39 protein-coding genes and 1 pseudogene (1 of these 40 running past the window's edge) are annotated in these 57,671 nt (G+C 74.9%); 25 read left to right on the forward strand and 15 right to left on the reverse strand.

The genetic code is table 11. The features are described from left to right. The coding region (locus ACQRUO_RS09115; protein ID WP_428315247.1) for an acyltransferase domain-containing protein at positions 1-2,540 on the forward strand (2,540 nt) is incomplete at its 5' end. A gap of 83 nt (positions 2,541-2,623) precedes the next feature. Beyond that, the gene (gene ccrA / locus ACQRUO_RS09120) at positions 2,624-3,787 is read left to right on the forward strand and encodes a crotonyl-CoA carboxylase/reductase (RefSeq protein ID WP_428315296.1); all 1,164 of its coding nucleotides are present in this window, start codon (positions 2,624-2,626) and stop codon (positions 3,785-3,787) included. Positions 3,788-4,053: 266 nt separating this feature from the next. Here ccrA and ACQRUO_RS09125 read toward each other — a convergent pair whose 3' ends face one another. The 3 genes from ACQRUO_RS09125 to ACQRUO_RS09135 are packed head-to-tail and all read right to left on the reverse strand — an operon-like array spanning position 4,054 to position 6,580. Further along, the gene (locus ACQRUO_RS09125; RefSeq protein ID WP_428315248.1) at positions 4,054-4,836 is read right to left on the reverse strand and encodes a 4'-phosphopantetheinyl transferase family protein; all 783 of its coding nucleotides are present in this window, start codon (positions 4,834-4,836) and stop codon (positions 4,054-4,056) included. An 11-nt stretch (positions 4,837-4,847) separates the two neighbouring features. Next, on the reverse strand, positions 4,848-6,332 hold the full coding sequence (locus tag ACQRUO_RS09130; RefSeq protein WP_428315249.1) for a class I adenylate-forming enzyme family protein: 1,485 nt from the start codon (positions 6,330-6,332) through the stop codon (positions 4,848-4,850). Beyond that, positions 6,332-6,580 (reverse strand): acyl carrier protein, encoded by a 249-nt coding sequence (locus tag ACQRUO_RS09135; RefSeq protein WP_428315250.1) that lies wholly within the window; start codon positions 6,578-6,580, stop codon positions 6,332-6,334. Before ACQRUO_RS09135 ends, ACQRUO_RS09130 begins: the two co-directional genes overlap by 1 nt. A gap of 287 nt (positions 6,581-6,867) precedes the next feature. On the opposite strand from ACQRUO_RS09135, the gene paaA reads away from it, so the two are divergent. The 9 genes from paaA to kynU are packed head-to-tail and all read left to right on the forward strand — an operon-like array spanning position 6,868 to position 14,507. Continuing rightward, complete coding sequence (paaA, locus tag ACQRUO_RS09140; RefSeq protein WP_428315251.1) at positions 6,868-7,920, forward strand: 1,2-phenylacetyl-CoA epoxidase subunit PaaA; 1,053 nt, start codon at positions 6,868-6,870, stop codon at positions 7,918-7,920. Next, a complete protein-coding gene (paaB, locus tag ACQRUO_RS09145; RefSeq protein ID WP_428315252.1) occupies positions 7,917-8,243 on the forward strand; it encodes a 1,2-phenylacetyl-CoA epoxidase subunit PaaB in 327 nt (108 codons plus the stop codon). Before paaA ends, paaB begins: the two co-directional genes overlap by 4 nt. After that, a complete protein-coding gene (gene paaC, locus ACQRUO_RS09150) occupies positions 8,236-9,057 on the forward strand; it encodes a 1,2-phenylacetyl-CoA epoxidase subunit PaaC (RefSeq protein ID WP_428315253.1) in 822 nt (273 codons plus the stop codon). Before paaB ends, paaC begins: the two co-directional genes overlap by 8 nt. Further along, complete coding sequence (gene paaD, locus ACQRUO_RS09155) at positions 9,054-9,572, forward strand: 1,2-phenylacetyl-CoA epoxidase subunit PaaD (RefSeq protein WP_428315254.1); 519 nt, start codon at positions 9,054-9,056, stop codon at positions 9,570-9,572. The genes paaC and paaD overlap by 4 nt, the downstream gene beginning before the upstream one ends. Positions 9,573-9,578: 6 nt before the next feature. Then, positions 9,579-10,688, forward strand: a complete 1,110-nt coding sequence (locus tag ACQRUO_RS09160; protein WP_428315255.1) for a 2Fe-2S iron-sulfur cluster-binding protein — start codon at positions 9,579-9,581, stop codon at positions 10,686-10,688. Between the two features lie 54 nt (positions 10,689-10,742). Continuing rightward, on the forward strand, positions 10,743-11,522 hold the full coding sequence (locus ACQRUO_RS09165) for an SDR family oxidoreductase (RefSeq protein WP_428315256.1): 780 nt from the start codon (positions 10,743-10,745) through the stop codon (positions 11,520-11,522). 18 nt (positions 11,523-11,540) lie between these two features. After that, on the forward strand, positions 11,541-12,377 hold the full coding sequence (locus ACQRUO_RS09170) for a tryptophan 2,3-dioxygenase (protein ID WP_428315257.1): 837 nt from the start codon (positions 11,541-11,543) through the stop codon (positions 12,375-12,377). Beyond that, on the forward strand, positions 12,370-13,260 hold the full coding sequence (locus ACQRUO_RS09175; RefSeq protein WP_428315258.1) for an alpha/beta hydrolase family protein: 891 nt from the start codon (positions 12,370-12,372) through the stop codon (positions 13,258-13,260). Before ACQRUO_RS09170 ends, ACQRUO_RS09175 begins: the two co-directional genes overlap by 8 nt. Continuing rightward, positions 13,257-14,507, forward strand: a complete 1,251-nt coding sequence (gene kynU / locus ACQRUO_RS09180) for a kynureninase (RefSeq protein WP_428315259.1) — start codon at positions 13,257-13,259, stop codon at positions 14,505-14,507. Before ACQRUO_RS09175 ends, kynU begins: the two co-directional genes overlap by 4 nt. Before the next feature lie 132 nt (positions 14,508-14,639). Here the strand turns inward: kynU and ACQRUO_RS09185 are convergent, their stop codons facing one another. The 7 genes from ACQRUO_RS09185 to ACQRUO_RS09215 form a co-directional block, all read right to left on the reverse strand. Then, on the reverse strand, positions 14,640-15,077 hold the full coding sequence (locus ACQRUO_RS09185; RefSeq protein WP_428315260.1) for a hypothetical protein: 438 nt from the start codon (positions 15,075-15,077) through the stop codon (positions 14,640-14,642). Further along, on the reverse strand, positions 15,074-15,802 hold the full coding sequence (locus ACQRUO_RS09190; RefSeq protein WP_428315261.1) for a class I SAM-dependent methyltransferase: 729 nt from the start codon (positions 15,800-15,802) through the stop codon (positions 15,074-15,076). The genes ACQRUO_RS09185 and ACQRUO_RS09190 overlap by 4 nt, the downstream gene beginning before the upstream one ends. A gap of 71 nt (positions 15,803-15,873) precedes the next feature. Continuing rightward, positions 15,874-16,653 carry a DUF2071 domain-containing protein gene (locus ACQRUO_RS09195; RefSeq protein ID WP_428315262.1) on the reverse strand — a complete coding sequence of 260 codons (780 nt, stop codon included), beginning with the start codon at positions 16,651-16,653 and terminating at the stop codon, positions 15,874-15,876. Between the two features lie 35 nt (positions 16,654-16,688). Beyond that, positions 16,689-17,546, reverse strand: a complete 858-nt coding sequence (locus tag ACQRUO_RS09200; protein ID WP_428315263.1) for a DUF3419 family protein — start codon at positions 17,544-17,546, stop codon at positions 16,689-16,691. Positions 17,547-17,686: 140 nt separating this feature from the next. Beyond that, positions 17,687-18,097, reverse strand: coding sequence for a DoxX-like family protein (locus ACQRUO_RS09205; protein ID WP_428315264.1), 411 nt, complete (start codon positions 18,095-18,097; stop codon positions 17,687-17,689). A 268-nt stretch (positions 18,098-18,365) separates the two neighbouring features. Beyond that, positions 18,366-19,235, reverse strand: a complete 870-nt coding sequence (locus ACQRUO_RS09210) for a hypothetical protein (protein ID WP_428315265.1) — start codon at positions 19,233-19,235, stop codon at positions 18,366-18,368. A gap of 233 nt (positions 19,236-19,468) precedes the next feature. Beyond that, the gene (locus ACQRUO_RS09215; RefSeq protein ID WP_428315266.1) at positions 19,469-20,101 is read right to left on the reverse strand and encodes an isochorismatase family protein; all 633 of its coding nucleotides are present in this window, start codon (positions 20,099-20,101) and stop codon (positions 19,469-19,471) included. Positions 20,102-20,330: 229 nt separating this feature from the next. On the opposite strand from ACQRUO_RS09215, the gene ACQRUO_RS09220 reads away from it, so the two are divergent. Continuing rightward, the gene (locus ACQRUO_RS09220) at positions 20,331-21,323 is read left to right on the forward strand and encodes a GlxA family transcriptional regulator (protein ID WP_428315297.1); all 993 of its coding nucleotides are present in this window, start codon (positions 20,331-20,333) and stop codon (positions 21,321-21,323) included. Between the two features lie 33 nt (positions 21,324-21,356). Further along, positions 21,357-24,368 carry a DUF4132 domain-containing protein gene (locus ACQRUO_RS09225; RefSeq protein WP_428315267.1) on the forward strand — a complete coding sequence of 1,004 codons (3,012 nt, stop codon included), beginning with the start codon at positions 21,357-21,359 and terminating at the stop codon, positions 24,366-24,368. A gap of 39 nt (positions 24,369-24,407) precedes the next feature. On the opposite strand, the gene ACQRUO_RS09230 is transcribed toward ACQRUO_RS09225, so the two are convergent. Continuing rightward, positions 24,408-26,105: a pyridoxal-dependent decarboxylase gene (locus ACQRUO_RS09230; RefSeq protein WP_428315268.1), complete on the reverse strand. Its 1,698-nt coding sequence runs from the start codon at positions 26,103-26,105 to the stop codon at positions 24,408-24,410. Between the two features lie 186 nt (positions 26,106-26,291). Here ACQRUO_RS09230 and ACQRUO_RS09235 point away from each other — a divergent pair, with 186 nt between their 5' ends. From ACQRUO_RS09235 to ACQRUO_RS09250, 4 genes are all read left to right on the forward strand, one after another. Beyond that, positions 26,292-26,786: an Lrp/AsnC family transcriptional regulator gene (locus ACQRUO_RS09235; protein ID WP_428315269.1), complete on the forward strand. Its 495-nt coding sequence runs from the start codon at positions 26,292-26,294 to the stop codon at positions 26,784-26,786. A gap of 136 nt (positions 26,787-26,922) precedes the next feature. After that, the gene (locus tag ACQRUO_RS09240; RefSeq protein WP_428315270.1) at positions 26,923-27,243 is read left to right on the forward strand and encodes a DUF2087 domain-containing protein; all 321 of its coding nucleotides are present in this window, start codon (positions 26,923-26,925) and stop codon (positions 27,241-27,243) included. 97 nt (positions 27,244-27,340) lie between these two features. Further along, the gene (locus ACQRUO_RS09245) at positions 27,341-28,693 is read left to right on the forward strand and encodes an ATP-grasp domain-containing protein (protein WP_428315271.1); all 1,353 of its coding nucleotides are present in this window, start codon (positions 27,341-27,343) and stop codon (positions 28,691-28,693) included. Continuing rightward, entirely contained in the window at positions 28,687-29,253 is a 567-nt protein-coding gene (locus ACQRUO_RS09250; RefSeq protein WP_428315272.1) for a GNAT family N-acetyltransferase, read from the forward strand. Before ACQRUO_RS09245 ends, ACQRUO_RS09250 begins: the two co-directional genes overlap by 7 nt. A gap of 60 nt (positions 29,254-29,313) precedes the next feature. Here the strand turns inward: ACQRUO_RS09250 and ACQRUO_RS09255 are convergent, their stop codons facing one another. Together ACQRUO_RS09255 and ACQRUO_RS09260 are read right to left on the reverse strand one after the other, a co-directional pair. Next, the gene (locus tag ACQRUO_RS09255) at positions 29,314-30,408 is read right to left on the reverse strand and encodes a Rieske 2Fe-2S domain-containing protein (protein ID WP_428315273.1); all 1,095 of its coding nucleotides are present in this window, start codon (positions 30,406-30,408) and stop codon (positions 29,314-29,316) included. Between the two features lie 22 nt (positions 30,409-30,430). After that, positions 30,431-30,937, reverse strand: a complete 507-nt coding sequence (locus ACQRUO_RS09260; RefSeq protein ID WP_428315274.1) for a nucleoside deaminase — start codon at positions 30,935-30,937, stop codon at positions 30,431-30,433. Between the two features lie 186 nt (positions 30,938-31,123). Here ACQRUO_RS09260 and ACQRUO_RS09265 point away from each other — a divergent pair, with 186 nt between their 5' ends. Beyond that, positions 31,124-31,750, forward strand: a complete 627-nt coding sequence (locus tag ACQRUO_RS09265) for a TIGR00730 family Rossman fold protein (RefSeq protein WP_428315275.1) — start codon at positions 31,124-31,126, stop codon at positions 31,748-31,750. A gap of 569 nt (positions 31,751-32,319) precedes the next feature. Here the strand turns inward: ACQRUO_RS09265 and ACQRUO_RS09270 are convergent. Both ACQRUO_RS09270 and ACQRUO_RS09275 read right to left on the reverse strand, forming a co-directional pair. Further along, a pseudogene (locus ACQRUO_RS09270) lies at positions 32,320-33,915 on the reverse strand (BTAD domain-containing putative transcriptional regulator); the annotation flags it as partial. A 14-nt stretch (positions 33,916-33,929) separates the two neighbouring features. Continuing rightward, positions 33,930-34,988, reverse strand: a complete 1,059-nt coding sequence (locus tag ACQRUO_RS09275) for a MupA/Atu3671 family FMN-dependent luciferase-like monooxygenase (protein ID WP_428315276.1) — start codon at positions 34,986-34,988, stop codon at positions 33,930-33,932. A 636-nt stretch (positions 34,989-35,624) separates the two neighbouring features. On the opposite strand from ACQRUO_RS09275, the gene ACQRUO_RS09280 reads away from it, so the two are divergent. The 7 genes from ACQRUO_RS09280 to ACQRUO_RS09310 form a co-directional block, all read left to right on the forward strand. After that, the gene (locus ACQRUO_RS09280; RefSeq protein WP_428315277.1) at positions 35,625-36,944 is read left to right on the forward strand and encodes a Zn-dependent hydrolase; all 1,320 of its coding nucleotides are present in this window, start codon (positions 35,625-35,627) and stop codon (positions 36,942-36,944) included. A gap of 129 nt (positions 36,945-37,073) precedes the next feature. Then, positions 37,074-37,289, forward strand: coding sequence for an MbtH family protein (locus ACQRUO_RS09285; RefSeq protein ID WP_428315278.1), 216 nt, complete (start codon positions 37,074-37,076; stop codon positions 37,287-37,289). A 40-nt stretch (positions 37,290-37,329) separates the two neighbouring features. After that, the gene (locus ACQRUO_RS09290; protein WP_428315279.1) at positions 37,330-38,286 is read left to right on the forward strand and encodes a threonine ammonia-lyase; all 957 of its coding nucleotides are present in this window, start codon (positions 37,330-37,332) and stop codon (positions 38,284-38,286) included. A gap of 20 nt (positions 38,287-38,306) precedes the next feature. Beyond that, a complete protein-coding gene (locus tag ACQRUO_RS09295) occupies positions 38,307-49,223 on the forward strand; it encodes an amino acid adenylation domain-containing protein (RefSeq protein ID WP_428315280.1) in 10,917 nt (3,638 codons plus the stop codon). Further along, the gene (locus tag ACQRUO_RS09300; protein ID WP_428315281.1) at positions 49,223-56,293 is read left to right on the forward strand and encodes an amino acid adenylation domain-containing protein; all 7,071 of its coding nucleotides are present in this window, start codon (positions 49,223-49,225) and stop codon (positions 56,291-56,293) included. The genes ACQRUO_RS09295 and ACQRUO_RS09300 overlap by 1 nt, the downstream gene beginning before the upstream one ends. Then, positions 56,290-57,576: an MFS transporter gene (locus tag ACQRUO_RS09305; RefSeq protein WP_428315282.1), complete on the forward strand. Its 1,287-nt coding sequence runs from the start codon at positions 56,290-56,292 to the stop codon at positions 57,574-57,576. The genes ACQRUO_RS09300 and ACQRUO_RS09305 overlap by 4 nt, the downstream gene beginning before the upstream one ends. A 59-nt stretch (positions 57,577-57,635) precedes the next feature. Next, on the forward strand, positions 57,636-57,671 hold the beginning of the coding sequence (locus ACQRUO_RS09310) for an acyl carrier protein (RefSeq protein ID WP_428315283.1). It continues 255 nt past the right edge of the window; the window shows 36 of its 291 coding nt (coding positions 1-36); it begins with the start codon at positions 57,636-57,638; the stop codon falls past the right edge of the window.

A 57,671-nucleotide genomic window follows, 5' to 3' on the forward strand; every position in this document is an offset into this window, starting at 1 on the left:
CCCGCACCCCGGGCGCGCTGCGCGGCCAGGCCGACGCGCTGGCCGACCGGCTGGCGGCGGAGCCCGGGCTGCGGTTGGCCGACATGGCGCACACCCTGACCGCGCAGCGGCCGGCGCTGCGGCTGCGCTCGGCGGTCGCCGTGCGCGACCCGCACGACGCGGTGGCCGCGCTGCGGGCGCCACTGCCCGAGCCGGTCGAGGTGCCCGACGGCCCCCCGCGGCCGATCGCCTTCCTCTTCCCCGGCGGCGGCACCCAGTACGTCGGCATGGGCCGGGAGCTCTACCAGGCGGGCGGGGCGTACCGGGACGCCGTCGACGAGTGCGCCGCGATCCTGCGCCCGGTGCTCGGCGGCGACCTGCGCACCGCGCTCTTCGAGCGGGTCGACCCGGCCGCCCGGGAGGCGTTCCTGGCCCTGGTGGTCACCCAGTTCGCGCTGGTCGCCGAACTGGCCGACCGCGGGGTGCGCCCGGACGCGATGATCGGGCACTCGCTCGGCGAGTACACCGCCGCCTGCCTGGCCGGGGTCTTCACCCTGGAGGAGCTGCTGCCGCTGGTCGCCGAGCGGATCCGGCTGATCAGCGCCTGCGGTGGCGCCACGGTCGGGGTGGCGCTCGGCGAGCGGGAGTTGCGGCCGCTGCTGGGGGCGGGCGTCTCGCTCGCCGCCGTCAACGGACCCGGCGCCTGCACCGCAGCGGGTCCGGTGGCCGCCGTCGCCGAGCTGGAGCAGCGGCTGGCGCGGGCGGGGGTGACCTACCGTCGGCTGCGGATGCCGGCCGCGGCGCACTCCATGGTGCTGGACCCGGCGCTCGGCGAGCTGGCCGAGCGGCTGCGCGCCGTCACCCGCCGCCCGCCGCGGATCCCGTACGTCACCAACGTCACCGGCGACTGGGCCACCGACGCCCAGGCCGGCTCGGTCGAGCACTGGGTGGCGCACACCCGGGGAACCGTGCGGTTCGCCGACGGCATCGCCGCCCTGTGGCGGCGCGGCAACCCGGTGCTGGTCGAGATCGGCCCCGGCGACACGCTGCTCAAGCTGGCCCGCGCCGGGCTGGGCGAGCAGTCCAGGCCCGGGGAGCAGACCAGGCTGGGCGGGCAAAGCAGGTCGGGCGAGCAGGCCGGACCGGTCGCGGTGACCACGATGCGGCACGCCAAGGCCGAGAGCCCCGACGGGCAGGTGCTGGCCGGCGCGCTCGGCCGGCTGTGGAGCGCCGGGGTGGCCGCGCTGCCCGGCCCCGACCCCGCCGAGCAGGCCCGCGCGGTGCCGCTGCCCGGCTACGCCTTCGACCGCCGCCGGTACTGGATCGACGCGCCCGGCGCCCGCCCGGCCGCTACCGCGGACCACCCCACCGGCACCCCGGCCGAGCGGGCCCCGCGCCCCTACCTGAGCACCGAACAGGTGCCGCCACGCACCCCGCTGGAACAGGCCGTCACCGAGGTGTGGGAGGCGGTGCTCGGCATCGAGGGCATCGGGGTCGACGACAACTTCTTCGACCTCGGCGGCGACTCGATGCGCGGCGTGCTGCTGGTCGGCCGGCTGCGCGAGGCCGGGGTGCTCGACGTGCCGGCCGCCGCGCTGCTCTCCGCGCCGACCGTCGCCAAGGTGATCGCCGCGGCCGGGCACGGCGGCGGCCCGGAGGCCTTCGCCCCGCTGCTGCCGCTGCGCGCCGAGGGCGGGCGGACCCCACTGTTCTGCGTGCACCCGGGCGCCGGGGTCTCCTGGCGGTACACCGCGCTGCTGCCCCACCTCGGTGCCGACCAACCGGTCTACGGCATCCAGGCGTTCGGGCTGGACGGGCAGCACCCGCCGGCCGCCGACGCCGCCGCGATGACCGACTCGTACCTGGCACTGCTGCGCGAGCAGCAGCCGCACGGCCCCTACCGGCTGCTCGGCTGGTCCTACGGCGGGGTGGTGGCGCACGCCATGGCCTGCGCGCTGCACCGGCAGGGCGAGCAGGTGGAGTTGCTGGCGATGCTCGACGCACCGCGCGCCGCCGGCCTTCGCTGGACGCCCGAGCAGATCGAGGAGCAGGTGGCCGCGCTGCTGCTGCGGGTGGCCGGCCTGACGCCCGACCCCGGGCCGGTGCCCGCCGTGGCGCAGGTGCTGGACCGGCTGGAGCAGCCCGACGGCGGCCCCTCGCCGATCACCCGGGCCGAGGCGGCGCGGGTCGCCGAGGTGATGCGCAACAACCTGCGGATCGCGGGCGGGTTCGGCGCCGGGGTGTTCGAGGGGGACGTGCTGTTCTTCAGCGCGGCCGCCGACCCGGCCGCCGAGGGCGCGGAGTCCGAGGGCGCCGGGGCCGACCCCTCGCTGGCCCCCGGCAAGGCGGACGCCTGGCGGCCGTACGTCGCCGGCACCCTGCACGAGCACCCGGTCGCCTGCAGCCACTACGCGATGACCGAACCCGCGCCGATCGCCGAGATCGGCGCGGTGCTGGCGGCCGCGCTGAAGGCCGGCGACGCGGAGACCCCCGAGACACGCCCTGGCTCGACCCGTACTCGTACCGATCCTGGCAACACCACCCGAGGAGACGCCCGGTGACCAAGCCCGACCAGGTCCCCACCGCCGAGAAGGACCTCTACGAACTGGGCGACGCGCCCGAGCTGGGCCACGCGCCCCGCCGGATGTACGCCTCGCTGATCCGCCAGGAGCGCTACGGCCGCCCTGCCGACGCCTTCCGCACCGAAGTGGTCGACGTGCCGCCGGTCGGCCGCAACCAGGTGCTCGTCAAGGTGATGGCGGCCGGCGTCAACTACAACAACGTCTGGGCGGCCCAGGGTTACCCGCTGGACGTCATCGCGGCCCGCCAGAAGCAGGGCGCCACCGAGGACTTCCACATCGGCGGCTCCGACCTGTCCGGCGTGGTCTGGGCGGCGGGCGAGGGGGTGCGGCAGTTCCGGCCCGGTGACGAGGTGGTGGTGCTGGCCAGCACCTGGGACGAACACGCCGAGGACATCCGGCTCGGCGCCGACCCGTGCACCTCCACCAGCCAGCGGGTCTGGGGCTACGAGGAGAACTACGGCTCCTTCGCCCAGTTCGCCGTCGTCGACGAGTACCAGCTGCACCCCAAGCCGGCCCGGCTCAGCTGGGCCGAGTCCGCCTGCTACCTGGCCACCGCCGCCACCGCCTACCGCCAACTCCTCGGCTGGCAGCCGCACACCGTCCGCCCCGGCGACCCGGTGCTGATCTGGGGCGGCGCCGGCGGCCTGGGCAGCATCGCGATCCAGTTGGTCCGGCACGTCGGCGGCATCCCGATCGCGGTGGTCTCCAGCGAGGAGCGCGGCGAGTTCTGCATGGGCCTGGGCGCGCACGGCTGGATCGACCGCCGCGACTTCGACCACTGGGGCCGGCTGCCCGACGCCACCGACCAGGCGGCGATGGCCCGCTGGCAGCAGGGCGCCCGCGCCTTCGGCCGCCGCTTCTGGGAGGTGCTGGGCGAACGGCGGGCCCCGCGGATCGTGCTGGAGCACTCCGGCCAGGACACCATCCCGACCTCGCTCTACCTGTGCGACAACGCGGGCATGGTGGTCATCTGCGGCGGCACCACCGGCTACAACGGCGACGTCGACCTGCGCTTCCTGTGGATGCGGCAGAAGCGCCTCCAGGGCTCCCACGTCGCCAGCGCCCGCGAGGCCCGCGAGGTGACCGCGCTGGTGGCGCAGGGTGCGATCGAGCCCTGCCTGTCGCGCACCTTCGCCTTCGAGGAGGTCGGCCTGGCCCACCAGCTGATCCACGACAACCAGCACCCCCCGGGCAACATGGCGGTCCTGGTGAACGCCCAGGAGTGAGGGGTGGGGCGGGACCGCCGGGCGGGCGGGGTGGCGGCCGGGCCGGCGTCCCCGCCGCCACGGGCGGTGGCCTCACGCCCGGGCCGGCGTTGCCCCGGCGACGGTAGCGACCGCGCTCGCCGGCCGGGCCGTCGCCGCCGCTGGCGGTGACGCGAGTACCCGGGCGCCGACGGCGTCACGCCCGGGCCGGCGTTGCCCCAGCGACGGCAGCGGGCGGGCCGGCGCCGGGGCACGGGCGCGGCACGAGTACCCCGGCGCCGGTGGCCTCACGCCCGGGCCGGGGTTGCCCAGCTGAAGACCCCGCCGCCCGTTGCCCACACGTGTACCCGCACGGTGGGGGTGTCGGCGCCCGGGAGGCGGGGGCGGAGGTGGAGGGTCAGGGGGTGGGCGGTGGTGGCCGTCGGCGGGAGCCGGGTGGCGGTGATGCGGGACAGGGTGAGGGGGCCGAAGGTCTCGGGGTGCAGGGTGCAGAGCAGCTTGAACGCGGCCTCCTTGGCGGAGAACAGCGCGAGCAGCCGGCGCTCGGCCCCCGCCGGCGCGGCATCCGCGACCCAGGCGCGCTCCGGGTCGGTGAGGACCAGGCGGCCGGCGGCGACGGGCAGTGGGCGCAGTTCCAGGTCGCAGCCGACCGCGGGGTGGCGGTCGAGCGGTGCGGCCAGTGCCACGGCGAGTCCGGCCGAGTGGGTGATGGAGAGGGTCCAGCCCGGAGGTGCCAGCGGTCGGCGGCCGGCCCGGCCGATGTCCCCGTCCGGCCCGCCGGCCGCGCGCAGGGCGTGGCGGGCGGCCTGGCGGCCGGCCAGGAACTCCTGCCGCCGGGTGGGGGACATCCCCGCCGCCGCACGCGCCTCGCCGGGCCCGGCCGGCCCAACCGGCCCCGCTCCCGGCCGATCGGCGCCGCCCGCACCACCACCCACACCGCCGCCCGCGGCGCCCATCGCCACGCACCCCAGCCCGACCCCCTCGCCAGCCAGGGCGTGGCGCAGTGGGAGCAGGTCGCCGAGCGCCTGCTCCCACTGCACCGCGCGCGGGCTCAGCTGCGCAGGGCTCATGCGCGCAGGGCTCATGCGCGCAGGAGCTTCTTGACGATCTTTCCGGCGGGGTTGCGCGGCACCTGGTCCAGGAACTCGATCCGGGTCGGCCGCTTGTACGGGGCCAGCCGCTCCGCCAGGTGCCGTTGCAGGTCGGCCCGGCCGGTGTCGTCCGCGGTCACCACGTAGGCCACCGGCACCTCGCCGTAGTCCGCGTCGGGCACCCCGACCACGGCGGCATCGCGCACCGCCGGGTGTTGCAGCAGGGCGCGTTCCACCTCGGAGGGGTAGACGTTCTGGCCGGCCCGCAGGATCACGTCCTTGCTGCGGTCGACCAGGTGGATCCGGCCCTGCCCGTCGATCCGGCCGAGGTCACCGGTGCGGATCCAGCCGTCGGCGGTGGTGATCTCGGCGGTGGCGGCGGGGTCGAGCCAGTAGCCGTGCATCACGCCGGGGCCGCGGACCACGATCTCGCCGATCGCGTCCGGGGCGGCCTCCCGGCCCGTCGGGTCGAGGGCGCGCGCGGACATGCCGGGGATCACCCGGCCGGCCGGGATGATCTCGCCCACCGCGTCGGCGGCCGGGTGTTCCTCGGGGCCGAGGGTGACGAACGGGCCGCCGACCTCGGTCATCCCGTAGACCTGGCGGAACCCGCAGCCCAGCCGCGCGGCCGCGGCCGCGTACACCTCCGGCGGCATCGGGGCCGCGCCGTAGAGGATCTCCCGCAGCGAGCCCAGGTCCGCCCGGTCGGCGGCCTTGGCCTGGAGCAGGAAGCGCAGCATCTGCGGGACCAGCCAGACGTGCGTGGCGCGGTGGGTCTCGATCGCGGCCAGGGCGCGCTGCGGGGTGAACCCGGGCATCAGCACCGCGGTGGCCCCGGCGGCGAGGTAGGTCAGGGTGACCGTCATGCTGCCGTGGTAGAGCGGGCAGCAGTTGACCAGCACCATGTCCTCGGCGGGCCGGCTGACGGCGAGCCAGCCGAGCGAGATGGCGCGGAAGGACTGCTGGTCCACCACCACGCCCTTGGCCCGCCCGGTGGTGGCGGAGGTGTGCAGGATCGCGATCGGGTCGGTGTCGGCCACCCGAGGAAACTCGAACTCCTCCGACTCCGCCGACTCCTCGCCGAGTTCGGCGAAGGCCGGCTCGTCCAGCGGGATCCGCCGGGCCACCGGCAGGTCCGGGAAGCGGGCCAGCAGCCCGCTCTCGCCGATGACGGCACGGGCGCCGACCCGCTCGACGATCTCACTGACCTCGGGCCCGGCCAGGCTGTGGTTGAGCGGTACGAAGAGCGCGCCGAGCAGCGAGAGCGCGACGTAGGTCTCCAGCACCTCGATGCGGTCGAGCGAGAGCACCACCACCCGGTCGCCGCGTTCGATGCCGAGGCCGGCCAGGCCCCGGGCCAGCCGGCGGGTGCGTTCGTGGAACCCGGACCAGGTCACCGAGCGGCGCTCGTCCACCAGGGCCACCCGGTCCGGGTAGCAGCGGCGGTTGCGGTCCACCAGTTGGCCGAGCCACATCACGCACCGCCGGAGGGCAGGCCGGCATTCCGCTCCGCCACGAAGCGCTCGTAGTCGGCGATCGTGGTGAGCTGCTCCATGTCCTCGGCGGTGACCTCGACCCCGGTGCGCTCCTCGATGAGCAGCACCAGGCGCACCAGGTCGCCGCTGTCGATGCCGCTGGCCGCGAGGTCGACGTCGTCGCCGATGCCCTCGGTGTACTCGGGGGTGCCGGTCAGTTCCACCAGCATCGACCTGATCAGGCTCATGGTTTCCCTTTCACTGGGCCGTCCGGACTGGGCCGGCCGGCCATCCGACCACGGCGAGTCGCGCCGCGGGCGATCCGTCGCACCGCGATTCACTCCTCGCCTCTGGAAGGAGGCCGCCGGTGGAGCTGACACTCCCTCAGTTCGGCGATCCGCAGGGTGACATTCGTCACGGGACCGATCCCGGGGCCGCGGGGATAGCTCGCGCCGCCGGGCCCCTCTTCTCCAACAGGAGGCGTCGGTCGCGACGGTGCGGCGCCCGGAGCGGCAGGGGGCAGGGAGTGACCATCATGACCGGCGGCCGGCCGGCGGCGCAGCAGGCGCCCGAGGACGCCCGACCAGCGGAGCGGGCGGCGGAGTTGCTCGCCCACTTCGAGGAGCTGGTGGCGGCCGGCGAAACCATCGAGCCGCGGGACTGGCTGCCCGACGGGTACCGGCGGATGCTGATCCGGCAGATCGCCCAGCACGCGCACTCGGAGATCATCGGGATGCAGCCGGAGGGCGCCTGGTTGACCCGGGCACCCTCGCTGCACCGGAAGGCGGCCCTGCTGGCCAAGGTGCAGGACGAGGCCGGGCACGGGATGTACCTGTACTCGGCCGCCGAGACCCTCGGGGTGGACCGCGCCGACCTGCTGGAGGCGCTGCACCAGGGCCGCCAGCGCTACGCGGCCACCTTCGAGCACCCGGCGCTCACCTGGGCCGACACCGGCGCGATCGCCTGGCTCACCGACGGCGCCGCGGTGGTGAACCAGGCACCGCTCTGCCGGACGTCCTACGGGCCGTACGCGCGGGCCATGCGCCGGGTCTGCCAGGAGGAGGCGTTCCACGTCCGGCAGGGCTACGACCAGTTGTTGACGCTCTCCCAGGGCACCGACGAGCAGCGGGAGATGGCGCAGGACGCGGTGAACCGCTGGTGGCTGCCGGCGGTGGCGCTGATGTTCGGCCCGCCCGACACCACGGCGGGCGGCGGCGGACCGGCGGTCGGCGGTGCGGTCTCCCGGCAGGCCATCGCCTGGGGGATCAAGCAGCACACCAACGACGAGTTGCGGCAGCGCTTCGTCGACCTGGTGGTGCCGCAGGCCCGGAGCCTGGGGCTGAGCCTGCCGGACCCGGGCATCCGGTGGAACCCGGAGCGCGGGCACCACGACTTCGGCCCGGTCGACTGGGCCTGCTACCGCGGGGCGCTGGCGGAGGGGAGCCACTGGGCGCGCCGCCGCCTGGCCCACCGGGAGGCGGCGCACCGGGACGGCGCCTGGGTGCGCGAGGCCGCGGCGGCCTACGCGGCCCGGGCGGACGGATCGGCGGGGCCGGTCGGGTCGGACACCACGGAGGTGACGCCGTGACCGCCGCCCCGGGCCGCACCCCGGCCTCCTGGGAGGTGTTCCTGCGCCCGCGGCGCGGCCTGGCGCACCAGCACGTCGGCTCGGTCCGGGCGACGGACCGGGACCTGGCCCTGGCCACCGCGCGCGACCTGTTCGCCCGGCGCAACGAGCCGCAGTCCGTCTGGGTGGTCCGCTCGGACCAGGTGCACGCGGTCTCGCCGGCGGAGAAGGACCCGTACTTCGCCGCGGCCGCCGACAAGCCCTACCGCTACCCCGGCCACTACGCGCCACTCGGCGGCAGTGCCGACGAGCACCACCCGGAGGGAGCGGGCCTTGATGACTGACGTGACATCAACTGCCCTCGCGGGGAGCACAAGCAGCGACCCCGGGCTGGCCCGCCGCGTGCTGGCTCTCGGGGACGACGCGCTGATCCTCGCCCAGCGGCTCTGCGCCTGGATCACCCGGGCCCCGACCATCGAGGAGGACCTGGCGCTGTCCAACATCGCGTTGGACCTGCTCGGACACGCCCGCGTCCTGCTCACCCTCAGCGGCCGGCTGGACGGCAGCGGCCGCACCGAGGACCAGCTGGCCTACCTGCGCGACGGCCGGGAGTTCCGCAACACGCTGCTCACCGAGCTGCCCGGCGGCGACTTCGCGACGACCATCGCCCGGCAGTTGCTCTACTCGCACTACGCCCGGCTGCACTACGCCGAGTTGGCCGGGTGCGCGGTCCCGGAGCTGGCCGCGTTCGCCGCGCGTGCCGCGACCGAGGTGGACTACCACCGGGCGCACGCCGACGGCTGGACGCTCCGGCTCGGCCTGGGCACGGCCGAGAGCCGCCGCCGGATGCAGGAGGGGCTGGACCTGATGTGGCCGTACGCGGCCGAGCTGTTCGAGGGGGACCTCTGCGCGGCCGACGGGCCGACCGCGAACTCGACCACGGTCCCGACCACGGCGGGCCGGCTGCCGGCGCCGGGCGCGGTGCGCGAGCGCTGGCAGCAGCAGGTGACCGAGGTGCTGACCCGCGCGGGGCTGCACCCGCCGCAGCCGTCCTGGGCGGCCACCGGCGGCCGGGACGGGCGCCACAGCGAGGAGTTCGGGGTGCTGCTGGCCGAACTGCAGTCGGTGCACCGCCAGTTCCCGGGAGGTTCCTGGTGACGACCAGCACGCCGGTCGACCCGGCAGCCCTCGCCGAACTGCGCGCCGCCGTCGAGGCGTTGCCCGACCCGGAACTGCCCATGCTCACCCTGGGCGACCTGGGCATCGTGCGCGCAGTGCGCGCCGGTGCGGACGGCCGGCCCGAGGTGGAGCTCACCCCGACCTTCCTGGGCTGTCCGGCGATGGCGGTGATCGAGCGCTCGGTGGCCGAGGTGCTCGCCACCGCCGGCCACCCGCAGGGCCGGGTCCACCGGGTGCTGAGCCCGGCCTGGCGCAGCGAGTGGCTCAGCGAGCGCGCCCGGCAGCAGCTGGCCGAGCACGGGATCGCCCCGCCGCCGCGGACCGCCCCGGTTCCGGGGACCGCCGGGCCGGTGCCGATGACGCTCACCGCGCCCTGCCCGCACTGCGGTTCGCCGGCCACCCGCCCGCAGAGCCCGTTCGGGGCCACCCGGTGCCAGGCGCTGCTGTTCTGCACGGCGTGCCGGGAGACCTTCGCGCAGTTCCGGGCCGGGTGAGGCGGGATGCCGACCACCACGCCGGACCGGCGGTCCGCTCCGGACACCGACACCGCTCCCCCGCCCGCCCGTTGGCACCAGCTGACGGTCGCCGCGCTGGACCGGCTCACCGCGGACACCACCGCGATCACCCTGGCGGTGCCGGCGCAGCTGGCCGAGGCGTTCCGCGCGCCCGCCGGCCGGCACCTGGTGGTCCGCCACCGCCGGGACGGCCGCGAGCTGCGCCGCAGCTACTCGCTCTGCCCGCCGCCGTTCGCGCCCGAGGTGCTGCGGCTGATCGTCAAGCGGGCCGCCCCGGACGGCTTCGGGGTGTACGCGGCCACCGAACTGGCGGTGGGCGACCGGCTGGAGGTCTCCGCGCCCACCGGTGGCTTCCGGCTGGCGGCGATCCCCGGCGGGCACCACGTGCTGCTCGCCGGCGGCACCGGGATCGCCCCGCTGCTGGCGATGGCGGCGGCCGCGCTGCGCGAGGACCCGCACTGCCGGGTCTCCCTGGTGTACTCCGTGCAGGGGATGGGCGCGCTGCTGCTGGCCGACGAGCTGACCGACCTCAAGGACGCCCACCTGGGCCGGTTCACCGTGCTCCCGGTCTTCTCCCGGGAGCCCCGGGCCGCCGAGCTGCTCTCCGGCCGGATCGACGCGGCCCGGCTGCACCGGCTGCTCGCCGCGGTCGGCACCGAGTTCGACGCGACCACCGCGTTCTACCTGTGCGGTCCGTGGGGACTGGTGGCGACGGCGCGCGACGCGCTCACCAAGGCCGGGGCGGGCGAGGTCCGGCTGGAGCTCTTCTCCCCCGAGGGGACGCCGGCCGCGGTCACGCCGCCACCGGCCGGGCGCAGCGTCCGGGTCACCGCCCGGCTCGCCGGTCACACCTCGAGCACCCCGATGCAGCCCGGCGACCGGGTGCTGCTGGACGCGGTGCTGCGAGCCAGGCCGGATGCGCCGTACTCCTGCCAGGCCGGGCTGTGCGGCAGCTGCCGCGCCAAGGTGGTCGCCGGCTCGGTCGCACTCGGCGGCCAGTTCGCGCTCGGCCCGGCCGAGTTGGCGGCCGGCTACACGCTGACCTGCCGTGCCCGTCCGCAGACGGACGCGGTCGAACTGGACTTCGACGCCTGACCCACGGGCGTCCCGAACGCCGGACCCACCGTGGCCGGCACCGAAAGGATCCTCATGTCCCCGACCCGACTCCGACTCGCCGGCCGCACGGCGCTGGTCACCGGCGGCAGCCGCGGCATCGGCCGGGCCATCGCGCTGCGGCTGGCCGCCGACGGCGCACTGGTGGCGGTGCACTACGGGCACGACGAGCAGGCGGCCGCCGCCACCGTGAAGCAGATCGAGGAGGCCGGCGGCCGGGCCTTCGCGGTCCGGGCCGAGCTCGGCGTGCCCGGCGACGCAGCGGCGGTCTGGGCGGGCTTCGACGACGGGCTGGCGGCGCTGGGCGAGGCCGCGGGCGTCGACATCGTGGTGAACAACGCCGGGATCACCCTGCCCAGGTTCATCGCCGACGTCACCGAGCAGGACTACGACCAGGTCTTCGCGATCAACACCCGGGCGCCGTTCTTCATCCTGCAGCACGCGCTGCCGCGGCTGCGGGACGGCGGGCGGATCGTCAGCATCTCCTCCGCCGCGAGCCGGATCGCCTACCCCGCGCTCGCCGCCTACGCGATGACCAAGGGCGCGCTGGACGTGCTCACCCCGGCGCTGGCGCTGCAGCTGGGCCCGCGCGGGATCACCGTCAACACCGTCGCACCCGGGTTCACCGAGACGGAGATCAACCCGACCCTCGCCGATCCGAAGATCCGCGCGGCCCTCGCCGGGGCCTCGGTCTTCGACCGGCTCGGCGCCCCCGCCGACATCGCCGACGTGGTGGCCTTCCTGGCCGGCGACGACGCCCGCTGGGTCACCGGCCAGTGGCTGGACGCGACCGGCGGCGTGCACCTCGGCCTCTGACACCCTGGAGCCCAACAGATGATCAACGGAACGTCCGTCCCCGAGGACACCACCGACCTGGCGGTCTTCCAGGGCACCTCCCCGTACGAGGACTACGTGCACGCCTCGGTGCTCGGCTCGCTGCAACAGCCGTTCACCGACGCACCCGACGAGATGAGCTTCCTGATCAGCACCCAGGTGATGGAGCTCTGGTTCGCCCTGATCATCCACGAGTGGCGGGCCGCCTGCGACGCGTTCGCCCAGGAGGACCTGACCGCGGCGCTGGACGCGCTGGAGCGCAGCCGCCGGGCGCACCTGGCGCTGAACGCCGGCTGGACGCCGCTGGCAGCGCTCACCCCGGTGCGGTTCAACGGCTTCCGGGCGGCCTTCGGCAAGGCCTCGGGCGCCCAGTCCGCCCGGTACCGGATGATGGAGTTCCTGCTCGGCGAGAAGTCCGCCGGCATCCTGGAGGGCCACCGGGGCGACCCGGTGGAGTACACCGAGCTGAGCGAGCTGCTGCACGCCCCCTCGCTCTGGGACGAGGTACTGCACTTCCTGCACCGCCGGGGCCACCGGATGCCGGCCGAGGTGCTGCAGCGCGACCTGCGCCGGCCCTACCAGTCGGACCCGGGCGTGGTCGCGGCATGGCGGCGGATCTACGCCGGGCCGCAGCACGACCCGCTGCTGCGACTGGGCGAACTGCTCACCGACATCGCCGAGTTGGTGCAGCGCTGGCGGTTCGACCACCTGCTCGTGGTGCGCCGCGCGATGGGCGCCAAGCAGGGCAGCGCCGGCACCTCCGGGCTGGACTGGCTGGAGCGGCGGGCCCGGCGGCAGCTCTTCCCCGAGCTCTGGGCGGTGCGCAGCGATGTCTAGGGTGATCTCGGAGTTCGCCGCCGAGGAGGAGCGCCGGGTGCTCGCGCTGCGCCCGGTGCTCGCCCCGGTGCACGGGCGCTACGGCGACCACCCGCACCAGGTGTACGACCAGTGGCCGGCCGCGGGCGGCGACCCCGCGGCGCCGCTGGTGATCCTGCTGCACGGCGGCTACTGGCGCTACGACCGGATGCACCTGACCCCGTTCGCCGCCTACCTGGCGCAGCAGGGGCTGACCACCGTGCTGCCGGGCTTCCGCCGCTCGGGCGGTGCGGGCGGCTACCCGGAGACCTTCGACGACATCGCACGCCTGCTGGACACCATCCCGGCCGGGCGCCCGTACCTGCTGGCCGGGCACTGCTCGGGCGGGCACCTGGCGCTCTGGGCCGGGGCCCGGGGCCTGCTGCCGACCGATTCCCCGTGGTACGGCACCGCGTTGCCGAGCGCGATCCTGGCGCTGGCCCCGCTCACCGACCTCGACGCCACCATCCGGGAGCGGCTCAGCGACGACGCGGCGCTGCAACTGCTCGGCGGCCCCGACGCGGTGGCCGAGCGGCTGCCGCTGGTGGACCCGGTCAGCCTGCTGCGCGGCCCCGGCAGCACGGGCGTCCGCACGGTGCTGCTGCACGGCGAGGTGGACGAGGAGGTGCCGCTGGCCCAGTTCGCCGACTACGCGGCCGTGCACCGGGACCTGGAGGTGGTGGTACTGCCGGGGACCGGTCACTACACCCTGATCGAGCCCGGCGCCCCGGCCGCGCGGGCGGTCGCCGACCGGCTGCACGCGCTGGCCGCGGAGGTCGCGGGGCGGGCGGTGGGTGGGTTGGCGGTGGGCGGGCCGGCGGTGGGCGGGCAGCCGGTCGGCGGGCGGAGTGGGGGAGGCGGATGAGCCTGGACACCGAACTCGCCGCGCGGGCCGCCGCGTTGGACGCCGCCGACGACCTGGCCCAGCTGCGCGAGCGCTTCCTGCTCCCGCCGGACGTGGTCTACCTGGACGGCAACTCGCTCGGCGCGCTGCCGGCCGCCGTGCCGCCGGTGCTGGCCGAGGTGCTGCACCGCCAGTGGGGCACCGACCTGATCCGCTCCTGGAACGAGCACGCCTGGTGGCAGGCCCCGCTGCGGGTCGGCGACGCGGTCGGCCGGCTGATCGGCGCGGCCCCGGGCCAGGTGGTGGTCGGGGACTCGACCAGTGTGCAGCTGTTCAACGCGCTGAGCGCGGCGGTCCGGCTGCGCCCCGGCCGGCCGCTGCTGGTCGTCGACCGGGACCACTTCCCCACCGACCGCTACCTGGCCGCCTCGGTCGCCCGGCTGCACGCGCTGGAACTGCGAGCACTGCCGGCCGCGGAGCTGGCGGCGGAGCTCGCCGCACAGGGCGAGCGGGTCGCCGCGGTGCTCGCCGCGCCGGTCGACTACCGCACCGGCCGACTGACCGACCCGGCGGCGCTGACCGCCGCCGCGCACCGGGCGGGCGCGCTGGTGGTCTGGGACCTGTGCCACGCCGCCGGCGCGCTGCCCGTCGACCTGGACGCACTCGGCGCCGACCTGGCGGTGGGCTGCGGGTACAAGTTCCTCTGCGGCGGCCCCGGCGCGCCGGCCTTCCTCTACGTGGCCCACCGCCACCAGGCCGGCTTCGACCACCCGCTGACCGGCTGGAACGGCCACGCCGACCCGTTCGAGCCGACGGCGGAGTACCACCCGGCCCAGGGCATCGCCCGGGCCCGGATCGGCACCCCTCCGATGCTCTCACTGCTGGCGCTGGAGGCCGCGCTGACCGTCTTCGACGGCGTCGACCTGACCCGACTGCGGGCCAAGAGCCTCTCGCTGACCGGCTTCCTGCTCGACTGCGCGGACGTCCTGCTGGCCGCCCACGGGTTCACCACCGTGACCCCGCGCGAGCCGGAGCGTCGCGGCAGCCAGGTCGCGCTGCGCCACCCGGAGGCCTACGCCCTGGTCCAGGCACTGACCGCCCGCGGAGTGATCGGCGACATGCGCGCGCCCGACCTGCTGCGGTTCGGCGTGAACGCGCTGCACGTCTCGCACGCGGAGGTGCTGCGCGCGATGACCACGCTGCGCGAGATCGTCTGCGCCGGCGCCCACCGGCCCTACCTCACCGGGCAGCGGAGCGTGGTGACTTGAGGGGCTCCCCCGCCCGGGTGGGGGTGGGTGTTCGGAGGATGGGGGCAGGGCGCGGAGGCGGGCGGGGCGTGCGGTTGGGACGCCTCCTGGCCGAAGGCCCCCGCACACCCAACGGAAGCCGACCGACCCGCCCTACCCGACCCGCCAGAGGGCGTACCCGAAGACCGCCGTCTCCCAGCCCCACAGCAGCGAGAGGGCCACGTGACAGACCGTGCGGAAGGCGTCGCCGCGCCACAGCTTCGGGGAGAACACCGCGAACTCGAAGAGCCAGCGCAGGCCCCAGAGGAGGGTCTCTCCAGCAAGCAGGGCGGTGCCGAGGCGGGTGCCGGCCAGCAGGTCGGGTGCCAGCAGGAGCGGCAGCAGACCGAACAGCACGCAGAGCAGCCCGATGAAGAAGAGGTGCACGTAGGAGACCTGACGGGTCAACAGGCTGGTGCCGGCCAGGTCACCCGGCCAGTCCACGAACCGCGGCAGCACCGCGTGGAACAGCCCCATCCCGACCAGGGCCGCACCGGCCAGCCGCAACTGGACGGGCAGGGTGAGGAGTTCGGCCAGGTGCAGCCCGGTCATCCGGCGACGCTCCGGAAGGCGAAGGCGGTGACCAGGCCGGCGATCCGGCGTTCGGCCGCCGGGTGCAGGCCGGCCGCGGCAGCGTGGCCCAGCCAGCTGGTGCGCGGGAGGAAGTGCCAGGCGCCGGGGCCGTAGACGGCGGTGTTGGCGGCGTCCCGCAGGTGCTCGACCAGCACCAGGGTGCCGCCCGGGCGCAGCACGCGGGCGATCTCGGTGAAGAGCGCGGTGCGGTCGGCGGGCCGGCGCAGTTCGTGGGCGGCGAAGACGGCGAACACAGTGTCCAGCGAGCCGGTCGCGGCGGGCAGCGCGCCGGGGCGGGCCGGGATGCCGCCGGGCGCCGGCGGGACCCGGCGGCGGGCGCGGCGGATCGAGCCCTCGGTGGTCAGCGCGGGGTCGTAGAGGTCGGCGATCCGCTGCGGGACGTCCGGGTGGCGGGCCGCGATCGGGCGGCTGGCCTCGTCGAGCCCGGTGGCGACCACCAGGTGGTCGCCGGGGCCGTCCGGCAGCAGTGCGGGCAGCCAGGTGTAGTCGTGCAGGTCGGAACGGTCGTAGACCAGCCAGGTGGCGAGCGTGCTGGTGGCGAGGTGGGCCGCGGCACCGGCGGCACCGGCCCGGCCGAGGCCGCGGGCAGCACCGGTGCAACGACGGCCCACCGCCCACCCGGTGCCGACCGCGAGCAGGCCGGCGGCGTACAGCGGCCAGTTGTAGCGGATCACCTCGCGCACACCCGACGGCCGAGGTGGCGACACGGGCGACGCCGACGACGCGACGGGTGGCGGCACGGCCGGCCGCGCGGTCACCGGCTCGCCCCCTCGATGCTGCGGCGGCTGCCGGCCTGCCAGCCGTAGGCGAGGTCGGCGACGTGGAAGGCGTTGGCGAGCACCGGCCGGCTGCCGGCGAACGGGCCGTGGTCGAAGAAGGTCAGCCGGCGGACGTCGACGGCCACCGGCAGCGGCTCCCACCGGGCGCGGACGGCCTTGACCACGATCATCGAGTGCGTCTGCGGCTCGTACTCGAAGGTGTAGGGCAGCGGACCGGCGAACCGGCGCGCCGCCCGGGCGTCGGCGAACGGGCTGCCGGCCGGCAGCACTGCCGGCGCACTGCCGAGGTCGGCCCGACCGTGCAGGTCGGCCCGACCGTCGCCGCTCAGCACCTTGAACTCCAGCTGCTCGCCCAGCACCCGGGTGCCGATCCGGGCGTGGTGGTAGTCGTAGCGGGTGAAGAGGTTGCCGCCGACGGCCATCAGTCGGCTGTCGGTGTCGGAGCGCAGGATCCGCAGGCCCCGCATGGTCCGCCCGCCCGGGGTCGGGAAGCGGGTGAAGATCCGGTAGCCGGTGAGCACGAAGTCCCGGCCGAGGCGGGCCGGCAGGCCGGCCGGGCGCAGTGCCCGGGCGCCGACCACGGCGACCGCCACGAAGCCGTGCTCGGTGCCGCCGGGGTCGGTGTAGGTGTCCAGGCGCAGCCCGGGCGGCACCAGCGGGGCGAGCAGGTCGGGTGGCAGGGCGTAGGTGAGGACCAGGGAGTGCGAGAAGTGGGTGCGGATCGGAAGCGGGTGGCGTTGCAGCAGATGACGCATGATCAACCTCGGTGAACAAGCGGGTGGTTCGGCGGTCAGAGCCGGACCACGGTGACGACGCCCCAGAGCAGCGAGCGGTCCGCCGCGGCGGCGCCGGGCCCGGCCGGCCCCGGCTCGCGGATGCTGCGCAGCACGGCGACCCCGCCGGGGCGGACGGCGTGCCGGACCGCGGACCGCAGCCGGTGGGCGAAGGCCGGGCCGGGGCCGTCCAGGATGTTGGACAGGGTGACGGCGTGGTAGCTGCCGGCCGGCGACCGCTCCAGGTGCTCGACCGCGTCCCCGGCCAGCAGCCGCACCGGGGCGACGCTCGACAGCAGTGCCGCACGCGACCCCGGCGCTGTGCTCGACAGCGGTGCCGCGCCCGGCAGTTCGCGGCCCAGCAGCAGGCGCCAGGCCCAGGGGTTGGCGGCGTTGGGGTGGCGGGCGAAGCCGCGTGCCAGCCGTTCGCGCAGCACCGCGTCGAAGCGGGCGGGCAGCACGCCGCGGAAGGCGGGACGCAGCGCGGCCAGCGTGCCGGCCGGGCGGAGCGTGCCGCCGAGCAGCAGCCGCAGGCCGGTGCCGTCGAGGTGGCGGTGCCAGTGGTGGGCCTGGGCGGCGGGGTCGTCCAGGCGCAGGAACCGCTCCAGGGCGGCCGGCCGCCAGGCGGGCAGGGCGGTGGCGGCAGCGGTCCGGCCGGCGGCGAGCAGCCGTTCCGCCGAGCCGGTGACCGGGGGTGCCGCCGAGGTCAGTCGGCGGCGGGCGTAGGCGAGTTGGGCGGGGTTGAGGTCGATCGCGGTGACCTGGTAGCCGGCGTTCGCCAGGGCGGCGGCGGTGTCCCCGGCGGAGGCGATGCAGAGCACCCGGGCGCCGGGCGGCGGGAAGGCGGCGAGTTCGACCGCGGGGTCCTCGTACATCCGACCGAAGAGCACCCGGGGGCGCCGGGGCTGCAGGCGCAGCAGGCGGGCGTCGACCCAAGGGGTCCGGGTGTCGGCCCAGGGAGTCCGGGCGACGGAGTCATCGGCCCGTGGCGTCCGGGCCGCCCGGATCGGCGGCATCACGCGGCGCGCGGGGTCGGGCGGGCGCCACGGTGGTGGCGGTGCGCGGCGGCGACGGTCCAGATCAGGGCCAGGAAGGCGAGGTCCTGGACCACCAGCCGGCCCGGCTCGGGAATCTGCGCGGCCCCGAAGAGCAGCCCGCCGGCGTTGAAGCCCACCACCAGCAGGGTCTGCACCAGCGCCGCGGTCCGCGCCTGCCAGCCGCTCAGTGCCCAGGCGCCGATGGCGAGTTCGGCCAGCCCGAGGGCGATCAGCAACGGCGTGACGGCGCCGGCCGGGAGCCCCGGCAGGCCGGCCACGATGGCCCGCTGGTCGGCGCGGCCGGGGAAGATCTTGCACCAGAGGCCTTCGTAGCCCCACATCAGGGCGACCGCCACGGCGGCCAGCCGGGCCTGTCGGGGAGTCAGCACAGCGCACGGTCCCTTCTGCCGCCACCCGGGCACACCGCGCCGGGGCGCGGGGCGCACCGGGGCAGGGCAGGGCACGGCAAAGCCGGTCCGAGCCCCCGGGGTGGCCGGGGGCTCCTACTCGGGACCATCATGGCGCACGACTTTGAACATGTTCAACTCTGTGGGCGAGCTCCGCCCACGGTCGGTCAGAACGCTTGGGCGGCCCAGTCGGTGACAGTGCGGCCGCCGGTGCCGGCACGGCCGCGACTCACGGCGCGGCCGCCGGTGCTCAGCCCAGCGCCTTCCCGCGCCAGTAGCCGAACTGCCCGAGCGGGTCGCCGTCCAGCGACCAGGGCCAGGCGGTGACCGTGTCGCCGATCAGCCGGAAGGTGTCGGCGCCCTCGCGCACCCGGCCGGCCTGGACCAGGGCGAAGGCGAGCAGGTTGAGGTCGGCCAGCGCGGTGGCGTGCTGCAGGCGGCCGGGGCGGGGCCAGTCGGCCAGCACGGTGTCCAGGGCGGTGGTGCCGCGGTTGTTGGTCCAGAGGTTGCGGATCAGCAGTGCTTCCACGCCGCCCTTGGCGGTGGTGCGGGCGTGCTCCTCCACCAGCGAGGTCAGCTCCACGCCCGCGGCCGGGGCGGTCACCGGCACCGCGGCCCGGACCGCGTGCACGAACTCCGACTGGCCGCTGCGCGAGCCGCACTCCTCCGGCGAGAGGTAGCGCAGCATCTGCAGGTGCGCCTCGCGGTGCCAGGGGTCGCGCGCGGTCACCTCGTGCCAGACCGGGAAGACCTCGCGGGTGTCGGCGCGCGCCAGGCGCAGGATCGCGAGCAGCACCACCCAGGGCGTGGGGTCCTCGGGCAGCGCGTCCGCGGCCCGGTAGCAGCTGTCCGCGGCGGCCTGGATGTCCGCCATCCTGCCGTCGTGCCGGCCGCGGACCAGCTCGACCCAGGCCTCGAAGACCAGCGCGTCGCCGCTGCGCGGGCGGCGCATCCGCCAGGAGCGGGCCAGCCCGGAGCGTGCGGCGGCGTCGGCGAGCACGCCGAACCGGTGGGCCCGGCGGTCCCAGTCCGTCCCGGCCTCCTGGAGCAGCCGGTCGACCTGGTCGACCTGGATCTCGTCCTGACCTGGGAGTCCCGGGGAATTCAGCTGTCGCCGCACGCGACCGAGTTTGACGTCGTCGAGTTCCGGCAGCAGGCGGGGACCGGAAGGACGAAGTCTTCGAAGGATCGACACGCGCCGCAGCCTAGGGGTCGGGCCCGAATTCCGGACAGGGTCGGACCGGCCCCGGAAGGGAATTGTTATTTCCCACCGGGTCCGGTGACGTTACGGTCTCGTACCGCGACCGGAAACCGGGGAAAAGCGGGCGATCCTGGGCGGTGGCTGGGAAGTCCTCAGCCCAGCGACTCCCCCGAGGCCACCACCACGCCGTACAGGTCGGCAATGGTGGCCAGCGCGCCGTGGTGCAGCAGCTCGGCGCTCAGCTCGCCCGCACCCGCGCCCGCACCGACCCCCGCCCCCGCCGGCGCCGGCGCCGGCGCGGGCAGCGCCCGGGTGGCGCAGGCGTCGGCGACCACGGTGACCCGGTTGCCGCGCAGGAACGCACCGGCCGCGGTGAAGGCCACGCACATGTGCGTCATGAAGCCGGCGACGACGACGTCCCGGTGCCCGGCGGCGTCGACGTGCGCGCCCAGGTCGGTGTCGCGGAACGCGTCCGGGACCTGCTTGACCACCACGGGCTCGCCGTCCACGGGTGCCACGCTCGGGTGGATCCGCCCGATCTCCGCCCGGATGTCGTACGGGGTGCCCGGACCGCCGTCGTTGACCACGTGGATCACCTTCGCCCCCACCGCCCGTGCCCGGGCCAGCAGCGCGGCCGCGGAATCGAGCGCCGCCCGCCAGCCGGCCAGCTCCATCACACCGCCGACATAGGTGTTCTGGTAGTCGACGAGAATCAGCGTCGAATCGGCGAGCACGGCCGGGGTCCCGTCAAATCCGTTGAGTTCGCGCAGGGTTGTCGTCGCCATTGCAGTACCGCCTCGGGTCGGGGTGGGAATTGTGCGGACCCACCCCCGGCGGGCCCGCACCGAAAAACTACGGGCGGCCGGCCGATGTCGGCAATGTCGTCTAACCTGCAGATCCGGACATCGGGTCCGTCGACCGAGCGGAGGCCGCGTGAGCACCGACGAACGAGCTGCCGAACGACCCGTCGAGGGACCGGTCGAGCGACCTGTCGAGCGACCTGTCGAGCGACTCGTGGTCATCATCCTGTTCGAGGGCGTCGACCTGCTCGACGTCACCGGTCCCCCGGAGGTCTTCTCGCTGGTGCAGCGCGAGAGCGACCAGCCGACCGGCTACCGGGTCCGGCTCGCCGCCGAGACCCTGGCCCCGGTCACCACCTCCGCCGGCGTCCGGCTGCTGCCCGACCTGACCTTCGCGCAGGCCGCCGCGCAGCGCATCGACACCCTGCTGGTGCCGGGCTCGGTCGAGGTCGACAGCCGGCGCCGGATCCACCCCCGCACCGACCCCGCCGTGGTCGAGCAGGTGCGGACGCTGGCCGGCCGGTCCCGCCGGGTCGCCTCCGTCTGCGTCGGCGCGCACCTGCTCGCCGCCGCCGGCCTGCTCGACGGCAAGCGCGCCACCACGCACTGGTCGACCGCGCCGCAACTGGCCGCCGACCACCCGGCGGTCCGGGTCGACCCCGAGCCGATCTTCATCCGCGAGGGCGAGGTCTGGACCGGCGCGGGCATCAGCGCCTGCCTCGATCTGTCGCTGGCCCTGGTCGCCGACGACTTCGGCGAGGCCCTCGCGCTGCGCGTCGCCCGGCAGCTGGTGATGTACCTCAAGCGCCCCGGCGGCCAGAGCCAGTTCAGTGTCCCGCTGGAACCCGTCTCCACCACCCGCCGGGTCGAGGAGCTGCGGCAGCACGTCACCGCCAACCTCGCCCGGCCGCTCAGCGTCGCCGACCTCGCCGCAGTCGCCCACGTCAGCGAGCGCCAGCTCACCAGGATCTTCAAGGCCGAACTCGGCACCACCCCGTCCGGTTACGTCGAGTCGGCCCGGGTCGAACGGGCCCGCCAGTTGCTCGAAGCCGGGGACGACACCCTCGAACGCATCGCCACCGGCTGCGGCTTCGGCACCGTCGACACCCTGGTCCGGGCCTTCCGCCGGCAGCTGGACAGCACGCCCACGGAGTACCGGCGCCGCTTCCGGCTCGAGCGTGGTCCGGTTGTCGGAGGCGGCCGCTAAGGTTTGCGCACTGATCAACCGGAGGGGGCCGCCGTGCCGCGCAGGAAGCTTGTCGGGGACGAGTCGGCCGAGACGTGGCAGGCCCCGGACGAGGAGACCTTCGTCCTGCCCGCCGCCTGGCACGACCTGGTCCAGCCACGGCGGGGCGGGCTGGTGGGCGTTGTGCCACCGGCCGACCCGGCGGCGGTCGACCGGGCCGAGGAGTGGCTCGCCCGGGACCGGAAGGTGGTCGAGGCGCTCCTCACCGATCCGCAGGCCGACCCGGAGCTGGTCCGCCTGGCGCGCGCCAACCTGGCCGGCACGGCGGATCCGCTCGGCGCCGCCGTGCTGGCGGCCCTGGCGCCACCGTACGTGGGGCACAGCCTCTGGAGCGAGTCGCCGTTCGTCGATGCCTGGGTGGTGCGGCACGGCTTGGCCTTCGCCGCCCGGGCGGTGGTCGAGCTGTGCGGGATCGACGCCGGGCGCTTCGGGCCCGGGGTCTCCCCCCTGTACCGGCCACTGCGGCTCTGCACCCCGCTGGGGTCCTCGCAGCCGCACCTCACGGCGCAGGCGACGGACCGGGTGCGGGCGCTGCTGGCTGCCGCGGACGAGGAGGCGTACCGGCAGGCCGTCGCCGCGCTGGCGGAGTACCGCACCACACCCCACCTCCGGGTCGTCACCGCCTACCTGGCGCCGGGCACCCCGGGCTGGGCCGAGGGCTGCCTGCTCGACCAACCCGGCCTCGGCGCCCACGACCACTACACGCTGCGGCCCCTGCTGCTGCGCGCGCTGGACGACCCGGCGCAGGTGAGCCGGGTCGCTCCGAGCCAGTACCGTCCCTACTGGTCGATGGACCTGATCGCCACCCTCACCGAGTCCCTCGGGGCGGGCTGCGTCCCTCTGGTCGCCGAGGCGGTCGCGGGGTCGGTCGCCGCGCGCGACTCCGACCGGGTGCGCATCTTCACCGCGGCGTTGGTGGAGTTCCCGACCGACGACGCCCTTCAGGTGCTGCTCGCCCGGTTGGACGACAAGCGCGTCCGGCCCGCCGTCCAGGACGCGATGGAGCGCTACCCGGTGCGAGCCACCCGGCTGCTCGCCGCGGCCGCGCTCCGGGGCGGCAAGATCGCGCCCACCGCCAGGCGGCTGCTCGCCACCCACCTGACCCGCCACCCGGCCGTGCTGCCCGAGCTACTGCCGCACCTCGACCAGGCCGCCGCCGACCTGCTGCGCGCCCTCGACCCCGCCCGGCCGCGGGTCGCCGAGGCGCCGCCGGAGGAACTGCCGCCGCTGCTGGTCTCGCCGCCGTGGACCCGCAAGCGCACCGCCCGCAAGCCGCGGGTGCTCACCGGCCTGCGGCCGGACGACGCGGCGCGGGTCCGCTGGGAGGCCGGCGAGCACGGGATCGACGGCGGCCTGCTGCTGGTGCCCGACGCGGTCGGCCCGGTCGGAGCGGCCCGGCAGGCCGCCGAGCAGGCGCTGCGGCTGGTCGCGGCCGACGTGGGCGCGACGGAGTTCCGGGCCGCCGTGGCCGACCGCTACGGCGCCGAGGCCGCGGAGCTCGTCGCCGAGTTGCTGGCCACCGACCCGCTGGAGGCCACCCTGCCCGGCAGGCTGCCCGCCCTGCCCGGCTGGGTGCAGCCCGGCACGCTGCCGCAGCTGCTGCTGAACGGCTCGGGGACGGCGCTGCCGGAGGCTGCCGTGCGGCACGTGCTGACCATGCTCGCGATCTCCAAGCCCGGCGCGCCCTACCCCGGGCTCGCCGTCGTCCGGGAGGCCTGCCGGGACGAGGCGCTGGCGGAGTTCGCCTGGGAGCTGTTCCAGGAGTGGCGACTGGCCGACCTGCCCGCCAAGGAGAGCTGGATCCTGCACGCCTTGGGCTTCCTCGGGAACGACGAGACGGTGCGCCGGCTCACCCCGATCGTGCGCGACTGGCCCGGCGAGGGCGCGCACCGCCGGGCGGTGGAGGGGCTGGACGTGCTGGCCGGGATCGGCACCGACGTCGCGCTGCTGCACCTCAACAGCCTGGCGCAGCGGGTGAAGTTCAAGGCGCTCAAGGAACGGGCGCAGGAGAAGATCACCGAGATCGCGGACGGCCTGGGCCTGAGCGGTGAGCAGTTGGCCGACCGGCTGGTCCCGGACCTGGGCCTGGACGCGGCCGGCACCACGGTGATCGACTACGGCCCGCGCCGGTTCACCGTGGGCTTCGACGAGCAGCTGCGACCCTTCGTGCTGGACGGCGACGGCAAGCGGCGCAAGGACCTGCCGGCCCCCGGGGCGCGGGACGACCAGGAGCTCGCGCCGGCCGAACGCAAGCGGTTCGCCGGGCTGAAGAAAGACGTCCGCACCATCGCCACCGACCAGATCCGCCGACTGGAGGCCGCGATGGTGGCCCAACGGTCATGGACAGCGGGTGAGTTCCGCGAGCTGTTCGTCCGGCACCCGCTGCTCGGCCACCTGGTGCGCCGCCTGGTCTGGGTCGCCGAGGGCACCGAGGACGCGACGGCCTTCCGAGTCGCCGAGGACCGCACCTTCGCCGACCTCCACGACGACGCCTTCACCCTCCCCGACGGCGCCACCGTCCGCCTCGCCCACCCCCTACTGCTGGGCGAGACCCTGCCCGCCTGGTCGGAGCTCGTCGCCGACTACCAGATCCTCCAGCCCTTCCCCCAACTCGGCCGCCCGGTCCACCGACTGACCCCCGAGGAGGCCACCGACCACCGCCTGCGCCGCTTCGAGGAGCACGTCGTCCCGGTGGGCCGACTGCTCGCCCTGACCAAGCGCGGCTGGGAACGCGGAGCCCCGCAGGACGCCGGCATCGAGCGCTGGTTCTCCAAGCCGCTCGGCGACGGGGTACACCTGGTCATCGCGCTCGAGGACGGCCTCTGGGTCGGCAACCTCGACGAGTCCGCCCACCAGCTGTTCCGGACCGTCTGGCTCGACCGGTCACCGGGCGACTACCGGCCCGCCGCGGCCGACCGCTACCCGCTGCGCTTCGGCGACCTGGACCCGGTCACCGCCTCCGAACTGCTCGCCGACCTGGCGGAGGCCACGGCCGAGGAACCGTAGCCGCGGGCGTTCGGCGCCAGCCGGGCGGCACTCCCCGGTTCAGCGCTGGCCGGGCACGGCCGTGGCCCCGCGCCGGCCGAGGATCTCCGGGTCCTCGGCCAGCTCCGCCAGCAGCGCGTCCAGCTTCGCCCGGTCGACCGAGGGCATCACGAACACGTGCACGTAGGAGCGGCGGCTGGCCTCCTCGCCCGGGACCATCAGCACGTCCTGGGAGGAGAGCGACCACTTCGCCACCAGCTCGGGGCTCGGCTTGCGGAACCGCACGGTGACCGCGCCCGGGGTGCGGGCCGGCCAGAGTTCGACGCCCAGCTCCGCCTCCATGGCCAGCAGGCGCCGCTCCAGGTAGTCGGCCAGCTCCTGGGCACCGCGGATCCGGTCCACCTGGTCCTGGTAGGAGTTCCGGGACAGGTGGTCCCAGATGACCAGCGGGGAGAAGCCGTTGCGGGAGCCGGCGAAGGTGGTGTCCGGCGCGCCCGTGTAGTCCGGCTGGGACGGCGGCGAGATCTGGTACTTGACCTTCGTCATGTAGATGCCGCACGGCCAGGGCGCGCCGGCCCACTTGTGGCCGCTCATCGCGATCGAGGAGACCAGGTCCAGCTCGCCGTGCTCGCGGGTGGGCAGCGTGAGGCCGAAGTCGTACTCCGGCAGCGCCACCTCGGGGGTCCAGCCGTAGGCCGGGTCCTGGGCGGCCAGCCGCATGAACGGCGCGTAGCCGGCGCCGAGGGCGCCGTCCACGTGGATCCAGAAGCCGCGGCGCAGGTCGACCAGCGGCTCGCCGGTGGCCGGGTCGGTGCCGTAGACCACCTCGCGCTGGATCAGGCCGTGCTCCTCGAAGATCGGCAGCAGTCGTTCGCAGACCGCCCGGACGTCGTCGTGGGCGCCCTTGAAGGTGCTGCCGAGGTTGAGGTTGACGAAGACCGGGTGACCGTGCGCGGCGAAGAACTCGACCAGCACCGCGAGCGCGTCGACGTCTATCGCGCCCGTCCCGTCCCAGGACAGGCCCGAGGGGCCGGGGCTGGAGGGCACCTCGGTGGGCCACTCGCGGCGCCCGGTGACCGGGTCGAGCAGCGGGCACTCGTCCGGGTACAGCTCCTGGCCGACGGCGTGGAAGGTCTCCACGCCCAGCACCCGGACCGCCTTGGCGAAGGAGTAGTGGGTGTCCTCGGAGTAGAAGGCCACCGGGCGGTGCGCGTTCGGGTTGCTCCGGTCGGGCCGGGCCTTGACGTAGCGCAGCGCGTCGAACGGGGCCGTCGGCGGCTGGATCAGCGCCTTGCCGCTCAGGTAGTCCCGGGCGTTCCAGAGCGCGTACATGTTGCCCTCGGTCGAGCCCATGGAGAGCATGTAGCCCCAGTACGACTCCGGGTCGGCCGGGTCGTGCGGACCCTTGGCGCGCCACAGCTTCGCGTAGTAGTCGAGCACCGCGCACTCGATGACCTTGGTGTTGGGCTTGTAGCCGCCGCTCTGGAACGGGTCGCCGAGGTTGTTGATGTTGTTCGGCATGAACCGGGCCAGGTCCAGCGCGGTGCCCTGCATGTCCTGGGTGGCCTGGTAGCCGACCAGGTGCCGGCGCTTGCGGGTCAGGTACTCGTCGACCGTGTCCAGGGCGCGCAGCCGCTCGGCGTCGTCCAGCCCGGCGGTGGGGAGCTCGAACTCGCGGCCGTCCAGCTCGGGCCCGGGGTCCACGGCGGGCGCGGAGTCCACGGCGGGCGCGGCGGCGAAGGTGGCGGTCGGGCTCATGGACACGGACTCCGGGGTCGCTGGGCGGCCGGCCCGCGCGGCGCGCGGCACGGCAGGAGCAGCTGGTGGGCCGCTCGCCGCAAGGATGGAACTTTCCGCTGCTTTTCGGAAGCTCGACTGAAGGATGTTCGGATGATCGGCTCGTCATCTTGCACATCGACGGGATCGGCGGGAATCCTGGGGAGCGTGCCGAACAATCCACAGGCCCGCCGGGCCGCCATCGACGAGGTGGACCGGGCGATCATCCGGGCCCTCGCCGAGAACGCCCGGCTGCCCAACAACGCCCTCGCCGAGGCGGTGGGCATCGCCCCCTCGACCTGCCTGGCCCGCACCCGCGCCCTCCAGGAGCGCGGGATCATCCGCGGCTTCCGGGCCGAGGTCGACCCCGCCGCGATCGGGCTGCCGCTGCAGGCGATGATCTCGGTCCGGCTGCGCGCCCACACCCGCGAGCAGAACGAGAGCTTCCGCAGCACCGCCCCCGACCTGCCCGGCGTCCTGGCGGTCTTCCACATGGCGGGCTCCGACGACTACCTGCTGCACGTCGGTGTCGCCGGCCCGGAGGCGCTGCGGGACTTCGTCGTGGACCACCTGACCACCCACCCGGCGGTGGCGCAGACCCGGACCAACCTGATCTTCGAGCAGATAGCCGGCCGCCAGTACCTCACCCCACCCGGCCGGTGAACCCGCGCGGCTCACCGGCGCCGGCGCGCACGCCCGGCCGGTGATCGCCCAACCGCGCCTGGCCGAAAAGCAGTTGCCCGCCCCCGCGGCGGAGTGTGACGCTGCCCGACGAAGCCCGTCGAGCCCAGGAGACGCCATGTCCGCGACCGATGCCCACTCCCGCCCACAGCCGCACACCGGCTCCCGGCAGGTCGCGGACCTCTTCCACCGGGGCCGGCTCACCGCCATCCCGCGCAGGGCCGCCCGCCGCGACCAACTGCTCGACCACCTCGCCGAGACCCTGTTCGCCCCCGGGCGCGAGTACCGCGAGGTGGAGGTCAACGACGCGCTGCGCACCGTCCACGACGACTTCCCGGCGCTGCGCCGCTACCTGGTCGCCGGTGGCCGCCTGGCGCGGAGCAACGACGGCAGCAGCTACCGCCGTGCGTCAACGACGGGCGTTCATCCCGCCGAGTGACGGCCCGGCGGCCGCCACCCCGCGCACGCTGGGCGGGTTGCCGTCGCGGCGGCGCAGGGTCCGCGGGGCGCGCCGCGGGCGTCCCGATAATCGCGTGGTGATCATCTCCTACGACGAAGCGGTCCACCGACTGCGGGCCCGGCCCGGGCTCTCCGTCAGCGCCCGGCCGCTCTTCCTGCTGCCCCTGCTGCGGGCCGGCTGCCTCTCCACCGTCCTCGGCATCGAGGCCGCGGACGCCGGCTGGGCGGACGAGTTCGGCGTCACGTGCCACGCGCTGGAGACCGTCACCGGGGTCCGGGCCGCGGCGAACAGCGGCAGCTGGCTCGACGAACTGGTGCACCGGCTTCCCGAACCCGAGCGCCACGCCTGGCGCGGGCGCGAACTCGGCCTGCTCCCCTACATGAACCTGCGCCCGCACGCCCAGGACGCGCTGGCGCGGCTCGGCGCCCGGCTGCTGCTGCCCGCGCCCGACCCGGTCCTCCCGGTGCTCTCCGACAAGATCGCCCAGCGTGCGTGGTTCCGCTCACTCGGGGCACTGACGCCGCACGACACCGTGGTCGGGGAACTCGACCACCGGGCGCTGCGTCGCCGGTTCGGCGAGGTCTACGTCGTGCAGTCGCCCAAGGGCTCCAGCGGTCGGGGCACCCACCTGGTCACCGGCGAGGAGGACCTGCGCCGGCTCGCCCCCGCCGAGCGGTGGCTGGTCAGCCGGTACACCGAGGGCACTCCGATCAACGTGCACGCGCTGGTCAGCGGGGACGGCACCGTCTCGGTGCTGCGGCCGTCCGTCCAGCTGACCCACGTTGAGGGCCTCGGCGCACCGTTCGGCGCCTACTCCGGCTGCGACTTCGAGGCACCCGCCGCGCTGCCGCCGCTCGCCCTCGACCGGGCCCGTGACACGGTGGCGCGGGTCGGCGCGGAGCTGGCCGCGCTGGGCTACCGGGGCCTGTTCGGCGCGGACTTCGTCGTCGCCGGGCCGACCCCGGTGTTGCTGGAGCTCAACTGCCGGATGCAGGGCTCCAGCTGGCTGCTCGGCGAGCTCGAACTGGCGGAGCAGGTGGTGCCCAGCGCGCTGCGCCACGTCCTGGAGCGGTACGGCCACACCACCCGCGCCGAGCCGCGCCTCGACCCGGTCGGCGGCTGCCAGCTGGTGCTCCGGCACACCGGCCCCACCGCCCGGGTCGCCGCGGCGCCGACCGGCGGCCTGCATCGGCTCAAGGACGGCGGGCTGCACCGCTGCGGCGCCGGCTTCGGGCTGCTGGAGTGCGGGCCGGACGACTGCGTGCTGCAGCAGCTGCCCGCCGCCGGCACGGTGGTCCACTCGGGTGCGCCACTCGCCCGCCTCGTCACCCGCCACGCGCTGACCTCGGCGGACGGCGCGACGCTCAACTCGCAGGGGCGCCTGCTGACGGACGCGCTGCGCGCCGCCTTCGCCTTCGAGCCGTGCTGACCGCCCCGCCGCCGCTGCACGTCCGGGCGGCCGTCCCGGCCGACCTGGACCGGCTGGCGGCCCTCCGCGCGGGTGCCGCGGCCTGGATCGCCCGGGAGCACGGCTCGCCGCAGTGGTCGGAGCCGCTGGACGCCGCGCACGCCCTGGGCTGGATCGAGTGCGGCGCCACCGTGGTGGCGATGCTGGAGCCCGGCGGCGAGCCCATCGCCACCCTGACCGACCGGCCCAGCGGGAGCCCGCGGCTCTGGACGCCCGCGGAACTGACCGCGAAGGCACGCTACTTCAGCCGCTTCACGGTCGATCGCCGGTACGCCGGTCGGGGCATCGGCGCCCGGCTGGCCGACTGGGCCCGGTGGCGGGCGGCGCTGGCGGGCGCCGAGCTGGTCCGCGCAAACGCCTGGCGCGACAACCCGGGCCTGCACGCCTACTACCTGGGCTACGGGTTCCGGCTGGTCAGAACGGTCGAGGGCCACCGCTCGGGCGCCGTCCTGGAGATGCCGGTGCGCCGGACCCCGGCCGCCGGGGTCCATGAGGTGGGCGAGGTCCCGCTGCTCCGCTGACCGGCACCGGGCGGCGGGGCGGGATCACGACCGGGGCGGGATCACGGCCGGGCGGGTGCGTCAGGCCCGCGGCGGAGTGCCCGCCACCAGGTGGTGGTCGGCCAGCGCCCTGCGGTAGGCGACGGCGACGCGGTCGAAGCGCAGGTGCAGTTCGTCGGCCAGGTCCGCGGGCAGTTCCTCCGGGCGCTGGCTCTCGACGACCACCCGGTCCTGCTCGGCCAGCACCTCCTGGAACTCGACGTACCGGCGGTCGTCCCCGTCCAGGTCGAAGTCCCGGGACTGGTAGCAGTACCCGATCGAGGTGTGCTCGTCGACCGGCTGGGCGGCGAAGAAGAGCACCCGGCTGTGGCCCGAGTCCGGGTAGTGGCTGCGCAGGTGGATCGCGTGCGGCAGGGAGAGCAGGTAACTGTTGGTCATGGTGCCGGTCTTGTCGGCCAGGTCATTGATGCCGTCGGCGGCGGGGACGTTCATGGTGATGCCGTAGCGCAGTTCGTGTCCCGTCCGCTGGACGGTGTGCTCGGGGACGACCACGTCGTCCCGGCTGCCCAGCAGCCCGTCGTGCAGCCAGCCCAGGTGCCCGAAGTCGGTGAAGTTCTCCACCATCCGGGCGGCACTGGTGCGCCACCGGTACGGCGGGCAGGCGGCGTGCCGGAAGCCGGGGCGGCCGTACTCGGGGAAGTCGGGGATGTCGGCCCGCGGCTCGCCCAGGCAGACCCAGAGCAGGCCGTGCCGCTCCTCGCAGCGGAAGGCGGGGACCTCGGCGCCGGCCGGGATCGGCCGGTCGGCGGGCAGTTGCGGGATCGCGGTGCAGCGCCCGGTGCCGGCGAAGCGCCAGCCGTGGTAGGGGCAGGTGAGCTGCCCGTCGTGGACCTCGCCCAGCGAGAGCGCCGTGCCGCGGTGCACGCACAGGTCGCGCAGGCAGCGCGGGACCCGGTCGCCGTCGCGCCAGAGCACCAGGGAGCGGCCCAGCAGCACGGTGCGCCGCGGGGCGTCCCCGAGGTCGGCCGCCCAGCCGACCGGGTGCCACCAGTCGGTCATCGGGTCGTGCCCGGCGTCCTCCTGGCGGGCCGGGCCGCGCAGCCGGCGGGCGGCGGGGGCGTCGTTCGTGCCGTGGCTCGCGCTGTCGTCGGCGAGCTGGTTCGCGCGGGGAGACATGGGAGGCGTCCTCCGTCCGGGCTCAGTAGTCGATCCGGTCGGCGTGGGCCGTCCAGGTGGCGAAGGGCTGGGTCGAGCGGTCGTGGGCGAGCCGGGTGACCGGCATCGACCAGGTGGAGCGCGGACGCTCCAGCAGCCGGTAGAACTCCAGGTCGTCGAAGCCGGCGGCGGCCGCGTCATGGCGGTCGGCGGAGAACAGCACCCGGTCCACCCGGGCCCACAGGATCGCCGTCAGGCACATCGGGCACGGCTCGCAGGAGCTCACCAGCAGCGCGCCGTCGAGGCGGAAGTCGGCGATGTTCCGGCAGGCGGCGCGGATCGCCATGATCTCGGCGTGCGCGGTGGGGTCGTACGACTCGGTGACGCGGTTGCCGCTCTGCCCGAGGACCGCGCCGTCGCGCACCACGACCGCGCCGAACGGCCCGCCACCGGCCCCGACGTTGCTCACGGCGAGGCCGATGGCCTGCTCCATCCAGGCGTGCTCCTGCGCCGGCTCGGCGTGGGTGAGGCGGTGCTGCGTGAGGGGCATCGGCTGATCTCTCTGTGTGGACCCGCGGACTCGGGAGGGCGACTGCCTCGATCCACGGTCCAGGCGCGCTCTATCGGCCCGGCATCCGGTCGCCATCGCGGCCGGATAGTCGCCGGAAGCCGCGCGGATAGCGGGCGTTGCCAGCATCGGTCAGGCCGTCGGCAGTCGACCGTGAGGAGAGCCACGATGATCAACGCACGCCCGTCCGCCCGTCCGGCCAGCACCGGACGAGCGCTGACCGTCTGCGTCTTCGCCGGCGCGCGCAGCGGCGGTTCGCCCGCCGCGGTCGAGGCGGCCACCGAGGCCGGCACGGAACTGGGCCTGCGCGGGCACCACCTGCTCTACGGGGCCGGGGGCGCCGGGATCATGGGAGCCGTGGCCCGGGCCGCCGCCGCGGCCGGCGCGCCCATCACGGGGGTGGTCCCCAAGTTCCTGTACGAGCGCGAGCGCGCCCAGCAGGCCCCCGCGCAGCGGCACGTGATCACGGACGACATGTTCGACCGCAAGCGCTACATGCTCGACGCGTCCGACGCCTTCCTCGCGCTCCCCGGCGGGTTCGGCACCGTCGACGAGGTGCTCGACGTGATCTCCCTGCAGACCCTCGGGCTGCTCAGCAAGCCCTGCGTGCTGCTGGACACCGAAGGCATCTGGAGCCAACTGGTCGGGCTGCTGGAGGAGTTGCCCCGTCGCGGCTACGCGGACCGGGTGGTCGGCGGGCCGCTGTGGATCGCGTCCAGCCCCAAGGAGGCCCTGGACACGCTGGAGACCGCCGCACTCCTCGGGGACCGCACCCACGAGGTGATCGGCGCCTGACCCCGGGGCGGCCCGGGCGGCCCAGGTGCGGCCCCGGCGGTCACCGGGTCCTCGGCCGGCGGCCAGTTCCCCACCTGGTCGCCGCGCTGCGCCGTGCCCAGCAACCGGGCGCCCAGGGCGTACTGCTCGCCCGCCAGCCAGTCCAGCGGATCGCCCACGATGGCGCCGACCTCGCTCGGCGAGAAGACCCAGCGCCCGCTCTCCCCGCCGGTCACGGTGCCCGGGCCGCCGCCCCCCAGCGCGTGCGCCTGCTCGGCCAGGAAGAGCCACGCCCCCACCGTCCGGTGCCAGGCCGCGCGGCGCTCGCCCGGCGACTCGACGCTGTCCAGCTGCTCGCGCGCGTAGAGCCGGATCAGGTCGTGCACCCGGTAGCGCGGTGGGCCGCCCGCCCGGAACTCGGCCTCCACCAGGTGCACGTCGGTGAGCGCGCCGAGCACGTCCGTGGCCTGCTCCAGCCCCACGCCGAGCAGGGCCGCGGCGACCCAGCTGCCGACGTCGGGCGCGTCGACGACGCTGAGCAGCCGGAACAGCCGGCGGGCCTCGCCGGGCAGCTCCCGGTAACTGAGCGCGATGCTCTCCCGCACGCCCCGGGAGCCGTAGGTGAGCTCGTCCAGGGTCCGGGTCCGGTCGGTGAGCCGGGAGGTGAGCTGCGCCGGGTTCCAGTGCGGCCGGGCGGCGAGCCGGGTCCCCGCGATCCGCAGGGCGAGCGGCAGGCCGCCGCAGAGCTCGGCCAGCAGCCGCAGCTGCGCCGTGTCGCGGGCCCGGGCGTCCTGGCCCAGCACCCGTTCGACCAGGGCCACCGACTCCTCGGTGCCGAACTCGCCGAGCACCGACTGCTGGGCCCCGGCGAGGCCGGCGAGCCGGGCGCGGCAGGTGATCAGCACCGCACAGGACGGCGTCCCCGGCAGCAGCGGCAGCACCTGGTCCTCGCAGACGGCGTCGTCGAGGACAATCAGCACCCGGCGGCCGGCCAGCATGTCCCGGTAGCGGGCCGCCCGGGCCTCGCGGGCCTCGGGCAGCTCCCGGTCGGTCACCCCCAGGGCGCGCAGCAGCGCCTCCAGCACCTGCGCGGGGTCGACCGGCCGGGCGGCGCCGTCCCGCAGCGAGGCGTAGAGCTGCCCGTCCGGGTACCGGTCGGCCAGCCGGTGGGCGAGGTGGACCGCGAGCGTCGTCTTGCCGATGCCACCCTTGCCGGTGATGATCTCCAGCGGTGGGGCGAGGCGGTCCGGCCCGGTGCGGCCCTCCCGCTCGCCGGCCAGCCGGCCGCGCAGCCGGGCGGTGATCCCGGTCCGGCCGGTGAAGTCCGCGATGTCGGCGGGCAGCAGCCGCGGCACGACCGACGATGGGCCGACCGCGACCGGGCGGGCGGGCGCCGGGCCGCCGCGACCGTAGGGCGCGGGGCTGGTCACCGATTCGAGGGCGGGGTCCGCACCCAGGATCGCGGCCTCCAACTCCCGCAGCTCGCGGCCGGGCTCGAGGCCGAGTTCGTCGCTGAGCAGCCGCCGGGCCTCCTGGAACGCCGCCAGGGCGGCCGCCTGCCGGCCGGCCCGGTAGAGGCAGAGCATGAGCTGCGCGCGCAGCCGCTCGCGGAACGGGTGCTCGCCGGTGAACTCGGTGAGCTCCCCGATCAGTTCGCGGTGCCGGCCGAGCCGGATCTCGACGTCGATGCACTCCTCGACGACGGCGAGCCGCTCCTCCGCCAGCGACACCGCGGCGGAGCGCACCCGCTCGCTCTCGACGTTCGCGAAGGCCCGGCCGCGCCAGAGCGCGAGGGCGCGGCGCAGCAGCCGGGCGCCCGCGGCGAGGTCGCCGGTCCGCACCGCGGCCCGGCCCTCGGCCACCCGCGACCGGAACAGGTGCAGGTCCACCTGGTCCGCCACGACCCGCAGCGCGTAGCCGGGCGGCCGGGTGACGATCACGTCGGGCAGGCCGATGGCGGCGAAGCCCTGCCGCAGGCGCGACACGCAGATGTGGATCTGGCTCCGGGCCGTCCGGGGCGGGCGGCCGTCCCAGACGGCGTCGACCAGCTGCGCCACCGGCACGACCTTGCCGGCCTGCGACAGGAGGGTGGCGAGGACGGTGCGCTGCCGTGGCGGGAGCTTGTCGGCGGACCACGGCGGATCTTCGATCGCGAGTGGACCGAGCACCAGGAAGCGCACGCCCACCCCTCAGCTCCGGGTCATCGGGACAGCTCGGCGAGTTCGATCAAGGGTTTGATCCCGCCCAGGAGTTGACTGCTGCTCAGACCGAAGTCGACCAGGCAGGCCACCTCGTCCGCACCGGCCCGGGTCAGCCGCTCCACCATCGGCCCGCAACTGCCGGGCGAGCCGATCAGCGAGCCGTGGTGCAGGTAGCGTTCGTACGTGATGTCCAGCAGGTCCTCGACGAGGTCCGCGGGCAGCTCCTCCTCGGGGAGCGTGTGGCCGCCGCTGATCGTGCCGCCGCCGACCGCGGACTTGCGTTCCAGCACCACGGCCGAGCGCAGGTACTCCCGGAACGGTCCGCGGGAGCGACGTTCGGCCTCCTGGGCGTCGGCGTCCAGGTGGGTGTGGAGCATCAACGAGACCACCCCCTCGCCGGCGTCGGGGCAGTGCTCGGCCCGGGCCGCGCGGTAGAGCGCGATCTTCTCGGTCAGTTCGCCCAGGTCCTGGCCGATCAGGTGGGTCAGCAGGTTGGCGCCGGCCGCGCCGGCGGCGGCGAAGGTCTTCGGATTGCCCGAGGAGGTGAACCAGACGGGCAACTCCGGCTGCACCGGCTTGGGGTACAGCCGCACCTGGGTCGGCCGCCCGCTGCCGTTGACCAGTTCGACCGGCTCGCCGCGCCACAGCCGTCGGACGGTCGCGACCTGCTCCTCCATCGTCCGGTGGCGGTTCTCGTAGGCGTCGGGCTGCAACACGAAGTCGTTGGTGTTCCACCCCGAGCCGAACGAGACCGCGGCCCGCCCGGAGGAGAGGTTGTCCACCACCGACCACTCCTCGGCGATCCGGACGGTGTGGTGGAGCGGGGAGATGAGGCTGCCGGCGCGCACCTGGATCCGTCGGGTCACGGCGGCGAGGGCCGCGCTGGTGAGCGCCGGATTGGGGAAGACGCCGCCGAACTCGTCGAAGTGCCGCTCCGGGGTCCAGACCGCGGCGAGCCCCCCTTCGTCCGCCAGCCGGGCGGCTTCCAGCATGGTGCGGTAGGTCTCCTCCGCGCCGCCCCCTGGAGAGGCGGCGAAGAACATGATGCCGAATCGCATGTGTACGCTCCGTCCGGGGCACAGGGGACGAGGGACTGGTGATTCGCCGGGGGCCGGAACCCGGTTGCGGGAGCGCCCGGTTGGGGCGCACCGCTGCCGCACGGGGAAAGCGGGTGGTTCCGGAGAGGATCCCGCGGGATGTCTCACGCCCGGCCCGATCGCCTCGACAGTGCACACCCGCCTCGTCCTTTCGGGCCTCAGCAGATCAGCTCGGATGAACGCCGTCAACCCCCCCGGTCCACACCTGCCGAGCACGGCACGCCGACGGCCTGCAGGACAGCGGGCATGAATGGGCAACCAGGGCTTGATCCACGACGGTTGACGCAGCATTCCGCTTGAGGCATGCTGGTGCGGCCTCGAAGTGACATGAGCGTATCTCGTCAAGCTTTCAGCACAGTACGTGAACTTCGCAGATCGGCCAGCGGCCGCGCCGGGGGCGGAATACCTGCCCCGGCCGGATATCCGGCAAGAAATCCCTGCCCGACTTCCCCGCATTGTCGGCACGGCGCAGCCTGCCCTCCCGACACCGCGGCAGCCTGGCAGCATCGACCGGCACGTCCGAAGACCGCAGTGGCAGCGGCTGATTCCATCCCCACCATGCGAGCCCGCATGGTTCGTCCGTCATCGGAGCTCCCGTTGGACTCTCGCACCGAGGAATGCCCGCCGCAGATCCATGCTTCCGACCAGGACGCCCCGGTGGACCCGTTGGGTCCGGCCGCGGCCGCCCACGCCGACATCCGCGTCGACGGGGCCCGTATGTTGGCGGTACTGCGCGGGCTCAGCGACCACGGGCGGGACCCGGACGGCGGCATCACCCGCCTGGGCTTCACCCCGGAGGACGACGCCGCCCGGCAGTACCTGCGGCAACTGGCGGCCGAGGCGGGCCTGCTGGCCGAGGTCGACCAGGCCGGCAACCTGCTGGTCCGGCGGCGCGCAGCCGGCTCGGAGCGGCCCGTGCTGCTGATGGGCTCGCACATCGACACCGTCCCGCGCGGCGGGGCGCTCGACGGCGCGTACGGCGTCGCGGCCGCCTTCGAAGTGCTGCGGGTCCTGACCGAGCACGACGTGCCGACCCGCTACGAGCCGGTCGTGGTCGCCTTCGCCAACGAGGAGGGCGCCCGCTTCCCGGTCCCGTTCTGGGGCTCGCTGGCGCTGACCGGGCAGCTCACCGACCCCACCGCGGCGGTCGACCGGCAGGGGTGCTCGCTGCGCGAGCCGCTCGCCCGGGCCGGCGGCGACCTCGACGCGGTGGCGCGGGCCGCCTGGGCACCCGGTTCGGTCGGCGTGTACCTGGAGATCCACATCGAGCAGGGCCCGGTGCTGGAGGCCAACCACGTGCCGATCGGCGTGGTGGACGGGATCGTGGGCCGCACCATGGTCGAGTTCACGGTGCACGGCGAGCAGATGCACGCCGGCACCACCCCGATGGAGCAGCGCTGCGACGCGCTGGTGACGGCCGCCCAACTGGTCCTCGCGATCAAGGGCATCGCCAAGGACGAGAAGCTCTGCGCGGTCAGCACGGTGGGCATCCTGCAGGTCCAGCCCGGCCAGACCAACGTGGTCCCCGGCCTGGTCACGATGTCCGCCGAGATCCGCGACGGCGACATGGACCGGCTGCGCGCGGCCGAGGCCGCGCTGTGCGCCGAGGCCGACCGGATCGCGCGGTCCTGCGGCACCCGGATCGAGGCGCGCACCACCATGCGCTCGGACGCGGTCAGCACCGCGGCGCCGGTGCGCGAGGCGATCCGCGCGGCCGCCGAGCAACTCGCCCTGCCCTGCCTGCCGATGTACAGCGGCGCCGGCCACGACGCGCAGATCGTCGCCGCCCTGGCGCCGGTCGGGATGATCTTCGTGCCGAGCCGGCGCGGGATCAGCCACGCCCCGCAGGAGTACACCGCGCCGGAGGACCTGGTGACGGGGGCCGACGTGCTGCTCCGCACCGCGCTGCAGTTCTGACCTCCGCACCGCCACGACAGCCGGCCCGCCACCCGGCCCGGCTCACCATGCCACCCGGCAGGCACCACAAGTCGGCTCGCACCACAGCCGCACCACGACTTCCACCCGTACCAGAACAGGGGTCCGGCCATGGCCGAGAACAGCGACGTCATCTACCAGGTCGTCATCAACGAGGAGGAACAGTACTCGATCTGGCGCGACACCAAGCAACTCCCGGAGGGCTGGCGGGCCGAGGGCACCCGCGGCACCAAGGAGGAGTGCCTGCAGCACATCGACCGGGTGTGGACCGACATGCGCCCGCTGAGCCTGCGCCGGCACCTGGAGCAGGCGGAGCAGGCCCGGTGACCGGGCGGGGACCGGCGGCCCCGGCCCGGACCACCCTGCGATGAGGACCGTCCGGGCCCCGGCGTTCGCTGCGGACTGCCGCGCGGCGCGCGAGCGCCTGGCGGGCACGGTGCGCACCACCCCGATCCGCACCGACCACCTGACCGGGATCGCGCTCAAGTGCGAGAACCTCCAGGTGACCGGCTCCTTCAAGTTCCGGGGCGCGTACAGCGCGCTGTCCGCGCTCGGGGCCCAGGAGGTGGTCGTCGGCTCCTCCGGCAACCACGGCATCGCCGTCGCCTGGGCCGCGAAGCAGCTCGGCGTCGCCACGACCGTGGTGATGACCGAGAGTTCCAGCCGGCACAAGCAGGCCCTCATCCGCGGCCTCGGGGCCCGGGTGGTGCCGTGCCCGGGCGGCAACGACGCCCGCGGACAGCGGGTGCGCGAGATCGCCGAGGCGACCGGCGCGGTGTCGGTCTCGTCCTTCGACCACCCCCTGGTGGTGGCCGGCCAGGCGTCCGTGGGCTTCGAGATCCTCGCCCAACTGCCGGGGGCCCGCACCATCGTGGCGCCGGTCGGCGGCGGCGGCCTGCTGGCGGGCATCGCGGTGGCGGCGGCCGCGAGCGGCCGGCCGGTGCGGGTGGTCGGGGTGGAACCGGCCGGCGCGGACGACACCGCGCGCTCGCTCGCGCTGGGGCGGCGCGTCATGATCGACCCGCCGGTCTCCATCTGCGACGGCGTCCTCGCCCAGACGCCCGGGGAGTTCACCTTCCCGCTGGTGCAGCGGCTGGTCGACGAGGTGGTCGTGGTGGACGACACCGAGGTGATCGCCGCCATGCGGGACCTCGCACGGCAGGGGATGCGGATCGAACCGACGGGCGCGCTGGCGCTGGCGGGCGCGCGGCGGTTGCCGTCGTCCCCCGGCGTGGTGGCGGTGGTGAGCGGCGGCAACGTGGCGCCGCAGGAGTTCGGGCGGCTCGTCGGCGCCGACCCGGTCCAGCGCACACGCAACTCGTGAATCCTTAGGCGGAGGGGAAGATGACCGGTCAGCAGCGCAGCGCTGCACTGTCGTTCGCGCAGCAGCGGCTCTGGTTCCTGGATCAGCTGGAGCCGGGTTCGGTGGAGTACTCGGTCCCGATGGCCTGGCGGCTGACCGGTGCACCGGACGTCGCCGCGCTGCGGTCCGCGCTGGCGCGCGTGGTGGCCCGACACGAGGTGCTGCGGACCGCCTTCGCCGTCGTCGACGACACTCCGCTCCAGGTGGTCTCGGCGCAGCTGCCGGTCGAGCTGCCACTGATCGAGGCGGCGTCCCCGCGAGCGGTCCAGGACGCGCTGACCGCACTGGCGAGCGAACCGTTCGACCTGCAGCAGCCGCCGCTGTGGCGGGCCGCGCTGATCCGCAGCGGACCGGCCGACCACCTCTTCGCCCTCAACCTGCACCACAGCGTGGTGGACGGCTGGTCGACCCAGAACCTGCTCGCGGAGCTGAGCGCCTGCTACAACGCCGCCCTGGCCGGCACCGAGCCGGAGTTGCCCGAGCTGCCGGTGCAGTACGCGGACTACGCCGAGCGGCAGCGCGCGGCGCTGCGCGGGCCCGAGCTCGCGGCGCACCTCGACCACTGGCGCGCGGCGCTGGCCGGCGTCGCACCGCTGGAGCTGCCGACCGACCGACCGCGCCTGGCCACCCGCTCCACCGCGGGTGCCGGTCTGGCGTTCACCGTGCCCGACGAGGTGACCGCCGGGCTGCGGGCGCTGGCCCGGGAGCGGAAGACGACGCCGTTCACCCTGCTGGTCGCGGCGATCCAGCTGCTGCTGGGCCGCTACACGGGGCAGCACGACGTGGCCGTCGGCACGCCCATCGCCAACCGGGACAGCGCGGACGTCGAGGCGCTGATCGGGTTCTTCGTCAACACCCTGGTGCTGCGCACCGACCTGTCCGGCGACCCGAGCTTCGTCGAGCTGCTCGACCGGGTCCGGGAGGTCACGCTGGAGGCCTACGCCCACGCGGAGGTGCCCTTCGACCGGCTGGTGGAGGAGCTGCAGCCGGACCGCGACCCGGGCCGCAGCCCGCTGTTCCAGGTCCTGGTGGTGATGAACGAGCGGATCGACGGCCCAGTGATGAGCGGGCTGGTGGTCGAGGAGCACCCGATCGAGGTGCGCGGCTCCAAGTTCGACCTGACCTTCGCCATGGTCGACGAGGGCGGCGCCCTCTCCGGTGAACTGCGCTACAGCACCGAGCTGTTCGACGCCGACCGGATCGAGCGGACGGCCGGGCACCTGCTCACCCTGCTGGCCGCCGTGGCCGCCGGGCCGCACCGGCGCCTGTCCGAACTGCCGCTGCTGACCGAGCGGGAGCACCGGCGGGCCCTCGACGAGTGGAGCGGCACCACCGCCGAACCGCTCCCGGTCGCCGGGCTGCACCAGCTCGTCGAGGAGCAGGCCCGGGCCTTCCCCGCGCGGACCGCGCTCTTCGACACCGCGGGTCGCAGCCTGACCTACGGGGAGCTGAACGCGCGGGCGAACCGGCTCGCCCACCGGCTGCTGGCCCGCGGTGCCGGACCGGAGCAGCTGGTGGCGATCTGCCTGCCGCGCTCGCTGGAGAGCGTCGTCGCGCTGCTCGCGGTGCTCAAGAGCGGTGCCGCCTACCTGCCGCTCGATCCGGCGCTGCCGGCGGAGCGGCTGGCGTACACGCTCGGCGACGCCGCCGCCCGGCTGGTGCTCGCCGACCGGTCCGGCCCCGCGCTGCCCGCGGAGTACCGGGAGCGCACCCTGTACTGGTCCGACCTCGACTGGGCCGATCCTGCTTGGGCCGACCCCGACCGGGTCGATCCTGCTTGGGCCGATTCCGACCGGCCCGCCGGCTGCGAGGACGACCCGGACGTGGCGGTGGACCCCGCCGGCGCGGCCTACGTGACGTACACCTCGGGCTCGACCGGCCGGCCCAAGGGCGTGGTGACCACCCACCGGGGCGCCGTCTCGCACCTCGCCTTCCTGCGGACCGAGTACCGGCTCGGCCCCGCGGACACCGCGCTCGCGATGGCCGGGGTGGGCTTCGACGCCTCGGTGCGCGAGGTCTTCGGGGCGCTGGCCGCCGGCGCGCAGCTGCTGGTGACCGACCCCGACACCGGCCGCGACCCGGAACGCGTCGTGCAGCTGCTGGTCGACCACCAGGTGACGGTGCTGCTCAGCGTCGTGCCGTCGCTGATGCACCGACTCGCCGCCGTGCCGCTGCCCGACGGGCGGGCGCCGCGGGTGCGACTGGTGCTGAGCAGCGGCGAGCGGCTGCGCTCCGACCGGCTGGCGGGGTGCGACTGGCTCCGGGGCACCGTGGTCAACCAGTTCGGGCCCACCGAGACGACGATGACCACCACGCGCACCCCGGCGCCGGACCGCGACGGCTGGCGCTACGGCGTGGGCCGGCCGATCACCAACAGCCGGATCCACGTGCTCGACGAGGCGCTGTCCCCCTGCCCGGCCGGGGTGCCGGGCGAGCTCTACATCGGCGGCGCCGGCGTGGCGCGCGGCTACCTGGGCCGCCCCGGCCCGACCGCCGAGCGCTTCGTGCCCGACCCCTTCGGCCCGGGGCGCCTCTACCGGACGGGTGACGCCTGCCGGTGGTCGGCGGACGGGGAGTTGGAGTACCTGGGCCGGCTGGACCACCAGGTCAAGATCCGCGGCGTGCGGGTGGAACCCGGCGAGGTCGAGGCGGCGCTGCGGGCCTGCGACGGGGTCACCGACGCGGTGGTGGTGGCCGACGCGGACGCCGTCGGCGAGTCGCGGCTGATCGCCTACCTGGTGGCCGCCGACACCGCGGTGCCGGGCCTGCGCGCCACGCTCGAACGCACGTTGCCGGCGCCGCTGGTCCCGGCCGTGTTCGTCACCCTGCCCGCCCTTCCGCTGACCGCCAACGGCAAGGTGGACCGGCGGGCGCTGCCCGCACCGGACGCGGCCCGCCCCGAGCTGGCCTCGGCCTTCGTGGCCCCGCGCAGCGCCGTCGAGCAGACCGTCGCCGAGGTCTGGGCCGAGGTGCTCGGGCTCGACCAGGTCGGCGTGTTCGACGACTTCTTCGCGCTGGGCGGGCACTCGCTGCTGGCGACCCAGCTGGTCTCCCGGCTGCACCGCCACGGCCTGGACCTCCCGCTGCGGGCGGTCTTCGAAGCCCGGACGGTGGCGGGGCTGGCCGCACTGACGGGCGATGCGGGCCCGGTCGCCCAGGTCCCGATCGGCCCGGTCGCGCGCGACCGGGAGCTCCCGCTGTCGTTCGCGCAGCAACGGCTCTGGTTCCTCGAGCAGTTGCAGCCCGGCAGCAGCGACTACGTGATCAACGTCGGCTGGCGGATGACCGGCGCGCTGGACGCGGCGGCGCTGCGCTCGGCCCTGGTCCGGGTGGTGGCGCGGCACGAGGCGCTGCGCACCGCCCTGGTCACCGACGGCGAGACCCCGCGGCAGGTGGTCTCCCCCACCGTCCCCGTCGAGCTGCCGGTGCTGCCCTTCGACCCGGCCGCGGTCGAGGAGTTCGCCACCCGGCCCTTCGACCTGCGCCGCGCCCCGCTCTGGCGGGCGGCGCTCTTCCAGCAGGCGGCGGACCGGCACGTCCTCGTGCTGGCGCTGCACCACACCATCGGCGACGCCTGGTCGGCCGGCGTGCTGGTCCGCGAGCTGAACCGCTGCTACCGGGCGGCGCTGACCGGGGCGGACCCCGCGCTGCCCGCACTCCCGATCCAGTACGCCGACTTCGCCGCCTGGCAGCGCGACTGGCTGAGCGGGCCGGAGCTGGAGCGGCAACTGGCCTACTGGCGCGGGGCGCTGGCCTCGGCCGGCACGCTGGAACTGGCGACCGACCGGCCCCGGGCCCAGCTGCGCTCCAGTGCGGGGGCCACCCACCGCTTCCTGGTGCCGGCACCGGTGGCGGAGCGGCTGAACGAGCTCGCCCGCGGCCAGGGCGTCACGCTGTTCATGGTGCTGCTGGCCTGCCTGCAGGTGGTGCTGGCGCAGCACAGCGGCCAGCAGGACATCGTGGTCGGCACGCCGATCGCGAACCGGAACCGGCCGGAGCTCGAGCCGCTGGTCGGCTTCTTCGTCAACACCCTGGTGCTGCGCACCGACCTCTCCGGCGACCCGACCTTCGCCGAACTGCTGGACCGGGTCCGCGAGGTGACGCTGAGCGCCTACGAGCACCAGGACCTCCCCTTCGAGCGGCTGGTCGAGGAGCTCCACCCGCAGCGCGACCTCGGCCGCAACCCGCTGTTCCAGGTCATGCTCTCGGTCGACACCACCGAGGCGGTCGGCTGGGAGCTGCCCGGCGTCGAGATCGAGGACTACCCGTTCACCGGGGACCTCGCGAAGTTCGACCTGACCGCGACCTTCTCGGAGGACCCCGACGGCCTGCACGCCACCCTGCGCTACAGCACCGCGCTCTTCGACGCCGACCGGATGACCCGGCTGGCCGCGCAGTTGGGCACCCTGTTCGGCGGCGTCCGTCCCGGCAGCCGGCTCTCCGAGCTGCCCGTGCTGCCCGCGGACGAACACCGCCTGCTGGTGCACGAGCACAACGCCACCGCGGTGCCCTACCCGGCCGACCGGGGGATCCACCAACTGGTGGCGGACCGGGCCCGGACGCAGCCGGACGACCTGGCGGTCAGCGACGAGGACGGCAGCCGCCTGACCTTCGGCGAGCTGAACGCCCGCGCCAACCGCCTCGCCCACCACCTGCGGGCGGCGGGCGTCGGCCCGGACGTGATCGTCGCGGTCTGCCTGCCGCGGCGCGCCGACGTCATCGTGGCGCTGCTGGCCGTCCTCAAGGCGGGCGGCGCCTACCTCCCGCTCGACCCGGAGCACCCCGCCGACCGGGTGGCGTTCCTGCTGACGGACACGGCCGCGCCGGTGCTGGTCACGGCGGACGCGACCGCCGCCACGATCCCGGCCGGCTACCGGGGGCGGGTGGTCAACCTCGACCGCGACGCGTTCGGGCAGTACTCCGCCGCCGATCCCCAGCTGGCCGGTCACCCCGCCCAACTCGCCTACGTGATCTACACCTCGGGCTCCACCGGGGCGCCCAAGGGCGTCCAGGTCACCCAGGGCGGTCTGGCCAACTACCTGCAGTGGGCCGCCCGGAGCTACGCCCCGGACGGGCCGGTCGGCGCGCTGCTGCACTCCCCGCTGATCTTCGACATGTCGGTGACCAGCGTCTTCCTGCCGCTGCTGCAGGGCCGGTCCGTGCACGTGCTGCCGGAGTCCACCGGGCCGGAGGACCTGCTCGCGGCCGGCACCCGGCAGCGGGCCGCGCTGCTCAAGCTCACCCCCGCGCACCTGGCGATCCTCACCGAGGCCGAGACCGCGGCTGCGAGCGGGATCGACGACGCGAGCGGGACCGAGGCTGCGAGCAGCGCCGCCCCCGCGGGACCCGTCACCCACCCCACCGCGCTGGTCCTCGGCGGCGAGCGGCTGCCGACCGCGCTCGCCAACCGGGCCTTCGAGCTGCTCGGCTCGCTGCGCTACCTGGTCAACGAGTACGGCCCCACCGAGACGGTCGTCGGCTGCGCCGTGCACACCATGCGCGGCCCGCGGCTGCCGGCGGACGGTAGCGTGCCGATCGGCCGTCCGATCGCCAACACCCGGCTGTACGTGCTGGACGCCGAGCTGCGGGTCTGCCCCGTCGGCGTGCCGGGCGAGCTGTACATCGGCGGGGACGGCGTGGCGCGCGGCTACCTGGGCCGCCCCGGCCTGACCGCCGAGCGCTTCGTGCCCGACCCCTTCGGCCGCGGGCGGCTCTACCGCTCCGGTGACGTCTGCCGCTGGTCCGCGGCGGGCGAGCTCGAGTACCTGGGCCGGGCGGACCACCAGGTGAAGATCCGCGGCTACCGGATCGAACCCGGCGAGGTCGAGGCCCGGCTGCTGGCCCGGGCGGACGTCGCCGAGGCGGTGGTGGTGGCCCGCGAGGACCTGCCCGGTGACCACCGCCTGGTCGCCTACCTGGTGGCCCGCGATGCGGCGCCGGACACCGCGGAGCTGCGCGACTGGCTGGCGCAGGCGCTGCCGTCGTACCTGGTACCCGCCGCCTTCGTGGTGCTGCCCGAGCTGCCGATCGCCGCCAGCGGCAAGGTGGACCGGGCTGCGCTGCCGGCGCCGGACACCGCCCGCCCGGACCTGGGCGCCCGGCTGGTCGCCCCGCGCACCCCGACCGAGCGGGCGATCGCCCAGGTCTGGTGCCAGGTCCTCGGGCTCGACGAGGTCGGGGTCCACGACGACTTCTTCGCCCTCGGCGGCCACTCCCTGCTGGCCACCCGGGTGGTCTCCCGGCTGGCCCGGGACCACGGCTTCGAGATCCCGCTGCGCCTGCTCTTCGAAGCCCCCACCGTGGCCGAGCTCGCCGAACGCGTCCGCCCCGGCGAGGCCCGGCAGCCCGCGATCGGGCAGGCGGACCGCAGTCGCCCGCTGCCGCTCTCCTTCGGTCAGCAACGGCTCTGGTTCCTCGACCAGTTGGAGCCCGGCAGCGCCGAGTACCTGGTCCCGCTGACCTGGCGGCTGCACGGCCCGCTGGACACCGACGCGCTGCGCACCGCGCTGGCGCACCTGGTGGCCCGCCACGAGGTGCTGCGCACCGCCCTGGTCAGCACCGAGGGCCGGGCCCACCAGCAGATCCTCCCCCACGTGCCGGTCGACCTGCCGGTGCTGCCCGCCGCCGACGCCGCCGACACCCACCGCCAGGTCGCCCGGCTGGCCCGCACCCCGCTGGACCTGTCGCACGCGCCCCTGTGGCGCGCCACGCTGGTGCGCGAGAGCCCCGACGAGCACGTGCTCGTGCTGGTGCTGCACCACAGCGTGGCCGACGCCTGGTCGGCCGGCGTGCTGGTGCGCGAGCTCGGCGCCGGTTACCGGGCCGCCCGCACCGGAGCGGACCCCGCGCTGCCCGCACTGCCGATCCAGTACGCCGACTACGCCGCCTGGCAGCGCGAGTGGCTGCAGGGTCCGGTCCTGGCGGGCCAACTGGAGTACTGGCGCCAGGCGCTGGCCGCCCTCACCCCCCTCGAGCTGCCCACCGACCGCCCCCGCGGCGCCACCCGCGCCACCGACGGCGCAACCGTCGACTTCACCGTCCCCGACGACGTCGCCGACCACCTGCGCCGCCTCGCCGCCGACCGCCGGGTCACCCTCTTCATGGTGCTGCTCGGCTGCCTCCAAGTCCTGCTCGCCCGCCACAGCGGGCAGGACGACATCGTGGTCGGCACCCCGATCGCGGGCCGCAACCGGTCCGAGAGCGAGCCGCTGGTCGGCTTCTTCGTCAACACCCTGGTGCTGCGCACCGACCTCTCCGGCGACCCCACCTTCGGCGAACTCCTCGACCGGGTGCGCGAGGTGACGCTGGGCGCCTACGAACACCAGGACCTCCCCTTCGAGCGCCTGGTCGACGAGCTGCACCCCGAGCGCGACCTCAGCCGCACCCCCCTCTTCCAGGTCATGCTCTCCGTCGACACCACCGAGACCGTCGACTGGAACCTGCCCGACGTCCACGCCGAGGAGTACCCCCTCAGCACGGCCACCGCGAAGTTCGACCTGACCGCGGCGTTCGCGGACGGCCCCGACGGGCTGCGCGGCATACTGCGGTACAGCACCGCGCTCTTCGACGCCGACCGGATCGCCCGGATGGCCACCCACCTGGTCACCCTGCTCGCCGCCGCGGCCGCCGATCCCGAGGTCCGGCTCTCGGACCTGCCGCTGCTGCCGGCCGAGGAGCGGCGGCAGGTGCTCGACGGCGGACGGCAGCACCAGCCCGACCTGCCGGGCGACGCGACCCTGCACCAGCTGGTCGAGGCGCAGGCCCGCCGCCACCCCGGGCGCCCCGCGGTGAGCGACACCACGGGCGCCGCCCTGACGTACGGCGAACTCAACCGCCGGGCCAACCGGGTGGCCCACCGGCTGCGCGCGTTGGGCGTCGGGCCGGACACCATGGTGGGTGTCGCCATGGCCCGGACGGTGGACACGGTCGTCGCGCTGCTGGCCGTCGTCAAGGCGGGCGGCGCCTACCTGCCGCTGGACCCCGACTACCCGACCGAGCGCACCGCGTTCCTGATCGCGGACGCCGGCGTCCAGGTGGTGATCACCGACGGAACCGCGCCGGTGGACCACCCGGGTCACACCGTGGACCTCGGCCGCGACCGCTTCGAGGACCAGCCGGCCCACGACCCGGCCCCGCTCGGCGGCCCCGACCACCTGGCGTACGTCATCTACACCTCGGGCTCCACCGGGCGGCCGAAGGGCGTGCTGACGACCCACCGCAACGCCGTGCGCCTCTTCGACGCCACCCAGGGCGACTTCGGGTTCGACGAGGAGGCCGTGTGGCTCTCCACCCACAGCTACGCGTTCGACTTCTCGGTCTGGGAGATCTGGGGGGCGCTGACCCGGGGCGGGCAGAGCGTCATCGCCTCCAAGGCGGTGGCCCGCGATCCCGAACGGCTGGCCGCGGTCGTCGCCGCGAGTCGGGTGACCATGCTGAGCCAGACGCCCACCGCCTTCCAGCAGCTGATGCCGGTGCTGCTGGCCGCCGGTCCGGCCGAGCTGCGATACGTGGTCTTCGGCGGCGAGGCGCTGGACCTGACCGCGCTGCGGCCGTGGTTCGCGGACCCGCGGGCGGCCCGGGTCACCTTGGTCAACATGTACGGCATCACCGAGACCACCGTGCACGCCACGCTGCTCCCGCTCGACGCCGGGACCCGGGGCGACGCCGCCGCCAGTCCGATCGGCCGCCCGCTGGCCGACCTGCGCGCCTACGTGCTGGACGCGGCGATGGCGCTCTGCCCGATCGGGGTGCCCGGCGAGCTGTACCTCGGCGGGCGGGCGCTGGCCCGCGGCTACCTCGGTAGGCCGGGGCTCACCGCCGAGCGGTTCGTGCCGGACCCCTTCGGCACCGGGCGGCTCTACCGCTCCGGTGACGTCTGCCGGTGGTCCGCCACGGGCGAGTTGGAGTACCTGGGCCGGGCGGACCACCAGGTGAAGATCCGCGGCTACCGGATCGAGCTGGGCGAGATCGAGGCCCGCCTGCTCGCGCTGGAGGACGTGGCCGAGGCCGTGGTGCTGGCCCGCGAGGACGTCCCGGGGACCCGGCGCCTGGTGGCCTACCTGGTCATGGCGGGACCCGAGCGCCCGGTCCCGGTGCTGCGGGCCTGGCTGGAGCAGACCCTGCCGACCTACATGGTCCCGGCCGCCTTCGTCGTGCTGCCGCAGCTGCCGCTGACGGCCAGCGGCAAGGTCGACCGGCACGCCCTGCCGGCCCCGGACGCGGCCCGCCCGGACCTCGGCCGGCGGTTCGTCGGCCCGCGCACGCCGGTCGAGCAGGTGATCGCCACCGCCTGGTGCCAGGTGCTGGGGATCGAACGGGCCGGCGTGCACGACAACTTCTTCGACCTGGGCGGCGACTCGATCCTCAGCATCCAGATCGTCGCCCGGGCCGCGGCCAACGGGGTGCACCTCACCCCGCGCCTGGTCTTCGAGCACCAGACCATCGCCGAACTGGCCACCGCCGCCCGCACCGCCCCCGCCCGCGAGGCCGAGCAGGGGACGGTGACCGGGCAGGCGCCGCTCACGCCGATCCAGCACTGGTTCTTCGCCCGCGACCTGCCGGAGCGTCAGCACTACAACCAGTCCGTCATCGTGACCGTGCCGGACGACCTGACCACCGCGGAGGCCGAGGCCCTGCTGCGCGACCTGCTGCGGCAGCACGACGCGCTGCGGATGCGCTTCCACCGACGGGCCGACGGCTGGGTCCAGCAGAACGCGGCCGAGGAGCCGGGCCAGGTGCTGTGGACGGCCGACCTGTCGGCCGACCCGGCCGGCCTGGCGGAGCACGCCGACCGGGTGCAGGCCGGCCTCGACCTGGCCGGCGGCCCAGTGTTCCGGGCGCTGCTGGCCGACCTCGGCGCCGCCGGCCGCCGGCTGCTGCTGGTCGCCCACCACCTGGTGGTCGACGGGGTGTCCTGGCGCATCCTGCTGGACGACCTGGCGGCCGGCTACCGGCGGCTGCGGGAGGGCGGGCCCGCCGAGCCGCCCGCCAAGACCACCTCCTTCGTGCGCTGGGCCACCCTGCTGGCCGCGTACGCCGACTCGCCGGACGCCCGGGAGGACCTGCTGTACTGGCAGAAGGCGGTCGCCGAGCCCGTCCCGCTGCCGCTGGACTTCCCCGACGGCCGCAACACCGTGGCCTCGGCCGCCACCGAGCAGCGCGAGCTGACCGCCGACCGGACCCGCACCCTGCTGACCGACGTGCCCGCCGCCTACCGCACCCGGATCAACGACGTGCTGCTGACCGCGCTGGCCCTCACCCTGCGGGATCGGGTGACGGCCCGCAGCATGGCGGTGGACGTCGAGGGGCACGGCCGCGAGGACCACCTGGTGCCCGGCGCCGACCTGTCCCGCACGGTCGGCTGGTTCACCTCGATCTACCCGGTCTGCCTGGGCGTGGCGCCCGGGCAGGGGCTCGCCGAGGCGCTCAAGGAGACCAAGCAGACGCTGCGCGAGGTGCCGCACGACGGCATCGGCTACGGCATCTTGCGCCACCTCGGGGGTGCCGGCGACACCCTCGCCGGCGGCGGCGACCAGGTGCTCTTCAACTACCTCGGCCAGTTCGACAACGTGCTCTCCGGCGGGCGGGCCTTCGGCGACGCGGCGGAGACCCGGGGGCGCGGCCAGGCCGCGTCCGGCACCCGGTCGCACGTGCTGGAGATCAACTCCGAGATCAGCGGCGGGGTCCTGCGGATCCGGTTCGGCTACTCCAGCGCGCTGCACCGGCGCACGTGGGCCGCCCGGTTCGCCGACGACTACCTGGGGCACCTCGAAGCGCTGATCGACCACTGCGTGACACCTGGCAACTCGGGCGCGGTACCGGCCGACTTCCCGTTGGCCGCCGGCCTCGACCAGGAAACCCTCGACGCGATCCTCACCGAGTACGGAAGGGGCGAGTGATGGTCAGGCCAGCGCTCGAAGACATCCTGCCACTGTCGCCGATGCAGGAGGGGATGCTCTTCCACTCCCTGCTCGACCCGGACGGCGGGGTGGACTTCGAGCAGTTGCTCTACCGCCTCGACGGGGTGCTGGACACCGCCGCGCTGTCGACGGCCTGGCAGTCGGTGGTCGCCCGGCACGCTGCGCTGCGCGCCCGGCTGCGCTGGCAGGGCGTCGAGCGGCCGCTCCAGCTGATCGAACGCGAGGTGACCGTTCCGGTGACCGAGCTGGACTGGTCGGACCTGGCGGCGCCCGACCGCGCCGCCCGACTGGAGAGTTGGCTGGAGCAGGACCGCGCGGCCGGCTTCACCCTGTCCCGGGCGCCGCTGCTGCGGATCGCCCTGGTGCGGACGGCGCCGGCCGAACACCTGATGGTGATGAGCTTCCACCACGCGATCCTGGACGGCTGGAGCGTGCGGCTGGTGCTGCGCGAGGTGATGGCCTGTTACCGCAGCGCCCGGGAGGGCCGCGCGCCGGAGCTGGAGCCGGCGCCGCCGTTCGCCTCCTTCCTCCGCTGGCTGGGCGGGCGCGACGAGCAGGAGGCCGCGCGTTACTGGGCGGCGGAGCTGGGCGGGGTCACCAGCCCCACCCAGGTGGTGGGCGAGCGGCGCACCGGGCTGTCCGGCTTCGCGGCCGAGGGGTTCGCGCTGACCCGGGAGGAGTCCGAGCGGCTGCGCGCCTTCGCCCGCACCCAGCGGGTGACCGTCAACACCCTGGTCCAGGGGGCCTGGGGCCTGCTGCTGTCGCGCTACAGCGGTGACCGGGACGTCGTCTTCGGCGCGACCATGAGCCTGCGCCCGGCCGAGGTCGACCGGGTCGAGGCCATGGTCGGGCTGATGATCAACACGCTGCCCATGAAGGTGCACACCGACCCGGACGCCCGGGTCGGCGGGTGGCTGCGCGAGGTGCAGGACGCCCAGCTGCGGCTGCGCCAGTTCGACTACACCCCGCTGGTGGAGGCCCAGCGCCGCAGCGGCGTCCCGAAGGGCACTCCCCTCTTCGACACCCTGCTCGTCTTCGAGAACTACCCGGCCGCCCGGCCGGAGGACAAGCACGCCGAGGGTCTGGAGCTGACCGCGGTGGGCGCGGTGGAGCGCAACGGCTACCCGCTCAGCGTCGTCGCCGCGATCCGCGACCTGCTGCGGATCGAGGTCACCTACGACCGGCAGCTCTTCGACCAGGAGCGGATCGGCCGGCTGACCGGACACCTGCGCACCCTGCTCACCGGCCTGATCGCCGACCCGGACGCCCGGCTCGGCGACGTCCCGATGCTGACCGCGCCGGAGCGCGAGCTGCTGGTCCACGGCTGGAACGACACGCGGGCCGACTACCCGTCCGAGGCCTGCGTCCACCAGCTCTTCGAACGGCAGGCCGCCGCCCACCCCGAGCGGCCCGCCCTGCACGACTTCGACGGCAGCACGCTGAGCTACGGCGAGCTGAACGCCCGGGCCAACCGGCTCGCCCACCACCTCCGGGCGCTGGGTGCCGGTCCGGAACGCTGCGTCGGGCTGTGCGCCACGCCGTCGGTGGCGGCCGTCATCGGCATCCTGGGCATCCTGAAGTCCGGGGCCGCGTACGTGCCCCTCGACCCCGAACACCCCGCGCAGCGGCTGGGGTTCATGCTCGGGGACACCGCCGCCGCCCTGGTGGTCTCCGAGCAGGGGACGGCCGAGCGCCTGCCGGCGGAGCACCGCGAGCGGGCGGTCGTGCTGGACGCCCGGGTGTCGGTGGCCGCCGGCCTGCCGGAGACCGACCCGACCACGCCGACCAGGGCCGACGGCCTCGCCTACGTGATGTACACCTCCGGCTCGACCGGCAGGCCCAAGGGCGTCCTGGTGCCGCACCGGGGTCTGGTGAACTACCTCTGGTGGTGCATCGAGGGGTACGGGCTGCAGGGGGCCTCGGGCGCGCCGATGCTCGGCTCGATCGCCGCCGACCTGGGCATGCCCAACTACCTGCTGCCACTGATCGGCGGCAGGGACGTGACGCTGCTGCCGGCCGAGCGCAGCCTGGACTCGCTGCGCGAACGGCTGTTGGTGCCGGGCGACTTCAGCCTGCTCAAGATCACGCCCGGCCACATCGACGTGCTCCGCTCCACCCTGGGGGACCAGCAGGTCGACTCGGTGCGCACCTTCGTCATCGGCGCCGACGAGGTCAAGCCGGAGACCATGGCGGCCTGGCGGAAGATCGCCCCGGGGTCCCGGGTGATCAACGAGTACGGCCCGACCGAGACGGTGGTCGGCTGCTCGATCTACCTGGCCGGGGACGACTTCGACCCCGCGGTGCCGGTCCCGATCGGGCGGCCGATCGCCAACACCTTCATGTACGTGCTGGACGACGAGCTCGAGCCGGTGCCCGCCGGGGTGGTCGGCGAGCTGTTCATCGGCGGGGACGGCGTGGCCCGCGGCTACCTCAACCGGCCCACGGTCACCGCGGAGAAGTTCGTTCCCGACCCCTTCGCCGGGGGCCGGATGTACCGCACCGGGGACCTGGCGCGCTGGCGCGCGGACGGGGAGCTGGAGTTCCTCGGCCGGATCGACCACCAGGTGAAGATCCGCGGCTACCGGGTCGAACTGGGCGAGATCGAGGCCCGGTTGCTGGCCCGGGCGGACGTCACCGAGGCGGTGGTGGTGGCCCGCGAGGACGTCCCGGGCGACCGGCGGCTGGTGGCGTACCTGGTGGCCGACGGTGCGGTGCCGGAGACCGCGGAGCTGCGCGGCTGGCTGGAGCAGGCGCTGCCGTCGTACATGGTGCCGGCCACCTTCGTCGTGCTGCCCGCGCTGCCGCTGTCGCAGATCGGCAAGGTGGACCGCGGTGCGCTGCCGGCGCCGGACACCGCCCGCCCGGACCTGGGCGCCCGGCTGGTCGCCCCGCGCACCCCGACCGAGCGGGCGATCGCCGAGGTGTGGTGCCACGTCCTGGGGCTCGACGAGGTGGGCGTGCACGACGACTTCTTCGCCCTCGGCGGCCACTCGCTGCTGGCCACCCGGGTGGTCTCCCGGCTGGCCAAGGAGCACGGCTTCGAGGTCCCGCTGCGGCTGCTCTTCGAGGCCCCCACCGTGGGCGAGCTGGCCGAGCGCGTCCACCCCAGCGAGGCGCAGCAGCCCGCGATCGGGCCGGCGGACCGCAGCCGCCCGCTGCCGCTCTCCTTCGGTCAGCAACGACTCTGGTTCCAGGACCAGTTGGAGCCCGGCAGCGCCGAGTACCTGGTGCCGCTGGCCTGGCGGCTGCAGGGCCCGCTGGACGTCGAGGCACTGCGGACGGCCCTGGCCCGGGTGGTGGCGCGGCACGAGGTGCTGCGCACCGCCCTGGTCACCGACGGGGAGACCCCGCGGCAGGTGGTCTCCCCCACCGTCCCGGTGGAGCTGCCGGTACTGCCGTTCGACCCGGCCGCGGTCAAAGAGTTCGCCGGCAGCCCGTTCGACCTGCGCCGCGCCCCGCTCTGGCGGGCGGCGCTCTTCCAACAGGCGGCGGACCGGCACGTCTTCGTCCTGGTACTGCACCACAGCGCGGGTGACGCCTGGTCGGCCGGTGTGCTGGTGCGTGAACTGACTGCCGGCTACCGGGCCGCCCGTACCGGAGCGGACCTCGCGCTACCCGAACTGCCGCTCCAGTACGCCGACTTCGCTGCCTGGCAGCGCGAGTCCCCGGTGCACGGCCGGCTGTTGGCGGGCCAACTGGAGTACTGGCGCCAGGCGCTGGCCGCCCTCACCCCCCTCGAACTGCCCACCGACCGCCCGCGCGGCGCCACCCGCGCCACCGACGGCGCAGCGGTCAACTTCACTGTCCCGGACAACGTTGCCGACCAGCTGCGCCGCCTCGCCGCCGACCGCCGGGTCACCCTCTTCATGGTGCTGCTCGGCTGCCTCCAGGTCCTGCTCGCCCGCCACAGCGGGCAGGACGACATCGTGGTCGGCACCCCGATCGCGGGCCGCAACCGGTCCGAGACCGAGCCGCTGGTCGGCTTCTTCGTCAACACCCTGGTGCTGCGCACCGACCTCTCCGGCGACCCCACCTTCACCGAACTCCTCGACCGCGTCCGCGAGGTGACCCTGGGCGCCTACGAACACCAGGACCTCCCCTTCGAGCGCCTGGTCGAGGAACTCCACCCCGAGCGCGACCTCAGCCGCACCCCCCTCTTCCAGGTCATGCTCTCCATCGACACCACCGAGACCGTCGGCTGGAACCTGCCCGACGTCCACGCCGAGAACTACGCCCTCACCGCGGGTCAGGTGAAGGTCGACCTCACCACCGCCTTCGCCGACACCGACCAGGGCATGTTCGGCACCCTGCGGTACAGCACCGCGCTCTTCGACGCCGACCGGATCACCCGGATGGCCACCCACCTGGTCACCCTGCTGACCGCCGTGGCCGCCGATCCCGAGGTCCGCCTGTCGCAGCTGCCGCTGCTGCCGCCGCAGGAGTACCGGCAGGTGGTGCGCGAGTGGAACGGCACCCCCCGGCCGACCGGCGGCACGCTGCTGCACGAGTTGGTGCAGGAACAGGCCGCACTGCGGCCGGACGCCGTCGCATTGATCAGCGGCCAGGACGGGACCGAGCTGAGCTACGGCGACCTCGACGCCCGGTCGAACCAACTGGCGCACCACCTGCGGTCGCTGGGCGTCGGACCCGAATCGCTGGTGGGGATCTGCCTGCCGCGCTCCGTCGAGGCCGTCCTCGCCCGACTGGCCGTGCTCAAGGCGGGCGGCGCCTACCTGGCGCTGGACCCGGACCTGCCGGCCGAGCGGCTGGCGTTCATGCTCGCCGACACCACCGCCACCACCGTGCTGACCTCGAAGGACGCGCTGGAGGTGCTGCCCGAGCGGTACCGGGAGCGGGCCCTGCTGGTGGCGGACCCCGACTGGCAGGACCTGCCCGCGCACGCCCCGAAAACGGCGGTCGCCCCCGGCAACGCGGCGTACGTGACCTACACCTCCGGCTCCACCGGCCGCCCGAAGGGCGTGCTGACCACGCACGCCAACGCGGTCTCCCACCTGCAGTTCCTGCGCGCGGAGTACGACCTCGGCCCGGGCGACACCGCCGTGGCGCTCTCGGGCGTGGGCTTCGACTCCTCGGTGCGGGAGACCTTCGGCGCCCTCGGCTCCGGCGCCCGGCTGGTGGTCGCACCCCCTGGGGCGGGCCGGGACCCCGAGGGCTTGGTGGAGTTGCTCGCCGCGCACCGGGTGACGGTCGTGCCGAGCGTGGTCCCCTCGCTGCTGTACGACCTGGCCGCCGCGCCGGGCGTCCCGGACGCGGTGCGGCTGGTGCTGGCCAGCGGCGAGCGGCTGCGGGCCGACCGGATCACCGGGTGCGGGTGGCTGCACGGCAAGGTGGTCAACCAGTTCGGCCCGACCGAGGCCACCATGACCACCTCCCGGGTCCGGCTCGGCGAGCAGGACGGCTGGCGCTACCGCGTCGGGCGGCCGATCACCAACGCCCAGGTGTACGTGCTGGACGAGCACTTCGCGGTCTGCCCGGTCGGCGTCCCCGGCCAGCTCTGCATCGGCGGCGCCGGCGTCGCCCGCGGCTACCTGGGCCGACCCGGGCTCACCGCCGAGCGCTTCGTACCGAACCCCTTCGGCCCCGGACGGCTGTACCTGACCGGGGACGTCTGCCGCTGGTCCGCGGACGGGGAGCTGGAGCACCTCGGCCGCAGCGACCACCAGGTCAAGCTGCGCGGCTTCCGGGTCGAGCCCGCCGAGATCGAGGCCAGGCTGCTCGCCTTCCCGGGGATCACCGCCGCCGTCGTCACCGCCGGCGCGGACGCCCTCGGTGACCTGCGGCTGGTCGCCCACCTGGTGGCCGCCGCGGCGGAGCCGTCGGTGACCGCCGTGCGGGACTGGCTGGCCGCCGCGCTGCCCGAGCACCTGGTACCCGCCGCCTTCGTCTTCCTGCCGGCCCTCCCGCTGACCCCGAACGGGAAGGTGGACCGCTCGGCGCTGCCCGAGCCGGGCGCCGAACGACCCGGGCTGGACGCCGGGTTCACCGCGCCGCGCACCCACTGGGAGGAGCTGGTGGCGGCCATCTGGTCCCAGGTGCTGGGCATCGAGCGGATCGGCGTGCACGACGACTTCTTCGCACTCGGCGGCCACTCGCTGCTCGCCACCCACGTGGTCGCCCGGCTGCGCGCCCGGCACGGCGTCTCGCTGCCGCTGCGCACCGTCTTCGACCGGCCCACCGTCGCGCAGTTGGCGGCGTTCGTCGCGGACGGCCCGGCCGGCCGCGAGCAGGTCCCCGGGCTGGTGGAGCTGAACGCGAGCGAGGTGCGGCGGACCCTGTTCTGCGTCCACGAGGGCACCGGCAGCATCACCGGCTACTACGAGACGGCCCGGATCCTGCGCTCCGAGTGCTCGCTGGTCGGGATCGAGTTCGACGAGCGCCTGGTCGACGCCGCCGCACCCGACCCGCTGAGCGCGATGGCCGCCGCCTATGTCGACCTGGTCCGCAAGCGCCAGCCGCACGGCCCCTACCTGCTGTGCGGGTGGTCCATGGGCGGGGTGGTCGCCTACGAGATGGCCGCCCAGCTGACCAGGGCCGGCCAGCAGGTCGAGTGGGTCGGCCTGGTCGACTCCGTGGTGTCCGCGCCGGAGACGGCGAACCGCAACCGGGTCGACCGGCTGCTGGACGAACTCATCGCCCGGTGCGCCGACATCGACGAGCAGGACTGGAACGAGCTGGCGGAGCAGCACCTGACCGGGCACCTGCGCCAGTTGGACCTGCGGGTGGAGCAGATCGGCCTGGGCAAGCAGGCCCTGACGGCCCGGCTGCGCCGCAACCGCTTCTTCCGCGAGGCCAAGCGCAACTACCGGCCCGCGCCCGCAGACGTGCCGCTGCACGTGCTCAAGGCGGTCGACGGGAACTGGGACTGGTCGTTCTTCGAGGCCTGGCGCAGCTACGCGCCCGGGGTCGAGTTCCTCGAGGTCCCGGGCACCCACCTGTCGGTGATGGAACGTCCGCAGCTGGACCGGGTGATCAGCTGGCTGCGCGCCGGCCTGCGGCTCGGCGACGGCGACCGCGGAGCCGGGCGATGACGACCTCGGACAGCCTGGGCACCGGTGAGCGGGTCGACCAGGGGCCGCCGCAGGTGCCGCTGGGCCGCAACCGCGACTTCCGGCTGCTGTGGATCAGCCAGCTCGCCTCCATCCTCGGCAGCCGGATGTCCTACGTGGCCTACCCGCTGCTGGTCCTGGCCCTCACCGGGTCACCGGTGCTGGCCGGCCTGATCGGCACCGTGCGGGCCGTCCCGCGCTGGCTGTTCGGCCTGCACGCCGGCCTGATCGCCGACCGCTTCGACCGCCGCCGGCTGATGCTGACCTGCGACCTGGTGAGCTTCGTGGCGGTCGGCAGCATCGTCGTCGGGCTGGCCACCGGTGTCCTGGGCTACTGGCAGATCATCGTGGTCGCGCTGGTCGAGGGCACGGCCGCCATCCTCTTCACCCCGGCCGAGGTCGGCACGCTGCGGCACATCGTGCCGGCCGGCCAGCTGCGAACGGCGACCGCCACCAACGAGGCCCGCGAGTACGGAGCGATGCTGGCCGGCCCCTCGATCGGCGGCGCGCTGTTCGCCGCCACCCGGTGGCTGCCGTTCGCCGGCGACGCGCTCTCCTACCTCGTCTCCTTCGCCACCGTCTCGGCGATCAGGACCAGGATCCCGCCCCCGCCACCACCGGCGGAGGGCTCCCGGTTCAAGTTCCGGGGAGTCAAGGAGGGGCTGAACTGGCTGATGCGCCAGCGCTTCCTGCGGGCCAGCGTGCTCATGGTCGCGGCGAGCAACATGGTGGGCAACGCCATGCCGACCCTGCTGGTGGTCGTCGCCCACGAGCGCGGCAGTTCCCCGGCACTGGTCGGTCTGATGCTCACGCTCTCCGGCGCGGGCGGCCTGCTGGGGTCGATGTTCGCGGGCTGGGCCGCGGACCGGGTCTCCGCCTCGACGGTGGTCGTCGGGTTCCCCTGGGTGTGGGCGGCCCTGCTGCCGCTGATGCTGCTGCCCGGGAACATCGTCCTGCTGGGCGTGGTCTTCGGCCTGATGCTGGCGGCGGCACCGCTGTGGAACTCGGTGCTCGCGACCTACCGCATCGTGCTGGTGCCCGACGAACTGCAGGGCCGGGTGGACAGCGCCTGCCGCTTCTTCAGCCAGTCGGTGAGCCCGCTCAGCCCGCTGGTGGCCGGTGTGCTGCTGCGCTACACCGACTCCACCACCACACTGCTCGCCTGCTTCGCCTGGATGGTGGCGCTGGGCATCGTCGGCCTGCTGGTCCCGGTGCTGCGCCACCCGCCCGAGATCCCCGACGCCCTGGACCCCGCGACCACCTGAGGCAGCGGGCCGGGCACCACCCATCCACCCCACCCACGGACACCAGGAAGGACCGACCCATGACCGACGCAGCATCCGCCGACGCCGGAACACCC

It is taken from the genome of Kitasatospora sp. LaBMicrA B282 (genome assembly GCF_050325825.1).
Taxonomy (GTDB): domain Bacteria; phylum Actinomycetota; class Actinomycetes; order Streptomycetales; family Streptomycetaceae; genus Kitasatospora.

Bases quoted from the DNA above. Each gene is read 5' to 3' on its own strand.
- ccrA (WP_428315296.1), top strand. From the start codon at position 2,624: ATGTACGCCTCGCTGATCCGCCAGGAGCGCTACGGCCGCCCTGCCGAC.
- ACQRUO_RS09125 (WP_428315248.1), bottom strand. From the start codon at position 4,836: ATGAGCCCTGCGCAGCTGAGCCCGCGCGCGGTGCAGTGGGAGCAGGCG.
- ACQRUO_RS09130 (WP_428315249.1), bottom strand. From the start codon at position 6,332: ATGTGGCTCGGCCAACTGGTGGACCGCAACCGCCGCTGCTACCCGGAC.
- ACQRUO_RS09135 (WP_428315250.1), bottom strand. From the start codon at position 6,580: ATGAGCCTGATCAGGTCGATGCTGGTGGAACTGACCGGCACCCCCGAG.
- paaA (WP_428315251.1), top strand. From the start codon at position 6,868: ATGACCGGCGGCCGGCCGGCGGCGCAGCAGGCGCCCGAGGACGCCCGA.
- paaC (WP_428315253.1), top strand. From the start codon at position 8,236: ATGACTGACGTGACATCAACTGCCCTCGCGGGGAGCACAAGCAGCGAC.
- ACQRUO_RS09160 (WP_428315255.1), top strand. From the start codon at position 9,579: ATGCCGACCACCACGCCGGACCGGCGGTCCGCTCCGGACACCGACACC.
- ACQRUO_RS09165 (WP_428315256.1), top strand. From the start codon at position 10,743: ATGTCCCCGACCCGACTCCGACTCGCCGGCCGCACGGCGCTGGTCACC.
- ACQRUO_RS09170 (WP_428315257.1), top strand. From the start codon at position 11,541: ATGATCAACGGAACGTCCGTCCCCGAGGACACCACCGACCTGGCGGTC.
- ACQRUO_RS09175 (WP_428315258.1), top strand. From the start codon at position 12,370: ATGTCTAGGGTGATCTCGGAGTTCGCCGCCGAGGAGGAGCGCCGGGTG.
- kynU (WP_428315259.1), top strand. From the start codon at position 13,257: ATGAGCCTGGACACCGAACTCGCCGCGCGGGCCGCCGCGTTGGACGCC.
- ACQRUO_RS09185 (WP_428315260.1), bottom strand. From the start codon at position 15,077: ATGACCGGGCTGCACCTGGCCGAACTCCTCACCCTGCCCGTCCAGTTG.
- ACQRUO_RS09195 (WP_428315262.1), bottom strand. From the start codon at position 16,653: ATGCGTCATCTGCTGCAACGCCACCCGCTTCCGATCCGCACCCACTTC.
- ACQRUO_RS09200 (WP_428315263.1), bottom strand. From the start codon at position 17,546: ATGTACGAGGACCCCGCGGTCGAACTCGCCGCCTTCCCGCCGCCCGGC.
- ACQRUO_RS09215 (WP_428315266.1), bottom strand. From the start codon at position 20,101: ATGGCGACGACAACCCTGCGCGAACTCAACGGATTTGACGGGACCCCG.
- ACQRUO_RS09230 (WP_428315268.1), bottom strand. From the start codon at position 26,105: ATGAGCCCGACCGCCACCTTCGCCGCCGCGCCCGCCGTGGACTCCGCG.
- ACQRUO_RS09240 (WP_428315270.1), top strand. From the start codon at position 26,923: ATGTCCGCGACCGATGCCCACTCCCGCCCACAGCCGCACACCGGCTCC.
- ACQRUO_RS09255 (WP_428315273.1), bottom strand. From the start codon at position 30,408: ATGTCTCCCCGCGCGAACCAGCTCGCCGACGACAGCGCGAGCCACGGC.
- ACQRUO_RS09260 (WP_428315274.1), bottom strand. From the start codon at position 30,937: ATGCCCCTCACGCAGCACCGCCTCACCCACGCCGAGCCGGCGCAGGAG.
- ACQRUO_RS09265 (WP_428315275.1), top strand. From the start codon at position 31,124: ATGATCAACGCACGCCCGTCCGCCCGTCCGGCCAGCACCGGACGAGCG.
- ACQRUO_RS09275 (WP_428315276.1), bottom strand. From the start codon at position 34,988: ATGCGATTCGGCATCATGTTCTTCGCCGCCTCTCCAGGGGGCGGCGCG.
- ACQRUO_RS09285 (WP_428315278.1), top strand. From the start codon at position 37,074: ATGGCCGAGAACAGCGACGTCATCTACCAGGTCGTCATCAACGAGGAG.
- ACQRUO_RS09290 (WP_428315279.1), top strand. From the start codon at position 37,330: ATGAGGACCGTCCGGGCCCCGGCGTTCGCTGCGGACTGCCGCGCGGCG.
- ACQRUO_RS09295 (WP_428315280.1), top strand. From the start codon at position 38,307: ATGACCGGTCAGCAGCGCAGCGCTGCACTGTCGTTCGCGCAGCAGCGG.
- ACQRUO_RS09300 (WP_428315281.1), top strand. From the start codon at position 49,223: ATGGTCAGGCCAGCGCTCGAAGACATCCTGCCACTGTCGCCGATGCAG.
- ACQRUO_RS09305 (WP_428315282.1), top strand. From the start codon at position 56,290: ATGACGACCTCGGACAGCCTGGGCACCGGTGAGCGGGTCGACCAGGGG.